The 46,965-nt window shown below is 50.8% G+C and carries 41 protein-coding genes (1 of these 41 cut by a window edge); 16 read left to right on the top strand and 25 right to left on the bottom strand.

Features of this window, described 5'->3' with window-relative positions:
* Positions 1–116 precede the first annotated feature (116 nt).
* The 11 genes from AC23NW_RS20645 to AC23NW_RS20595 form a co-directional block, all read right to left on the bottom strand.
* Entirely contained in the window at positions 117–2,222 is a 2,106-nt protein-coding gene (locus AC23NW_RS20645) for a TIM-barrel domain-containing protein (RefSeq protein ID WP_487451713.1), read from the bottom strand.
* A gap of 61 nt (positions 2,223–2,283) precedes the next feature.
* A complete protein-coding gene (locus AC23NW_RS20640) occupies positions 2,284–6,132 on the bottom strand; it encodes a PVC-type heme-binding CxxCH protein (protein WP_487451712.1) in 3,849 nt (1,282 codons plus the stop codon).
* A 120-nt stretch (positions 6,133–6,252) separates the two neighbouring features.
* Positions 6,253–7,209: a fumarylacetoacetate hydrolase family protein gene (locus tag AC23NW_RS20635; RefSeq protein ID WP_487451711.1), complete on the bottom strand. Its 957-nt coding sequence runs from the start codon at positions 7,207–7,209 to the stop codon at positions 6,253–6,255.
* Positions 7,210–7,220: 11 nt separating this feature from the next.
* The gene (locus AC23NW_RS20630; protein ID WP_487451710.1) at positions 7,221–8,351 is read right to left on the bottom strand and encodes an FAD-dependent monooxygenase; all 1,131 of its coding nucleotides are present in this window, start codon (positions 8,349–8,351) and stop codon (positions 7,221–7,223) included.
* 39 nt (positions 8,352–8,390) lie between these two features.
* Positions 8,391–9,173: a cyclase family protein gene (locus tag AC23NW_RS20625; RefSeq protein ID WP_487451708.1), complete on the bottom strand. Its 783-nt coding sequence runs from the start codon at positions 9,171–9,173 to the stop codon at positions 8,391–8,393.
* Between the two features lie 40 nt (positions 9,174–9,213).
* A complete protein-coding gene (locus AC23NW_RS20620) occupies positions 9,214–10,320 on the bottom strand; it encodes an alpha/beta hydrolase family protein (RefSeq protein WP_487451707.1) in 1,107 nt (368 codons plus the stop codon).
* Between the two features lie 14 nt (positions 10,321–10,334).
* Positions 10,335–11,324, bottom strand: coding sequence for a VOC family protein (locus AC23NW_RS20615; RefSeq protein ID WP_487451706.1), 990 nt, complete (start codon positions 11,322–11,324; stop codon positions 10,335–10,337).
* A 213-nt stretch (positions 11,325–11,537) separates the two neighbouring features.
* The gene (locus AC23NW_RS20610; RefSeq protein WP_487451705.1) at positions 11,538–13,541 is read right to left on the bottom strand and encodes a glycoside hydrolase family 3 protein; all 2,004 of its coding nucleotides are present in this window, start codon (positions 13,539–13,541) and stop codon (positions 11,538–11,540) included.
* 4 nt (positions 13,542–13,545) lie between these two features.
* Positions 13,546–14,775 carry an MFS transporter gene (locus tag AC23NW_RS20605; protein WP_487451704.1) on the bottom strand — a complete coding sequence of 410 codons (1,230 nt, stop codon included), beginning with the start codon at positions 14,773–14,775 and terminating at the stop codon, positions 13,546–13,548.
* Between the two features lie 44 nt (positions 14,776–14,819).
* Positions 14,820–15,704, bottom strand: coding sequence for an alpha/beta hydrolase (locus AC23NW_RS20600; protein WP_487451702.1), 885 nt, complete (start codon positions 15,702–15,704; stop codon positions 14,820–14,822).
* 201 nt (positions 15,705–15,905) lie between these two features.
* Positions 15,906–16,823 (bottom strand): helix-turn-helix domain-containing protein, encoded by a 918-nt coding sequence (locus AC23NW_RS20595; RefSeq protein WP_487451701.1) that lies wholly within the window; start codon positions 16,821–16,823, stop codon positions 15,906–15,908.
* 196 nt (positions 16,824–17,019) lie between these two features.
* On the opposite strand from AC23NW_RS20595, the gene AC23NW_RS20590 reads away from it, so the two are divergent.
* From AC23NW_RS20590 to lgt, 3 genes are read left to right on the top strand one after another with little or no spacing between them, the layout of a single operon-like run.
* Positions 17,020–17,514 (top strand): RNA polymerase sigma factor, encoded by a 495-nt coding sequence (locus AC23NW_RS20590; protein WP_487451699.1) that lies wholly within the window; start codon positions 17,020–17,022, stop codon positions 17,512–17,514.
* The gene (locus AC23NW_RS20585; RefSeq protein ID WP_487451698.1) at positions 17,501–17,686 is read left to right on the top strand and encodes a hypothetical protein; all 186 of its coding nucleotides are present in this window, start codon (positions 17,501–17,503) and stop codon (positions 17,684–17,686) included. Before AC23NW_RS20590 ends, AC23NW_RS20585 begins: the two co-directional genes overlap by 14 nt.
* On the top strand, positions 17,680–18,507 hold the full coding sequence (gene lgt / locus AC23NW_RS20580) for a prolipoprotein diacylglyceryl transferase (protein ID WP_487451697.1): 828 nt from the start codon (positions 17,680–17,682) through the stop codon (positions 18,505–18,507). Before AC23NW_RS20585 ends, lgt begins: the two co-directional genes overlap by 7 nt.
* Here lgt and AC23NW_RS20575 read toward each other — a convergent pair.
* Together AC23NW_RS20575 and AC23NW_RS20570 are read right to left on the bottom strand one after the other, a co-directional pair.
* Positions 18,500–19,429 (bottom strand): helix-turn-helix domain-containing protein, encoded by a 930-nt coding sequence (locus AC23NW_RS20575; RefSeq protein ID WP_487451696.1) that lies wholly within the window; start codon positions 19,427–19,429, stop codon positions 18,500–18,502. The genes lgt and AC23NW_RS20575 overlap by 8 nt on opposite strands.
* 75 nt (positions 19,430–19,504) lie before the next feature.
* On the bottom strand, positions 19,505–20,368 hold the full coding sequence (locus AC23NW_RS20570; RefSeq protein WP_487451695.1) for an SDR family NAD(P)-dependent oxidoreductase: 864 nt from the start codon (positions 20,366–20,368) through the stop codon (positions 19,505–19,507).
* Between the two features lie 348 nt (positions 20,369–20,716).
* On the opposite strand from AC23NW_RS20570, the gene AC23NW_RS20565 reads away from it, so the two are divergent.
* Positions 20,717–20,935 (top strand): hypothetical protein, encoded by a 219-nt coding sequence (locus AC23NW_RS20565; protein ID WP_293835365.1) that lies wholly within the window; start codon positions 20,717–20,719, stop codon positions 20,933–20,935.
* A 102-nt stretch (positions 20,936–21,037) separates the two neighbouring features.
* Here AC23NW_RS20565 and AC23NW_RS20560 read toward each other — a convergent pair whose 3' ends face one another.
* Complete coding sequence (locus AC23NW_RS20560; protein ID WP_487451694.1) at positions 21,038–21,394, bottom strand: T9SS type A sorting domain-containing protein; 357 nt, start codon at positions 21,392–21,394, stop codon at positions 21,038–21,040.
* Positions 21,395–22,541: 1,147 nt separating this feature from the next.
* Here AC23NW_RS20560 and AC23NW_RS20555 point away from each other — a divergent pair.
* Positions 22,542–23,729 (top strand): PQQ-dependent sugar dehydrogenase, encoded by a 1,188-nt coding sequence (locus tag AC23NW_RS20555; protein WP_293843586.1) that lies wholly within the window; start codon positions 22,542–22,544, stop codon positions 23,727–23,729.
* 770 nt (positions 23,730–24,499) lie between these two features.
* On the opposite strand, the gene AC23NW_RS20550 is transcribed toward AC23NW_RS20555, so the two are convergent.
* On the bottom strand, positions 24,500–24,847 hold the full coding sequence (locus AC23NW_RS20550) for a LytTR family transcriptional regulator DNA-binding domain-containing protein (RefSeq protein WP_487451692.1): 348 nt from the start codon (positions 24,845–24,847) through the stop codon (positions 24,500–24,502).
* A 553-nt stretch (positions 24,848–25,400) separates the two neighbouring features.
* Here AC23NW_RS20550 and AC23NW_RS20545 point away from each other — a divergent pair.
* Positions 25,401–26,138, top strand: coding sequence for a LytR/AlgR family response regulator transcription factor (locus tag AC23NW_RS20545; protein WP_487451690.1), 738 nt, complete (start codon positions 25,401–25,403; stop codon positions 26,136–26,138).
* A 74-nt stretch (positions 26,139–26,212) separates the two neighbouring features.
* Here the strand turns inward: AC23NW_RS20545 and AC23NW_RS20540 are convergent, their stop codons facing one another.
* The 6 genes from AC23NW_RS20540 to ccsA all read right to left on the bottom strand — a co-directional run bounded on the left by AC23NW_RS20540 (position 26,213) and on the right by ccsA (position 31,926).
* A complete protein-coding gene (locus AC23NW_RS20540; RefSeq protein ID WP_487451689.1) occupies positions 26,213–28,114 on the bottom strand; it encodes a CocE/NonD family hydrolase in 1,902 nt (633 codons plus the stop codon).
* A 164-nt stretch (positions 28,115–28,278) separates the two neighbouring features.
* On the bottom strand, positions 28,279–29,526 hold the full coding sequence (locus AC23NW_RS20535) for an MFS transporter (RefSeq protein ID WP_487451688.1): 1,248 nt from the start codon (positions 29,524–29,526) through the stop codon (positions 28,279–28,281).
* Between the two features lie 404 nt (positions 29,527–29,930).
* Positions 29,931–30,410, bottom strand: a complete 480-nt coding sequence (msrB, locus tag AC23NW_RS20530) for a peptide-methionine (R)-S-oxide reductase MsrB (protein ID WP_487451687.1) — start codon at positions 30,408–30,410, stop codon at positions 29,931–29,933.
* Between the two features lie 43 nt (positions 30,411–30,453).
* On the bottom strand, positions 30,454–30,882 hold the full coding sequence (locus AC23NW_RS20525; protein ID WP_293844792.1) for a response regulator: 429 nt from the start codon (positions 30,880–30,882) through the stop codon (positions 30,454–30,456).
* 180 nt (positions 30,883–31,062) lie between these two features.
* The gene (locus AC23NW_RS20520; protein ID WP_293844783.1) at positions 31,063–31,209 is read right to left on the bottom strand and encodes a CcmD family protein; all 147 of its coding nucleotides are present in this window, start codon (positions 31,207–31,209) and stop codon (positions 31,063–31,065) included.
* Between the two features lie 9 nt (positions 31,210–31,218).
* A complete protein-coding gene (gene ccsA, locus AC23NW_RS20515; protein ID WP_293844780.1) occupies positions 31,219–31,926 on the bottom strand; it encodes a cytochrome c biogenesis protein CcsA in 708 nt (235 codons plus the stop codon).
* A gap of 213 nt (positions 31,927–32,139) precedes the next feature.
* Between ccsA and AC23NW_RS20510 the strand changes: the two genes are divergently transcribed.
* Positions 32,140–33,732, top strand: coding sequence for a glycoside hydrolase (locus tag AC23NW_RS20510; protein ID WP_487451685.1), 1,593 nt, complete (start codon positions 32,140–32,142; stop codon positions 33,730–33,732).
* Between the two features lie 150 nt (positions 33,733–33,882).
* Here AC23NW_RS20510 and AC23NW_RS20505 read toward each other — a convergent pair whose 3' ends face one another.
* Positions 33,883–34,146, bottom strand: a complete 264-nt coding sequence (locus AC23NW_RS20505; protein WP_487451684.1) for an ArsR/SmtB family transcription factor — start codon at positions 34,144–34,146, stop codon at positions 33,883–33,885.
* 410 nt (positions 34,147–34,556) lie between these two features.
* Here AC23NW_RS20505 and AC23NW_RS20500 point away from each other — a divergent pair, with 410 nt between their 5' ends.
* The 3 genes from AC23NW_RS20500 to AC23NW_RS20490 all read left to right on the top strand — a co-directional run bounded on the left by AC23NW_RS20500 (position 34,557) and on the right by AC23NW_RS20490 (position 39,607).
* Positions 34,557–35,627 carry a glycoside hydrolase family 43 protein gene (locus AC23NW_RS20500; RefSeq protein WP_487451682.1) on the top strand — a complete coding sequence of 357 codons (1,071 nt, stop codon included), beginning with the start codon at positions 34,557–34,559 and terminating at the stop codon, positions 35,625–35,627.
* Positions 35,628–35,784: 157 nt separating this feature from the next.
* A complete protein-coding gene (locus AC23NW_RS20495) occupies positions 35,785–38,205 on the top strand; it encodes a phosphatidylglycerol lysyltransferase domain-containing protein (protein WP_487451681.1) in 2,421 nt (806 codons plus the stop codon).
* A 1-nt stretch (position 38,206) separates the two neighbouring features.
* Complete coding sequence (locus tag AC23NW_RS20490; RefSeq protein ID WP_487451680.1) at positions 38,207–39,607, top strand: AcvB/VirJ family lysyl-phosphatidylglycerol hydrolase; 1,401 nt, start codon at positions 38,207–38,209, stop codon at positions 39,605–39,607.
* Positions 39,608–39,626: 19 nt separating this feature from the next.
* On the opposite strand, the gene AC23NW_RS20485 is transcribed toward AC23NW_RS20490, so the two are convergent.
* A complete protein-coding gene (locus tag AC23NW_RS20485; protein ID WP_487451679.1) occupies positions 39,627–40,694 on the bottom strand; it encodes a response regulator in 1,068 nt (355 codons plus the stop codon).
* Positions 40,675–41,457 (bottom strand): histidine kinase dimerization/phospho-acceptor domain-containing protein, encoded by a 783-nt coding sequence (locus AC23NW_RS20480; protein ID WP_487451677.1) that lies wholly within the window; start codon positions 41,455–41,457, stop codon positions 40,675–40,677. Before AC23NW_RS20480 ends, AC23NW_RS20485 begins: the two co-directional genes overlap by 20 nt.
* A gap of 163 nt (positions 41,458–41,620) precedes the next feature.
* Here AC23NW_RS20480 and AC23NW_RS20475 point away from each other — a divergent pair, with 163 nt between their 5' ends.
* The 4 genes from AC23NW_RS20475 (at position 41,621) to AC23NW_RS20460 (ending at position 44,425) form a co-directional block, all read left to right on the top strand.
* On the top strand, positions 41,621–42,775 hold the full coding sequence (locus AC23NW_RS20475) for a PAS domain-containing sensor histidine kinase (protein WP_487451676.1): 1,155 nt from the start codon (positions 41,621–41,623) through the stop codon (positions 42,773–42,775).
* 160 nt (positions 42,776–42,935) lie between these two features.
* Complete coding sequence (locus AC23NW_RS20470; RefSeq protein WP_487451674.1) at positions 42,936–43,190, top strand: hypothetical protein; 255 nt, start codon at positions 42,936–42,938, stop codon at positions 43,188–43,190.
* A gap of 41 nt (positions 43,191–43,231) precedes the next feature.
* Complete coding sequence (locus tag AC23NW_RS20465) at positions 43,232–43,777, top strand: hypothetical protein (RefSeq protein WP_487451672.1); 546 nt, start codon at positions 43,232–43,234, stop codon at positions 43,775–43,777.
* Positions 43,778–43,831: 54 nt separating this feature from the next.
* The gene (locus AC23NW_RS20460; RefSeq protein WP_293841042.1) at positions 43,832–44,425 is read left to right on the top strand and encodes a DUF4136 domain-containing protein; all 594 of its coding nucleotides are present in this window, start codon (positions 43,832–43,834) and stop codon (positions 44,423–44,425) included.
* A gap of 82 nt (positions 44,426–44,507) precedes the next feature.
* On the opposite strand, the gene AC23NW_RS20455 is transcribed toward AC23NW_RS20460, so the two are convergent.
* Positions 44,508–45,392, bottom strand: coding sequence for a c-type cytochrome (locus AC23NW_RS20455; RefSeq protein ID WP_487451670.1), 885 nt, complete (start codon positions 45,390–45,392; stop codon positions 44,508–44,510).
* 299 nt (positions 45,393–45,691) lie between these two features.
* Here AC23NW_RS20455 and AC23NW_RS20450 point away from each other — a divergent pair, with 299 nt between their 5' ends.
* Together AC23NW_RS20450 and AC23NW_RS20445 are read left to right on the top strand one after the other, a co-directional pair.
* A complete protein-coding gene (locus AC23NW_RS20450; protein WP_487451669.1) occupies positions 45,692–46,672 on the top strand; it encodes a helix-turn-helix transcriptional regulator in 981 nt (326 codons plus the stop codon).
* A gap of 111 nt (positions 46,673–46,783) precedes the next feature.
* A protein-coding gene (locus AC23NW_RS20445; RefSeq protein WP_487451667.1) for a hypothetical protein crosses the window boundary here: on the top strand, positions 46,784–46,965 show its 5' end (the start). The gene runs 1,117 nt beyond the window's last position; the window shows 182 of its 1,299 coding nt (coding positions 1–182); its start codon is at positions 46,784–46,786; its stop codon lies beyond the right edge, outside the window.

Raw genomic sequence — 46,965 nt, 5'->3', positions numbered from 1 at the left:
GACTGGTTTCGTATTAGTTTTTTTGGTGTTGGCCTGCGCGGTAAGCGTACCGGCACCTCCCTGGATTTTTAGCCCTTCCCGTATGGTCCGGTACCGCTTCCCGCAAAAGCTAAATCTCACGGAGTCATAAACTCCCATTTAATTTCTTTAGAATAGCCAAAAGGCTTGCTAGTGGCAGGAGCGACCATATCGCCTTTGAGTTTACCATCGGCCGCTTTGTTAACCGTCAGTCGGGTAAAAGAGTAGCTTCCTTTTTCAAAGTCAAACGTCAATCCATCATCATCATACAGCTGAAAACTGCCCGCTGCCGTGCCGTAATGCCGAACAGTCAGGGGAAGCGTTTCGCCCGTTTTCGGAGCCTGTCGGTGCGGTGGCACCATCGGAATGAGAGCGCCGTCTTTTACAAACAACGGAATTTTGTCCAGCGCGGTCGTAACGGTAATCACCTGATTTTCGCCGACTTCTTTCCCCGTGTAGAAATCGTACCATTTGCCCTGCGGCAAATAGACTTCACGGCTTTTTTCGCCCGCAAACATCGGCGCTACCAACAGATAATCCCCCATCATGTATTGGTCTTTGATGTCTTTTTTGATGCTCATGGCGTACGGATTGGCCGTCGCGTCAAACGTTCCTGCCACCGTCACCGACTTAAAACCAAAACCTTCGACCAAATTCATAGCCCGAAACGGCGGTTTTGCCTCAAACCGATATTGCGCAAAGGTCGAATACAGATACGGCAGCAGTTGCATCCGTAGGTTGGCGACATCGCTCACAGCCTGCTCCACTTCAGGAAACGACCACGGTTTGGTGCCATCGGCCCACGCATTGAGCATGGCCATGGGCGAAAAACAAACCGACTGCATCCGCCGCACCCATTCCTCGGCCGTTTTGGACGCGCGAACCTCAGGCGTCCAGAGCACACCGATAAAACTGCTGTTGACCAGTGCCGTTATAAAGTCCTTGTGGCTGTAATAATCATTGTAAATAACGTACGGAAAACTGCTCGCGCCCGCGTTTGATGCCCGAACCAGCCCGTAGGTCCGCTTGTTGATTTGCCTGAACCAGCTACCCGTCATCTGCTGCACCATCAGCCCGTAGGTTTGTCGCATTTGCTCGGCACTCGTTCCCGACGGAAAGGTGGCGACATCGGGCCAAATCCAGTTGTCGTACCCGTCCACCTCGTCGATTTTATAGCCGCCTACCCCGATGTTCAGGTGCTGACTCATAAAATGTTCCTTGAAGAGTTGACGGGCTTGCGGTAAGGTAAAATCAGGCACAATCCCGTTCCAGACGGTGTGCGAACCCGTAAACGGTTTAATTTTGGGGTACAACGTCCCGACGGGTGACACATACGGGTTCATCCAAAGGTTGGCGCTGATGCCTTTGTCGGCCAGTTTTTTTAAGAAACCTTTGGGATCGGGAAAGCGCGTTTTTTCCCATTCAAACGTACACGGATAGGCCATACTGTGCCAACCCGGCTCAACGCCGATGAAGTCGAGCGGGAAGTTGTGTTCTTCAAAGCTCTGTACTTCTTTCAGAATATCGTCCTGCGAATACAGCGTCGGGACGCGCTGGGTAAAGCCCAAACCCCATTTTGGGGGCAAATACCCACCGCCGTTCATAAGGTTGTAGCGCTGCACCACGTTCATCGGGGTTGGCCCCGCAAAAACGTACAAGGTGGCGCCTTCGGCAGGAACCAGCATTTCGACAGCGTCAGAATACGGCTGAGCTTCCCATTTTTTATCGGTGTTGCGGTCGCGCAGCACGGGCGGGTGTTTGGCATCGGTTCGCACGGCCGTGCCCGCATAAACCGTGATGTAACGGGCGGCATCCACCAGCACGCCGTAGCCTTTGGACGAGACATAAAACGGCACGGGGGCGTGGGTGCGGCCATTGTCTTTATTACCGTAGTGGTCAACGTGCAGCTCCATGATTCGTCCGCGCTGATTGACGGTCTGGAAATTCAGGCCCAGCCCAAACAGCTGCTCGCCTTCTTCCAGCGGAAAGCGCAGGTACGTTTTGCCGTCGATAACCCGCACACTGATGTCGGTTTTTGCCAGCGGAAACGGCGCTTTGGGCAAGGCCGCCAGTGCTGTCAGGTTGGGTTTGGCACCCGCCGCGCCCAGCAAGCTGATTTTTTCAGGCTTGCCCACCGTGGCTTTCCAGATGCCAGGCTGCACCTCCTGCCACTGGGGCGGAGCTTGTCCCACAACGGTATTCATCACAAGTAAGAATAGAAGGCAAAAGCCCGAAAATGCCTGTTCCATACGTTGAGCCGTTAACCTACTTCTTCGCTTGCTTCTCGCCTTTCACCGACCGCAGGTACTTGACCAAATCCAGCACTTCCTGTTCCGACAGGTTGTCGAACAAACCGACGGGCATCAACGACGTGGGCATTACCTCCCGCGACTGAATGGCGGATTTGTTGACAACCACAGCATCCTGCCCCACAATCCGCATCGTCAACTGACGCTCGTTTTCGGCAATGACGTTGCCTGAGTACGTGCGCCCGTCGCGGGTAGTGACGACGACGAGTTTGTAATCGTCCTGAATTTCGCCGCTGGGGTTCAGCACGTTGAACAATAAGTAGTCGAGGCTGGCGCGGTTGGAGCCTGTCAAATCGGGGCCAATGTTGCCGCCTTTGCCGTACATTTTGTGGCAGCTTCCGCACGTCCGCTGAAACACCGCCTCACCCTTCACGGGATTGGCCGTCGCAACGGCTTTTTCGGTAATCATGCGCTGGTACTTGGCGTACGATTTTTCAAGCGATGGCTCCTGCTCAATCGGCCCCCACACTTCGATGAACCCGCTACCGACTACCCGCAGCAACTGTCGTGCGGCATACGGCGGCACGTCCCGCTTGGGGATGGTCTGATTTTTAAGGGCTTGCGTTAACTGCCAGCCGTATTTTGGCCGCGACGAAAGGGTCTGAATGGCCTGTTGTTTTTCAGTCGCCGTAAAGTCTTTGTAATTCGCAATCAGCAACTTCGCCAGCGGTTCTTTGTCATAATCGGCAATGGCCCGAATCACGTCCAAACGCAGTTTTGGTTCGTTGAGCAAGGCGGGAATTTCGGCCACCAGTTCCTCGCGCTTGCGGACGGCAATGGCCTGCAACGCCTGCTGACGCTGTACCAACGGCGCATTTTTGTTTTTGAGCGTCACCATCGACTTCTGCGTGGCCTCGGTATCGCCAAAACGCTGGGCAATCTGTAACGCCAATTGGGCGGTTTCCCCCCCGCTTTGTTTGAGTTTAGCGTACAACCCCGACCAGTTGGCAGGTGCTTTGAGGTCAAAACGGCCTTCCAGCCCGTCTCGCATCCCTTCCAGCATACTGACAACATTGAGCGTTGGCAAAGTTTGGAACTTTACCAACGTTCCCACTACGCTTTCTGGCGCATTGGCATCAATCAACCGACGGGCTACGTACTTTGAAACCAGCGGAATTTGCGCCTGAGCGGCCAACTCCAGCGCCCTTTGCGGGTTGGTTTTTACCAGTGGTTCCAGTCCGAACCAAATCATTTTAGGCAAATTGTGGTCTTCGTTGTCTTCGCCGTGACGGGACAATTGCTCCGCGATTTTCCACGCCGTTTCAGTATCTACCCGCTGCATGGCCGATGCCAGATACAACCGCACGACGGGCGAAGGATCGTCTTTGGCCATTTTTGCAAATGCGGCCAATGCCGCCGAGCTGGGGGCTTTGTCTTCGCACAACAACTGAATCGCCCACGCCCGCACGTATTCATCCTTATCCACCAGCGATGCCTGTAAATCGTTGGCCGACAATCGGTTGGTCACGTATAACGCCCACATCCCCCGAAGACGAAAATCGGAATTGGCGTTTTGTTGAAAAATAGTCTGGAGTTCCGTCACCGCATCGGCAGCAATGCTTCCTTTGACGGCTCGTGCCTGTAGAATTACCCGTGCACGGCGTGCGTGCCAGTCGCTCGGACTGGTTTGCAGAGCGGCGAGTTGTTTATCCGTTAGTTTTGATAAATCATCGTAGCGGCCGTCCCAGTTTTTGGCCAGTGATTCTTTCGGCATAATTCGGAAAATTCGCCCCGTTTCGCCGTTCACCACTTCCTTACCGCAAATATCGGCATCGTGCCAGTCGAGTACATACAGCCCGCCGTCAGGCCCGACTTCCATGCTGAATCCTACCCACTGAGCGTTGTTTGCCATCAGGAGTTCGTCACCGTGTTTGGCCACAAACCCTGACCCGCGCGGCACCAGCACATCCGATAAAACGGCGTGTTCGTGGATGTTGGCCATAAAACTACGCCCCTTGTGCTCCTCAGGAAACGCGTCCGACTGATACACCCGCGCCCCGCCGTGGGCCGAGCGGTGGCTGTGATCGGCAATGGTTCGTATATCGCTGTAAATGTAGGGGTTAAAGTGCTGTCCCCCCTGACGGTGGTAAATCCCGCCCAAAATAATGTGCCACATGTGCGGAATCACGCAGGCGCTGATAAACAGCTGCCCTTTGGCATTATAGTCTATTCCCCACGGATTGCTGAACCCGTGCGCTACCACTTCAAATTTATCTTTAGTCGGGTGATAACGCCACACCCCGCCGTTGATGTCCACGCCTTCGCCTTGCAATAAGTCTTCGGGGAACGGGTCTTTGTGGCGATACAGTTTGCCCTTGCCTTGTGGTTTACGCACCTTCGACGGCGTCGCAAATCCCTGACAGCCATACAACCAGCCATCGGGGCCCCAATGCAAGCTGTTCAGTGTTTCGTGGCGGTCGCGAATGCCCCAGCCCGTTAAGCGCACCTCAATATCGTTCATGTCGGCCACGTCGTTGTGGTTGCGGTCGGGCACAAAAAGCAGGTTTGGCGGAGCACCCAGATACAGTCCGTCGAAACCCACCGCCATGGCCGCAGGAAAGGCAATACCTTCCAGAAACACCTTTTTGGTATCAGCCACGCCGTCGTGGTTGGTATCTTCCAGAATCAGGATACGGCTGTTCCCTGCGTTGGAAAAACCACTTCCGCGCGATTCATAATCGCGGTTTTCGGCCACCCACAAGCGACCACGGTCGTCCCAGCAAAAGGCCATTGGCTGCGTCATCATCGGTTCCGACGCCCACGTATTTACCTTAAAACCCTCCTTCAACGTCATGTTGGCAATAGCTTCTTCGGGCGTCAGAAATTTAGCGTCGCGGCCTTCCTGCTGCGCAATTCCCCACAATGAATACATCATTTCCTGTCCGCTGTAGTCGCTCCACGTGTTGTTCATTTTCACGTCGTTGAGCTCGCCCGTATAAATCACCAGCTGGTGTTTAATTACTTCCACTTTTCCTTTCGGAATCTGCCAGTCGCTCAGGCGTGCCTTGGCAGGGCCAATTCCCAGCTGACCGTCCACCCGCCAATGCTGCGGAAAGCCTTTGTTTTCGGGGTGATCTAGTATGGCGATATGCGCCCAGTCGGAACGACCTTCAATCTGCATGCCCACATCAACCCAGCCCGCACGCTGCCCCTCTGCCTTCTCATTTTTTTGGCGAGCCGCATTAATTACCTCTCCTTTAATGCCCTGCTTCCACGGCATCCGTACAAACAGCCCGCCGTAGTCGTACTTACCTATGGTCACATCGGTTTGGGCTTCTCCTGCCCATTCCAAATCCAACAGATAGCGGCCATCCTGTTCGCGCATCACCCACGTCTGGGTCTCGGTCAGAACGGCGTTGCCTTTTTCGTCGAGCAGGTCATACACCGTTTCCCATTTCACTTCCGTGCCCTGTGCTTTGATGACTTTGGCCGAAACTTTACGCCAATAATCACCTTCGGGATGATGAAAATAATCGCGGCCGTTGACCCGCGTAAATCCACAGTAAATCCCCGTTTGGTGTTTGTGATGACCCGGGCTGTACTCCGTCAGAATCCCCTTACCATCGGGCGCCACGATGGGGTGCAGATAAGGTCGGTGGTCGGGTTTGACGTTTTGTACGAGGATAGGCGTTTTGCCGCCCGGCCGGAACACGGAAATCGTTGCAGCTTTTGGATCCTGAAGAATGTGCAGCGTATTTTTCTTTGGTGGGACGGTTAGTTTAGGTTTTGGTTTTGGTGGCGGGGTAAAGGCAAACCAGCCGGTAACACAAAGCAGGCAAAGCAGCAGGAAGCGGAAAGGTTTCATGTTCAGCAGGGTTTAATTGACGATGCCGGTACGTATTGGACCGGCATCTGTTGTCAAAAAAACAAACTGTACAATTCCTACTTAAAATCAGTATATTCTCCCCTTAAAATCTGCGTTTTATCAATCTACGACGTGGTTTTTCAATAGGCCGATGCCCTCAATTTCCAGCTCGACAATGTCGCCCGGCTCCAGAGGCCGGTGTACGCTGAAGTTATTTTCGATCAGGCTGCCCCAACCAACCGTCCCGGACCCCAATATATCGCCCGGCATCAGGGTCACGTTATTTTCAGAAGCCCGCTCAATCATCTGTTCAAACGAATAGAACACTGTTTTATAGTTTCCTTCGCAAACAACTGTTCCGTTAATCCGTGTCGTCATCCTGAGGTCAAACCGGTCAGTTTCTACGGACGGAACCCGCAACGGCTCCACAAAATAGTCACGGGCAAACGGAACCCGGTACTGTTCCATTTCGTCGGCGGTTACGATGCAGGGACCGATGGCGTTGGCAAAATCCTTGCCCTTGTGCGGCCCCAGCGGAATTTCCATCTCCTTTTTCTGAGTCGCCCTGGCGGTCCAGTCGTTGAAGATCGTGTAGCCGAATATGTATGGTCGCGCCTCCTCAGTTTTTATGTCTTTTCCCCGTTTACCGATAATACAGGCCATTTCCAGTTCTATATCAAGCCGTGTCTCGCCGGCCGGTCGTTTAATGGCATCCTCCGGTCCGTATATCGCCTGGTGGTTGGTGAAATAGAAAATAGGCATGTCATACCAGGCCGCCCCAACCGTATGCCCGAACGAACGGGAGGCATTCAGCATGTGCATTTCAAAGCCGATGTAATCCCGGAAACTTCGTGGATTGGGCAGGGGCGGCAGTAGCCTGACCTCGTCTACTGCATAATGTGGGGCTACCTCTCCCAACTCCTGAATTATGGGGAACAGGGTTTCGTGGTGATCAATAAACGTGAGCATGTCGGCAGGCAACCGGCTGTCTGCCAGCTGCATATCAACCACGCCGCCATGCACCAGCCAGCCAGATCGGGCCTGCTGGTTTTTATCGGAAAACGTTACGAGTTTCATTGGCTATCGGCTTAAATCGGTGCAGTTAACGCCATCGTTGTTTTTCCCATCAGGGCTCCCATGTTGGCACCTTCCGGCAACGGTTGACCGGAGTATTCCAGTACTTCCCACTTTCCGAGGGTTTCAGAAGCCTCCACGACCATCTGACAGCGCTGAAGCCGGCGGGCCATAAAACCCGCAAATGCCCCCTCTATTGTCGGTGCGGTCTGAAGTTCTTCAGCCAGTACCACGGCATCTTCAATAGCCAGAGCTGCACCGGAGCCTAGCTGAGGAATGGTAGCGTGGGCGGCATCTCCGATCACGATCACACGGTTTTTATACCAGGGTGCAGATAGTTTCAGCGTTTCCAGCGGCCGGTAATTGACAAGCGCAGCATCCGTTACCTGTTCTGCCAGAGCCTGGATCATCGGAACTGGGAAAGCCTTCATATAGCCCCTGAGCTTATCGGTCAGCTGATCTGCGGGCACATGCGGATCGGGGCCTTCCGCTGAGTTTACGAAGATGTAACAGGTTTCGGCCGTCATCGGAATGATGCCGATCTTACTTTGCCGCCCAAAATAGATGTAGCCGGTATCGAGCGCCTGAGGCCGGGGAAAGGCATACCGCCATACCGACAGTCCGACATAGTCTGGCTTTTGCTCGCCGAAAACCATCGTGCGTACTTTCGAATTGATGCCGTCGGCAGCAATCAGGAAATCGTAGCTGCCGGTTGTTCCGTCGGTGAACGTTACCTCCACGCCATCAGTCCGGTTGTCAATGGCATCGACGGTAAGGCCCATCCGGTAGATGACACCTGTCCGTTGAGCTTCGGTGTACAGTACATCATGCAGCATACGGCGGGAGATGCCGTTATGACTCGGAAAGCGCCCGATTGGCGGCGTACCGGCCTCACCGATCTGCTGACCGGTCGGAATGCACAACTTCACCTTCCCGTACGGATACCCACAGCGGATGGTTTCGTCGGCCACGCCGATGGCATCGAGGGCACGCAGGGCATTGGCCTGCTGAATGATACCAACCCCGTAAACGTTAAACTCTTTCTGTAACTCAACGATTTCCGTGGTGTAGCCTTTCTTTTGCAGCGCAATCGCAACCGACTGCCCGCCGATGCCACCACCGACAACTAAGACTTTTTTGGTCATTTTTTCAGGTAAGGTAAAGGGAAAAGGGGTTTCTGATCGCTAAAAAAACACCGGTTCATCCGGATCATCCAGAATGGCCACGGCACGGGTCCAGCCGGCGCTGGCTTTTTCGATTTTAGCAGGGAAACAGGCTACTTTGAAGCCGAACGGCGGCAATTGATCCAGATTGGCCAGTTTTTCGATCTGGCAGTACTCTTTTTCAATGCCGACATAATGTGCCTGCCAGATTACTCCGTCACGCGGATTGGCTTTGTAATCGGCCACCTGCAGGTGCAGCGGAATATCCCAGCCCCAGCCGTCGGTACCCATTACTTTAATACCCTGGTCAATGAGCCAGTGTGTGGCTTTTGCTGAGGCTCCAACGTGAATTTTCACAAAATCATCCTCATGAATCCGTTTGTCGGCATCACAGCAAATGAGCACAATGTCGTATGGTTTGAGCGCATAGCCGATGGCATTCAGCTTTTCCTGCAAATCTTCCGGCTCAATCATATACCCGTCCGGTTTGTCGGTAAAATCAAGTACGACACCATCATTGAAAAACCATTCAAGCGGCATCTGATCAATGGTGCGTGCCGGTTTTCCTTCACTGGTCGGGAAATAATGCCAGGGGGCATCTACATGTGTCCCGCAATGGCTGGTTACGGTCAGAAACTCCCCTGCCGGGCCGTTGCCGTCGATAAATACATCGCCGTCAATACCCTCAAACAGTTTACCGCCCATTTTTTTAGCCCCTTCCTTGTGGTCTTCATACACGATTTTTGTGGGCAGCGGTTCTTTTATCCGTTCTGAAATGGTAACTGATAAATCAATGATCTTCATAGTATTTACGGTTAAGGCTCAAAAAATGCTGACGGGTTAATTACAGCCGGGCGGCAATCCAGTCATACATGGAAAAGGTTTTGGTGAAATCGTCGATACAGCAGTGGGCCGAGCCGCTCTCTTCTTTCGGAATAATTTCCACCACATGCTCACAGGTCAGGGCATCCCGCACCTTATACGCGTTTTCGACCACATTCTGCCGGTCGTCTTCGCCGTGCAGCACGTAGGTTGGCATCGTAATTTTATCGGCCACCCCATCGAGCGAAAACAGTTTCAGCCGCTCGCGGGCATCTGCCATCGTTTCTGCACCGACAATGTGTTTGACGATCTCCGCAAGCGGGTGATTATCGGGGCGGCTTTTCCAGATATCATAGTACGACCACACGGCACCAAAGATCATACAGACCTTAAACCGCGGGTCAAACGCAGCACAGCGGGCAGCCATGTAGCCACCCATCGATACAGCTCCAATGCCAACGCGACTTGTGTCCACATGTTCGCCAAGGTTAGCAATGACCCAATCAAGCACGGCAGTGCCGGCCACGTTGAAGTCATACCGGGTCAGGATGTGATTCAGGCGTAAGGCAGCCCCCTGACCCGGGCCGTCCATCGCCAGCAGTGCAATACCCCGTTCGTTGAGATGCTGCGAAATGCCGAAATAAAGCTCTTCGGCCAGGCTGTCGAGTCCACCGAACATGATCATCAGCGGCGGGTTCTGAATGCCAGCCGGGGTAAAGAGGTAGCCAGGCAGAAAAGACCCGTCAAAAGGCACGTCGACCTGAAGCGGCCGCTGCTCAAAACGGTCAATGGCTTTGATAAACGCATCACGGCATTTGAGGTAGGCCGGCAGCTTACGGGTATCTGAGGGGACAAGAAAAAACTCCGAAGTCCGCAGGTAATTGAACGCCCGCAAGTAGGTTCGCCGGGCGGAGACCTGATGCCCCGCAGCCGCATACTGTTCAGCACGGTCATACACCTGACTACCCATCCTGAACCATGCCTGATGAAAGCTTTCGTTATCGCCGGGTGTAATCTGTGCGGCAACCGCCAGCACCTCCGCAAACTCACCACCCCCATAGTGCGCCTGGGTCAATGCACGGTTGACCTGATACGAGGGCATGTATTGCCCTGGAAAAAAATGCCACATAGCAATTGAGAGGATTAAATGTCAACCGGCTTCACAACGCCGTCTGTGAGACCCATTTTCTTGCCTTTACCCATTTCGGCAAACGGATTAGCGCTGCCCCAGGCATCATTCGGGTTATCTTTCAGGTAATGAACATCCTGATGGTCAGGCGCAAAGACTAGCCGAGCACAGGCATAATATTCAAACAGAATACCGCTGCCCGGATCAGTGATGTAGATAAAGAACCCTTCATCGGCTTTGTGGCGGGTTGGAGCACCCATCACGCTTTTAAAGCCTTTTTCCAGAAAATAGTCGAGGGCCAGCAGTACTTCTTCGCGGCTGTCGACATTCCAGCAGATGTGATTCAGGACCGCTTCGTTTTCGCCGATATTCGGATCAGTAAAAACGGCGATGTCGTGCGACAGGTTAGCAATGGTCCAGAGGCCGCCAACCGGAGGGATTTCGTCAGTAATCCGGATTTCGTCGGGATTTTTCAGGCCCAGCCCCTGCCAGAATGCTTTTTCGGCGGCGTATTTTCCTTTGGCAACCATGTATGTGACGTGGTCAATCCGCCGCGGATTGGCGCCTTTCAGCCGGTTACTGGCATAGCGGTCGGCATAAATACTGCCTCTTTCGCCTTTTTCACGCAGCCACACTACCTCCCAGAACACTTCGTGCATATGCCCGTCTGGCGACTGAAACCGGTAGGCTTTCCCATGCCCCTGATCGCCGTCGACCCATCCGCGACCGGCCCCGATGTGTTCGAGGTAGGCCACACATTCCTCCAACGCCTCCTCACTATCGGCCCGCCAGCCGATATGGCCCAGGCCGGACGTTGGGCTCTGCGTCAGCTTCAGGGTATGATGATAGTAATCGCCCCAGGCGCGCAGGTATACAGAACCCTCTTCGCGGCCGGTTTCATCCATGCCGACAATATCGCGGAAAAAGTCAACGGATTTGTCAAGATCAGCGGTTAATACTTCAATGTGGGCAAGATGTGAGAAGTAATGCGGGTTTTTCGGCATGATTATAACTATTTGCTTATTTTCTATAGCAAATCTAATCATGCAGCCACCCTGAGTAGTTAGCAATAAAGGGCTAAAAACATGCAGAATCCGGCCGTTTCTTCGGGGTTTTATAAAAAGTGCCTGCTCAGTATGTGCAACAGAGCAGGCACTTCAGAAAGCATCTACCGTAAAACGCCGGCTATCCGCATGAGCGGCTTACCGATCAGACGATCAAAAGCTCAGGCCGTGACCGAATTTGAAGCGTGCATACGTGGCATCTTCAAGATAGCCGGGCACATCAGATTTATTGCCAGCTACTGCTTTTTCAGAAGCCGGAATGGTAAACGGCAGCTTTCCGGTTGGCTTGTACGTCCCCTGAACGATGTCCAGCAGGGCGTCGGTAGTGGTACCAAACGTAGCCACCATCGTCTTTGCTGCACCGGTATCCAGTTCATCGAGTACCCACGGGCTTGAGAAGTTAACAGCCAGAATTGTCGGTTTTGCCTTCAGCAATTCGTTCACATGGGCTATGTCGATGTGATTTTTTGACAGACTCAGTTCAATGGGTTTACCGGCCGAACTAAACAAACTCCCTCCCGTCGGAATGAGCCAGAGCAGCACCACATCGGCTTCCTCTTTTGTCGACACAAATTCCAGGGTTCCGGTTGATGCGGGTTTATTGACCCGAACCGGGTTACCACTCCGCCCGTTGTCATAATACGTTTCGAAATAAACCTTTGTTTTAGCTTTCACCGGCAGCAGCTTTGCGTCGTTCTGCAACAGCACCACCGATTTGCGGTGGGCCAGATCTGCCTTTTTCTGAAAGGCCTCACTACCTACCAGTTGTGCTGCCTTATCAGCATCCACGTAAGGATTTTCGAACAGTCCCAACACAAATTTTTCGTGCAGCAGCCGGCTAACAGATTCATTGATCCTGGCTTCGGAAACAAGCCCGGTTTTTACCGTTTCCAGCAACATAGCCGGATCAGCCGTACCGGAGAAAATATCGACACCTGCATCCAGCGCTTTCTGGTAGCGCTGCTGCACCGTCAGGTTTTCAACCCCCCACGGCATCATATCAATCGGACCGGTATCGGAGTTAATGATTCCTTTGAACCCGAGCTGTTTACGCAGCAAACCCTGAATGATTGCCTTGTTATAGGAGAAGCCAACCTCCTCAAACTCTTTGCCTTTCGGTGCGGAATAATACGGCATGATCGCCGATGTACCGGCTTCGATAGCCGCTTTAAACGGTTTCACATGGTAGTCGAACATGCCACCCGGATAGTGGGCAAACTTACCCCAGTCAAAATGTGAATCCTGCCCATCGACCTGCGGACCTCCACCCGGAAAGTGCTTGGTTGTCATAGCCACCGAAGAGGCTCCCAGCTTTTCGCCCTGAAAGCCCAGCACAATTTCACGGATCATATTTGCCGCCAGATCAGCGTCCTCCCCGAATGTACCTTCAACGCGTTGCCAGCGTGGTTCGGTAGCCAGGTCAGCCATGTACATATAGCCTTTCCGGAGGCCTACGGCTGCCCACTCCTGCGCCGCAATCTGAGCAAACTCACGTGTCAGTTTCAGGTCACGCATGGCAGCAAGGCCCAGTTCGCCGGGCCATTTTGAAAAAGCCGTTGTGCCAACACTCAGGCCGATTGATGCATCAATCGTTACGTGGTTGCGGGGGTTTGATGCCACCACCGCCGGAATGCCGAGCCGGGTTTGCTCACAAAGCGCCTGCAGGTTATTGGCCCAGTTCGCAATCGTGCGTGCAGGCGGATTTGCCCGAAGGATAAAGTGACGCAGGTGAAATTTCGTGACCCCCTTCGTTGTGCCTGCCGCCGACATCATTGGCAACGGCAACGGCTTCCGGGTAAACATATTATTGGCCTGAATCTGATCTTCTTCGATAAATCCATCGGTAATCTCCGACTTTGGTGCGTTTTGCTGAAAGGCTAAATCGCCGGCCATCCTGGTTGTACTGATCAGCATAAAGCCCACCTTTTCTTCCAGAGTCATCTGAGCCAGCAAATCCCTGACCCGTTCGCCGGCCGGTAAACGCCAGTCTTCATACTTGTCTAGTTTACCGTTTTTATTCAGATCCTTGAAGTTAAATCCATTGATTGTCAGTAGCTCAACGGATCGTTTGCCTAATTGTGGCTGTGTGACCTTCTGGGCATAAACGCCGGTGTAGAATGACAATCCGGTCAGCAAGCTGATAAACATTCGTTTCATAAAATCAGGCAGTTAAAAAGGGTTCTTTGGGGACAGCAAGTGAACCGGTCTGCCGGGTCTCCTGTAATTTTGACATAAAGAAAATGCCGGCGAGTGCCAGGATTGCTGAGACCCACAGAAAAGCCGACGGGCTGATCTTATCCGACAGAACACCGGCAAGCGCAGGCACAAGAACACCGCCCACAATTTCGGCGATACCTGTTACCAGCCCGAGGGCCGGGGCTTTTAGCACATCCGGAACCGCTTCGGAGGGAACAACAGCAGCGACAACCGGCAGCAGGCCCATCATGAAATAGGTCAGAAACATCGCCGGTACATGAACGGCCGAGCCTGCCGCATAGTAAACTGCAAACGGATACAGCAGACCAACCAGACTAAAGATGATCAGTACTTTTTTCCGGCCCAGCCTGTCAGACAATGCCGGGACAATGATGGACGATAAAAGTCCGGAAACGCCCAGAAGCCCCATTGTTTTTCCCATCTCCGCAGCGGTCATGCCCTGCTGTTGCACAAAGTAATTCGAAATAAACGGCAGGGTGGCAAACCACCAGCCAAAGACGCAGCAAGCCGCCGGAATCCCCCACCTGATATTGTGGTATTGCAGCAGCTCCCGGATTGTCAGAGGCGACCGGGTTGTATGGGACGTACTTTCTGCTGTAGACCGACGGACAAAATGCCAGGCCATAAATCCCAGGACAAGTCCGGGCGCTCCGGCAATGAAGAAGGCATTACGCCAGCCCATGTTTTCAGCTATCTGAACAAGGACAACCGGTGCCAGAATTGAACCGCATAGAGCCGAGCCAAATGCCTGGAGAATACCGGCATTCAGTCCCAGCCGCGTCGGCGACGACTCCCGCTCCACAAAGTTCTGGGCAAGCGGAATAACAGGTCCTTCCGCAAAACCCATTACCAGCCGGGCAATCAGCAGCGTTCCAAAGGAAACCGCTAATCCTGACCCGAATGAACAGATGGAGAAGATAAGTACTGCCAGTACAAACACGGCCTTTTTCCGGTTTGTCGCATCAGCCCACGCTGTGGAGAAAAAACTGGAAAACGCCCAGGCAAGGGACAAGGCTCCTGCCAGCAATCCGATTTGGGTGTTATTCAGGTGCAGATCCGCTGCCACGTAGGGCATCAGAAAATTGAGAGCAAGCCGGTCAAAAAACAGACAGCCAAAGGTCAGGGCCATCAGCAGCACCAGGCCATTTTCATAGGTTAAAAGGCTCTTTTTCAAGGTTACATCGGGTTTAACATTAGCTGGAAAGTCCTTGAATCTGCCTATTTCTTCATCAATCCCTGATTCACCAGCCAATCGCCGAAACGCTCATACCAGCTGTCGACCGGCAGGTTTTGTTTACGCATCCCGAAACCGTGGCCCCCTTTTTCGTAAATATGCAGTTCAGCCGGTTGACCGGCATCGTACCATTTTTTGTAAATGCTGATGCTCATGGGCATCATCTTTAGCTGATCGTCACCGGCAACAGCCAAAAATATGGGTGTCCGAGCTGCCGGAATGGCGGATCCGATAACGGCAGGTTCATAGGCATAGATCGGAGCAACGAAATCGGGGTGGTTCTCTGCCGTAGCATTGTAAACGACCGAAAGCGTCAGCGTGGCACCAGCCGAAAATCCCATGAAACCGATCCGCTGCGGATTGATGTTCAGTTCACCGGCATGGTCACGGACATATTTCACAGCTGTCAGCCCGTCGGCCATAGCCAGCGGGATTATAGGTGCGTTTTCTTCGTCCAGCTTTTTAAAATCCTGCATTTTGCCGGTTAGCTCTTTCACCGGATCATCAGTGAAGCTACGGGCTACCCGATATTTCAGTACAAAGGCAGCAACGCCCCTGCTGTTCAGCCATTTGGCGACATCAATGCCTTCACTGTTGATACTTAATGTATGAAACGCACCGCCCGGCGCGACAATTACGGCCGTACCATTTGCACGTTCTTTGGGTGGCAGAAAAGCCGTTAAGGTTGGTTCCGACACGTTGTACACGACTTCGGTATTGAACAGATTACGCGTACTTGTCTGCTCACTCCAGGTCCAGTTTTCAGAGCCGTTGGGTTTACCATTATACAATTTAATAACGGTCTGGCTATACGCAGTCCCTGTGAATGCGAGCAGACACAGGATTTGTGCGAAATAATTTCGTTTCATAAAAGGGCTTACGGGTAAATCTGGTTAGCCTCTGCTATTTAACCCTCGCTGAGTCAGATTATATTAGTTTTCGGCTAAAATATATTACAAATCTAACAGTGAAGACTAATGAAAAATTAGCATTACCCCGCATTTACTATGCAAAATCCGGTATTTTGTGAATAAATACCCAAGCAGAAAGGGACTCATGACTGTATATACTCAGACAGCAGCTTCACGCCGGTACTCTTTTGGGGTCATGCCGGTTTTGGCTTTGAAGAACCTGGTAAAATCACTGGGATTCGTTTCTGAAAATTTGAAGGCGATCTCGCTGACAGACAGGGGCGTTTGCTTTAACAGCACCTTTGCTTCCAGAATAATCATGTCAGCCAGTAACTCCTGAGCAGTTTTCCCGAGTGTCGTCTTCACGCATTTGTTCAGATGGTCGGCCGTAATAGCCATCAGGGATGCGTAGTCAGTAACTTTATGCAGCTGATAAATATGACGTGACAGCAGGTTTTTGTATTTTCCGGTTATCCGCAGGGCTGAATGCTGCGATGCTGTTGTGCCTGGCGGCTGAATTGTTTTTAACTCCGTAAACAGTGTAAACAGGTAGGCCATCAGAACCGCCCTGTTCGGGACAGGGGCTTTTTCATATTCCGTCAACAGGCGGTTGAGAATATGGAGAACCGTTCCACGAAGATCGTCGTTCACCGTTACCAACGGATGGCCGGAAAAATGCCAGAACGGAAAGTCTTCATAGAATGGTGTTTTCGGGAAAAGCGCATTAAACAGCTCAGCATCAAAATGGCAGAAAAAGCCCGTTGCATCCGGACTCATGTATTCGTGGGTCGAAATCTGTAGCGCCGGTAAAAAAAAGAATGTATTACGGCCGAAGGTAAACCGGTGTAAATCCTTGCTTCGGGAGGATGTTCCTTCGGTTAGAAATATGAAATCGAAAACAGTTTTCCGGTGCGGGGGAAGCGGGAAATTAATTTTTGATACCAGGTCTTCGAGCCGGTTTATGTGGAATAGCCGCTGAAAATCACTTACGCTCATTACCTCTTCATTTCCGAAATGATGCTGTTGCAACTCTTTCGGGGAAAGCGGCATGATGTTTCTGAAGTGTAGCTCAGCCATTTTTCTACAGGTACTGAATTCGTTCTGAAGTAATGATTTTCCTAATTAAGGCAAAATAATCAGTGAAAACTACAAAAACAGTCATTCGCTTACCGATTCCTTGTATCCAGGCGGATACTCGTAAAAAAAACATGTTTGGTTGTGACATTTCAGCGAATGGAATAGACTAATACTTCCGAACAGCAAACAACAGCCTATGTCGCTTGAGAAGGAATTTATAACCATCGTTCAGCAGCACTCCGGTATTATCAACAGCATTTGCCGGGCCTATTATCCGGACGCTGATGACCTGAACGATGTCAGGCAGGATGTTCTGCTCCAGCTCTGGCGCGCTTTCCCTGCCTTTCGCCATGAAGCTAAACTCAGTACCTGGCTGTATCAGGTATCGCTGAATACCATTCTGACCAGACGTAAAAAAGACCGGCATCAGGCACGAAATGAATCGATTGATGAGCATCACCTGAATCAGCTTGCCGCCGAGGCGAACCTACCGGTTGAGGATGCGCAGGAATTTTCGTGGCTGATCAGCCAGCTCGATGATGGTCAGAAGGCGTTGCTTATTCTGTCTCTCGAAGGATATGCCAATAAGGAAATCGCCAACATGCTGAATCTGACGCCAACCAACGTCAGTACCAGACTCAACCGTATCAAAACCAAATTAAAAGACCTGTACCGACATGCACTCCGATAATCTGAAAGCCGGCTGGACCAAGCACAAACGGCAGGCAGGCCCCGACCACATCCCCGAAGCCGAGATCCTGGCGGTCATCCGGCAGGAAGCCACCCAACAACACCGGATCCGGCGGCTGCTGTATCATTCCTCCTGTTTTATGTTCTTACTGTTCTTCTGCCAGACATGCTGACCAGCTATATTCTCTGGCACATCAGACCGGAAGTGTTTCCGGGTCTGGCCATCCCCCGCTGGTATGGACTATGCTGGGCGGCAGGCATCTGGCTGAGCGTGTATGTAATGCACCGGATTTTCAAAGCCGATGACCGGCCGGCTGAGGAAGTCGATAAACTGACGCTCTATCTGATAATCGGTACGTTGGCCGGTGCGCGTCTCGGACATGTCCTGTTCTATGATCCGGTATATTACTGGCATAATCCGGTCGAAATATTACCCGTTTCACTTCATCCAACCCTTCACTTTACGGGTTTTGCGGGTCTGGCCAGCCATGGCGGTGGCCTTGGTGTTTTGCTGGCAGCCTATCTGTTTGCCTGCAAATACCGGATTTCCTATTTGTGGCTGCTGGACCGGCTGGCCATCATCGCGCCACTTTGCGGTGCATTTATCCGGCTCGGGAACCTTGTTAATTCAGAGATGGTCGGCACGCCAACTGATGTGCCGTGGGCTTTTATTTTCCCCGCAGTCGATGCGTTGCCCCGACACCCCGCTCAGCTATACGAAGCCATCTACTGCATTATCCTGTTTGTGCTGGCTTATCAGTTCTGGAAACATCGCCGGCATTCGTGGCAACAGGGCACCCTTACCGGTCTTTTTCTTTTGATTTTGTTTACACTCCGGTTCATCGACGAATTTGTTAAAGTCAATCAGGAGGCCTTCGAAGACGGCATGTGGCTAAATATGGGGCAGTTACTCAGCCTTCCCTACATACTGGCAGGACTGTATCTGCTGCTTCGTCGCAACCACCGGTCAACCATACTGCCACCGGTTAATTAAACGACCGCCGGAATTCCAGTGGCGACAGGTTTGTTTTGGTTTTAAAGAGCTTACTGAAGGATTGGGAGTGCTCAAAGCCGAGCGCATAGGCAACTTCGCTGACGCTTAACTCTGTCGCAGACAACTTTTCCTTTGCTTTGGCAATGAGCTTTTCGTGCAGAAACTGCCGGGCATTCTGTCCCGTCAGCGACCGGAGCATATCACTCAGGTAACCAGGTGAAAGGGCCAGCTGATCGGCCATATAGTGTACGGACGGTACGCCTGACTGTAAAGCCGTGCCGCTTTCAAAGTAGTCATCTATGAGTGCTTCCAGCTTTTGTAACAGCTGACTGTTGACCTGTTTGCGGGTAATAAACTGGCGTTTGTAGAACCGGTTTGCATAATTCAGCAATAACTCAAGCTGCGATAGCATCACTTCCTGACTGAAATCATCGATCCTGCTGTTGAGCTCCCGTTCGATCATACTGAAAATAGCGAAAATCGTGTTTTTCTCGCTTTCTGACAGGTGTAGTGCTTCATTAGCGGAATAGGAAAAAAAACCGTATTGCCGGATTTTTCCGGCCAGCGGGCTACCCAGCAGAAAGTCCGGATGAATCAGCAGAATAAACTGTGAGCAGCTTGTGCCCTCTGCCCCACCCCTTTTTTCGTTTCCGATGATCTGATTAGGAGCCGCAAACAACAGCCCGCCTTCGTTGAAATCATAGTAATCCTGTCCGTATTTCAGATTCCCGCTGCGGGAAGGCAGGTACGAAATTTTGTAAAACCCCAGCACATGCACGTTTGGAATAGTCAGCTCACCAGGCTGCGGGTTAATCCGGTTTATGACGCTGATCAGGGGATGGGCCGGTTTTGGAAACCCGAAGGTCTGATGCGCTTCCGATATGGAATTAAATTTAAAGAGGCTGTTTCCTTCCTTTTTCATAGGGTCAACGCTATTTACCGGAAACCTGAAAGACAGGCTTCCGGCATTTAATAAACTGACTATTAATAAATTATTTTACCCCTGTGCAGCGGCGGCTACATCATCCCACGCTTCCCAGACAGCCAGCCGCTCTTCGTACACGGCCCGCGTTGACGGCAGATTATGGCTGCCGAGGAACAACCGCAGCGGCGGATTGTCGGTATCTACAACGGTAAAGATCGCCGCAGGGGTTGCTGCCGGATTGCCCCGCTCCAATTGCTGCAAACCGGCAAAAAACGCCTGCCTAAAGCTAGTATAAATGTCCAGACCCTGCGCAAATTTCAGGGATGCCTGACTACCAAACTCCGTTGCATAGGCTCCGGGTTCAATAATGGTTACCTTGATATTAAATGCTTTTACTTCGGCGGCGAGGCTTTCGTGAATCGCCTCAAATGCCCATTTAGAGGATGCGTAATACCCGATGACCGGCATCGTTACATGACCCAGATTACTCGACACACCCAGAATGTGTCCGCCCCCTTGCTGCCGCAACAGCGGTAAAGCCGCTTTGATTACGGCTAAGGCACCGAAAATATTGGTATCATACATTGCCCGTACCTCATCATAGCTGCCTTCTTCGATCGTGCCGACCAGCGAATAGCCCGCATTGTTCAGAATGATATCCAACCGCCCGAAATGGGCATGCGCCTTGTCAACGGCCTGTTTCACCTGCTCATGATTGGTCACATCCATCGGCAGTGTTAATACCTGATCACCGAATTTTTCCGCCAGATCAGCGATACTGTCAACTGAGCGTGCAGTGGCTGCCACCTTATCTCCCCGTTCAAGCGCGGCCGTTGCCCATACCCGCCCGAATCCGCGCGACGCCCCTGTAATAAACCATACCTTCTTTACTGATGTCGTATGCTGCATTCCTGCATTTTCCTGTTGCTGAATCATCTTTTCGTTATTATTTTGATAAAGCAAAAGTCCGACAACCTGTTTTCCCGTCTGTAGCCAAATCAAGGGCATCCGTAGCCATTTCCCGTAGGGGCGACCCCACGTGGTCGCTCAATATTATTATAGTGGTCGCCCAATCACGTCAAAAAGCGCATTTACACCTTGGTTATATTTTTATAACCGCCCGCTATGAAGCTATAAAGGCCCGTTATCAGACCGTGTGGTAAAACCGGCAACCTTTGTATTGTCCAAACGGCAGAACCGTCGCCCTTCCGGGAAACGATCTGAAGGGCGGGTAGCGGATGCCGAAAAGCTCATAGAGTAGGCAGTTTTAAACAATGATTCGTTATGAAAACGCTGAATCTTGCTCAACTGAACGTAGAAGAGCTCTCAACACAGGAAATGACACAAACACAAGGTGGTAGCTTCTTAGATTTTGCCAACCTGACGGTAATCAATGACTTACTGGCGATCGGCACCTCGTTATCAATCGGTGGCGGTAGTTCAAACAGTGGCTCCGGCTCGGGTTCGGGCAACAGCGGCGGCCTGCTGGGCGGTTTGTTCTAGGCCGGTAACAACCTGATTTATAAACAGCAATAAATAAGCGGGGTATACCCGTGGTCAATTGACCACGGGTATACCCCGCTCTCTATATAGTCTAACCGATTACTAGTCCTGCATCACAAAGCTTTCGTTCGGATTGGCTTGCACCACAAATGTTTTCGTAACAGTTTGTCCGTTAGTTGTTAAGGACACTTGGTAAGTACCGGCGCTCAAACCAGAAAAATCAAATTGCTGTGATAACCCTTTTTGCAGCGAAACCGATGTTTTGTAAACAGCCTGACCCGAAGCATTCAGAATGGCGACATCACCTTTAGCCTGAAGCGGCTGCACATACAGTTTAAGCTTCTGGTTATTGGTCATTACCAGACGGGTTTCCTTATTGAGAATTGTAGAGGTTGTTGTTTCAGCGAAAGATGCCGTTCCGGCTACCAGACCTAACATCAGCATTAATACCTTTTTCATGACTTGTACCTGTTTTGTTTGTTTACTTCTTAATCGCCGTATAACCGGCGCGTTGATATGACATGACAAAAGTGATACAACTTCCGGCCTTACCGAAACGAATGTTTCCGGATGACCGAAAACGCAGGCTGAATGGCCGTTTCACGCGGTTGAATGGCAAACCAGTAAATCAAGAAAAAATGTACTTTTTAAATAAGTCATTCTAAATGACAATAATTTAGTGGCTTTATTCAATTTTCTAGATCATACTAATTCAATTATTGTTTGAGCTTAATTCTCTGTAAATAAACTATTTACCAAAATATCATTAGATTAGTAAGGCAAAATCCACTTATTTGTAAAGCTGTAGCAACCTCAACAAATATTGTACAATTCCACTATAATACTTCATTCTTCCTGTGAAGATAATATCGGTAGAAGAGGCCGTATGCCAGCCCGGTTGCCGAAAAACTAAGCTCATATAAACCAGTGAATTTAGAGAAAAGGAGAGACATAAGTACCCCGTAAACAAACCAGACCAACACACAAATTCCTAAAAACACAATGTCTTTGTCTGACAGAATGTGCTTGGCAGAAATATGAAATACCAGTATTGGTGGAATGAACAAACAGGCTAATCCAAATACAAGAAAGACCATCACATACATATATAATGCATGGAAAAATGACCCGATTCCAGCCGGAGAACCACCGTCACCAGTTAGAACCTCATTAGGGTAAAACAGAGCAAGGCAACTGCTATGCACTACTATACAGAGCAGTAACCCTAAACCATATCTGAGCAATGGCCGAAGCATATCATTTTATTTTGGTGTGTTATCAGAAGGATTTGAACAAAAGTAATGTCCGGGCACAAATGATAAAAAAGGGGGTGATGAACAATTTGTTAAGCTTTTTCTGTCATAAGAAAATGACCGGCTTAATTCTGTATCATTCAGGTTCAGCAGTACCGCTTCGTAATTTGTGAGTTTATTCCATTACTGCGGCCGGGCTAATTTTGGAACAAACGCTCAGGTTAACTGTTAGCAAAATGCAACAGCAGACAATGTGTAGCAGCAGGTAAAACAAGATCAGAATTGTACATTTGTTGTTAAAGATGTCACAAACTACGTTTCCATTTCTAACCGACAAGTTAAATCGTTCACCAATGAAGGCTAGTCTTCTAGTATTTGCGGCCGGTAGTGCACTGGCTTTATCGTCATACGGACAGGCTCCGGTCGAAAACAAAGAGCCGAATTCGGCCTATAAATCAGCGTTTTCCGGCCAGACCAGAATTGCAGGGGTAAAAACAACAACAGGCTACGAAGGTAAAGTTTTATCAGAAGCACTTAAGCGGCCCTGGGGTATTACCGGAATGCCGGACGGACGACTGCTGATTACCGAAAAGGATGGTTCAATGCGCATCGCTACCACCGACGGAAAGCTGAGCGAAGCCATCACCGGCCTGCCGAAGGTAAACCCGGCCGGTCAGGGCGGTCTCCTGGGCGTTCGGGTCGATCCGGATTTTGCCAAAAACCGGACCATCTTCTGGGTGTTTTCAGAGCCCCGTGAAGACGGTAACTTAACTGCTGTTGGTAAAGGCAAATTGTCAGCAGACGAAAAAACCATTGAAGAGGCAACGGTAATTTACCGCGCATTCCCTGCCTACAAAGGTACTCTTCACTATGGTGGCCGGATCGTGATTGACAAGGACGGTACGTTGCTTGTCAGTACCGGCGAACGGTCTGATAAAGTAACCCGTCCGCAGGCGCAGTCGGTTAACTCCGGACTTGGTAAAGTTGTACGGATTACTAAAGACGGTAAGCCGGCGGCGGGCAATCCGTTTGCTTCCAATAAAGACGCTATACCTGAGTTGTATTCGCTCGGCCACCGTAATGTTCAGGGCCTGGCTCTGCACCCGGTAACCGGCGATCTGTGGGAAACTGAGTTCGGCCCGCGGGGCGGCGATGAAGTTAACCTGGTGAAGCCCGGTAAAAACTATGGCTGGCCGACCATTACCTATGGTATCGAGTACAGCGGCGATAAAGTGGGCGACGCACTCCAACAAAAAGACGGCCTGGAACAACCGGTATATTACTGGGATCCGTCGGTTTCACCGAGTGGTATTACATTCTATTCAGGCAGTCGTATTCCGGAATGGAAAAATAACCTGTTTGTGGGTGCTTTGAGTGGCATGCACATTGCCCGGTTGGTGATTGTGAACAACAAAGTTGTTGGAGAAGAGCGCTTACTGGAAAAAGAAATGCAGCGTTTCCGTGATATTACCATGGGTAAGGACGGTGCTCTGTACGCCATTACTGATCAGGGCAGACTGTATAAAATTGATAAGAAGTAGTTTAGTTCTTGTCTGGAAGAGCCGTGCAGCCTTGTGTGTACGGCTCTTTTTTTATGGATTGACTACTGCCTGTATCAAACCAAAATCGATAGAAATAATTTATATGGAAACATAATAAATCTAAAATTCCTGGATAAGTACTATTCTGGTACCGTATGATCAATTGTTGACATCAAAGTCAGCGTATCGTGTTAGAATCCGGAAATAATCTGCTATCATTGAGCATAATAGTAAGGTATTTACGCAAAAAAGCATACTAAAATAAACCTCTGCCTTTTACGGTGTTGATTGTATTATAGTATGCTCTGAAAAAAACAAACTTCAATGCGAGAATGCTTTTCTAACTATATCGTTTATGTTAGTACGTTTACTAACAATGCAAATTTACTTAATTAACACATTAACGAAAAGGCATCTATTTGAATAGTGTGCCTTTTCCTATTTAATGGCTTCTTCCAATCAAAAAACAGCCAATAAAAAGGTCAAACATATTTTGATAATAATGCAGTTTTTATTATAATTGGCTGCGCTATCTAAACTAGTTTTATATTTACTTACGTTGTTTTCGTTAATAAAACAGCTTGCTATTTACATTGCGGACTTCGTTTAATTGTATACCGCAAATTGGTTTACAGCGTTCATAACTTACCGGCGACTCACCAGCAAACAAATCAAATATCATAAATGCAATCTACCTGCAAACTGTTATAAAAAACGGGGCGGTTCTGAAAACAGAACCGCCCCGTTTTTTATAACAGATATCTACTCATTTACGCTTTTTTTAGTTGCTGATAGCCCCTGAGTTGCCGGCGGGCAAATGGTTGCCGGCGACGGGCAACTTCAATCTGATCACCGTTGGTGAGTATAACCAGTAACCGCCTCGGCCTGTCTGCCGTAGCATGCATTTTTTCGATATATACCGGATTAACAATGGCATTTTTACGTACCCGTATAAACCCGTTTAACTGCTGCTCATAGGTTTTGAGCGTATATGAACTAAGTTTAGCGGGTTGATCACACTGATGAATCCGGGTATAATTTAAATCACCCTCCAGCCAAACTATTGATTCTTTGTTGATTACCTGCCCGTTAACTGAAATACCGTTTATATTTTCCATGGGGATATTTTCGATTAATTCACCAGACTATATATATACCATCAAAACCGTACTGGTAACGGAAGCAGCCAAAAAAATCAGCCGCTATCTGTCTGCGGGTACGGAACAGTCTATCCAAAGGTCTGGATACGGCGGGTGCTTAACGGAGCATGCGTGGTGTTTGAAATGGGGTAGAAAAGTGGACAGCCTTTTCCTTTTTTAGGGGATAATAAATGCGTAGGTGCTGATTTTTTCATGATTTTATACCTGCTTTGATGTGCAAACGGGGTATTTAATCAGATTAAATACCCATTAACTAATGAAAGCTCGTACCAAAAATCAACCTATACAAACCGAGGCAGGGTTACTCCCGGAAATACTCCGCAAGCCCGATGATTTTCTCCACGAATAATAAAATTGTTTTTGGCGTACCTGCGTGTTCACATTAGTTTTGTTAAGCACCAATCCATATCAATATGAGCTTTTTATAGTATTTACCTTAAATAATACTATCCGGATTTTACTCCGCTGCTCCGGCTTGTCAGAGTTTTTTATTATGCCGATTTAATTACCTATGAAAACACTTAATGTTCTGATCGTTGAAGATGAATTATTGACGCAGGAAGTCATTGCCGATACCCTGCGTGAAGGCGGCCACTCAATCATTGGCTTAGCCAGAAACTACACAGAAGCTGTTGCCATCGCCAAAAACCAGACTATTGATCTGGCAATTCTGGACGTTACCCTCAACGGATCCGCCGGCGACGGGATCAGTATTGCCCACGAGTTGCAGCGGACTCATAACCTTGATGTACTTTTCATCACCGCCCACACAGAAGAGCAGACACTGGCACGGATTAAACAAACGCATCCGGTTACCTATATCAGTAAGCCCTTTCAGAAAATTGATCTAAAAATGCAGCTGGAACTTATCAGCCAGAAAAAAGAAGATCAACTGAACAGGACTGATTCGATCCTGATCCGGGATGGTGATAACCTCGTTAAGATACGGCTTGCGCATGTGGTGTATGCAGAAGCAGCCGGCAATTATACCTGTGTCTATGTCCTGAACCGGAAAAAGCCATTTACCATAACGGACAATCTGCAGAATATCAAGCAGAAATACTTTCCGGACCTGTTCCGGATATCGAGAAGTAATCTGGTTAATCTGGATTTTCTGGAAACGCTGGGTAAAGACAGCATTACCCTACAACTCAACGATGCATATACTCCGGAACTGAAAACGCTGAAAATTTCGGGTGAGGCCCGCAACGAAATACTGAAGCGAATTCCCCGGACCGGATCCCGGTAACTAAACAGGTCATCCGGGACATTGCTGTTGACCAGTCAATGTCCCGGATGACCTGAATACGCTATGAATCCGGACTATTTTCCGGCAATCGGCAGCTGAATCTGCGATGGATATTTATCGGTATGATAAATCTGATTGTGTGCAGCAACGCCTTTTGTCTCGCTGTAGTTATCGCCGCCAGTATTCATGTTACGGTCAAACCGCGGAAAGTTACTGCTCGAAATTTCGACCCGGATACGATGACCCGGCGCAAAATAGTTGCTGGTTGCCATCGGGCTCAACACCAGTTTGTAGACTTTCCCCTTCTCCATAAATACCTCTTTGTCAAACCCCTCCCGATACCGGGCACGCAGAATCGTTTCATCAAGATTAAAGGCCCGTCCATCCGGATATACGTCAATGAGCTTAATGGTAAAATCGGTGTCTTTGGCGTCAGAAGCCACATAAAGTGTTGTTTCAATATTTCCTGAAACCTCAACTCCGTTGTCAAACGCGTCGGTTGTGTATACCAGAATATCGTTCCGCGTTTCCATCTGGTGCTGGTCGTAAGAACCACCCTGCACGGCATTTCCCGTACAGCATACATTACCGCCATACGAAGGCACCGGAAATGCCGGATCATACGTAAACTGGTCGGCTTTTTCGGACGCCGCGGGTAGTTTTGTCGTTAGTTTGCCGTCGCCATAGAGGCTGTTGGCGCGGCCGCCGCTATTTAAATAATAGGTAACCGGCTTCGCATTTGCCGGTGGCCATGTTTCGGAAGTCTGCCACTTATTTGACCCCATGGTATAATACCGGACACGCGGCATTTTTGCCGGATCAGCACTGGCATCGCCTTTGAGCCAGTAGTCAAACCAGCCATACGTCAGTTCATCATAATTCAGCCGCGCATCGCCTACGCTGCGTTCGCCCACCATCGTGTTTTCAGTAGCCCGTTTATAGGCACAATGTAAGGTCGGTGCAATAACCAGGTACTGGGCATTGCGGGTTTTCTCATCAATCCCGTTTTTACGCACGTGGTTGAACAACGCCAGGTTCGGGCCCGTCGATACATCGTACCAGGATGCAAACCAGAAACTGGGTACGCCAAACGGCATATTGTCGTGATACAGCCCGCCTTTGTACCAATCCGGATCGTTGGGTTTCCGTGGGATCAGCTTATCGTACATGCCTTTCGCGCCATCGGCATGCTTAATGATATCCTGAACCGGCAAGTGCCGCAGCCCCTGCGCCCAGTCTACTTTCGGCATTTCGGGGGCCAGGTCGTAGAACCGTGACACGCGGGTCAGGTCCTCACTGGTAGCCGATTTCGGGAAGATCGGACGGGCTTTATCATCAATCTGCGTACCATATAACCAGGTTGTAAACAGCATTTGCTGCGCCCCGCCCCGATACCAGTTACCCTGTTCCATAAACGGCCCGACACGCCCGACGCCGGCACCAAACCCCTGAGCGACCATCGCCGCATGCGACGGGTGTCCGAGGGCCGCCACCGCCATCTGCCACTCGGCGGTAGACGAACAGCCAAGCGTACCGATTTTACCATTAGACCACGGCTGCTTCGCCATCCAGGCAAAGGCATCATAGCCATCAGTTGTCGGGGCGCCGAGAATTTCCCAATCACCTTCGGAAAAAAACTTACCGCGTTCGTTCTGTACCACGTAGGCATAGCCATGTTTTACCGCATCAAGCGCGGCCTGATAGGTTCCGGCCCGCTGTTCGCCGTCACCCCAGCTATTGAAATTATAGGGCGTTTTCGAAAAGATGATCGGGACCGGCTTATCGGTTCTGGGTCGGTAAATATCGGTTGCCAGCCGGATGCCATCCCGCATCGGCATCATGATTTTTTGTTCGATAACCGCTACTTTCTGCAATTGTTTCAATACGTCTTCTGCCGCATTGGGTACCTGCGCCAACAGGCCGGATACCGGCAGCATGGTGAGCAGCACCAGCCATAACCGTACAGTTTTTTTCATGTGAATCAGGAAACGATAGTTTGTTTGGAGTAAGTCGTTGTAGCGGGCAAAGCTAGAAGAATAATGTATCTCTTACGTACAATTTACCGACAAAAATGCCGTCAGCTGCCTTCAGAAAACAGTTTCTTCCGGTCTCCCGATACAGTACGCTCCAAACCGGTTTCCTATACCGGCTCCGGATCTGCCGTCCGTTTTTTGGTTTCCGGCACCCCGAACCAGGCCACCAACAAGGCCAGCAATGCAATTGCGGCGAGCACCAGGCAGGTCGTTTGGTAGTTTGTATGCTGTAAAACCGCGCCGGCAAAGGCATTACTCAGCGAAGCCCCGAGGCCCACGGCGGTGGCTATGGCTCCCTGAGTTGTATTGAACAACCCGCTGCCGGCGGTCAGATCAGACACGATCAGTACAGACAACACCCCGAAGATACCGGCCCCGATTCCATCAAGCACCTGAACCGACACGAGCCATACCGGATCGTTGGTAAGGGTATACAAAACCCCGCGGACGGGCAGAATGGCAAAGGCGGTCAGGAGCATCCATTTCCGGCCGTTCGGAGCATATAATCCCGTGAGGTAGCTTACCGGAATCATCACCAGCTGGGCAACGATGATGCACGCCGACATATAGGCAGAAGATGCACCGGCACTGTTGCCAACCGCCAGCTTCTGACCCAGCAACGGCAGCATGGCCGCATTGGCAAAATGAAACAGCACACAGGCTAACGCAAATAAGAGCAGCGGACGGTTTTTGAGCAGCATCCGCATCGGAGACACCTTATGAGCGTCTTCTGCCTGACCATCTCCCCTGGCCTTTTCGTGGTCAATATCTGACTCCTGAATCAACCCGATCGACAGGCTGCTCAGCACCGACATTACGGCCAGCAACACAAAAATAGCCTTCGGGCTCAGGTAATACCCCAGCAATCCGGCCAGCAGGGCGGCCACCACATTACCGGCATGATTGAACGTTTCGTTCCGGCCAATCCGGCGGTCCAGGCCTTTCGGCCCGACAATACCGAGGGTGATTGCGGCCAGTGCCGGTGCAAACCAGGCGGCTGCCAGCCCCATAACAGCCTGTCCGCCCAGAATCATCCAGTATGTCGGAAACAGAATACTCACAATGGCGGCCGTAGCAATAAGCCCGGAAGCAATAATGGAGTACTGCCGCTTCCGGGTTGTCCGGTCGACCAGGGCTCCGGCAGGCGTTTGGGCAATGACCGTTGCCACACCCATCACCGACATGGCAATACCGATATTCTGTGCATTCCAGTGCAGCGAAGTCATCAGGTAAATGGCCTGATACGGACCGAGGCCGTCTCGGACATCGGCCAGAAAGAAATTGGCGCCATCAAGGGCCCGTAAACTGCTTACGGCCGGATGTGCTTTGTGCGGAACATCCATCTGCGTTACCATGCGATTCCCATGTTTTGGTGTTTCAGGAAATGGCAGATTTGTAGAATTGGTAACGCTAACGGATGCGAAGGGCAGTCAGGTACTTCCCGGCAGGATGTGTACAGCTTGTTCATGTTCATGTTGTTTTAAGTAGACGATAATAGACAGCCATCAGACTGGCCACTATCCTCTGCATAAAATCTGTACCAACTGTACGTTTCCCGATAACAGCTGATTACTACCCTTATTGTCAATTACTTACATTAGAGCGATTTATCGCGTATTCAAGCTGGTTGTGGAATTAAATACGTATTCCGGGTAATGGTTGATCCAACGGCATTCAATAAAAAACCGGCCAGCGGGTAAGTACCCGTCTGGCCGGCAGTATCTGTTAATCCGGAGCTTCACCGTTCAGGCAACCCTGATCAGTCTTTTTCCGGTTCAAAATCAAGCGAAACCGAATTCATACAAAAGCGCTGATAGGTTGGCGCCGGGCCGTCATCAAATAAATGACCAAGGTGGGAATCGCACCGCCCGCAAATAACTTCAATCCGGTGCATGCCGTATGAATGATCGGGCTTGTAAATCACACTATCGGGACGGCTCGCCTCAAAGAAACTCGGCCAGCCGCAACTGCTGGCAAATTTCGCATCGGAACGGAACAGTTTATTTCCGCAGACAGCACAGTAGTAGGTTCCTCTGGTATCACTATCCCAGTATTTTCCGGTAAAGGCCCGTTCAGTGGCCTGCTCACGGGCAACAGCATATAAATCAGGTGGCAGAATGCGCTTCCATTCAGCGTTTGACACTATCAGATGCTCCTGATCCGTACGTGAATAGTACGGATTTTGTGGTCCGGCACCGTTCTGGCCCTGATTTTGGTCCGTTATATCGGTTGTGTTCATGAGTAAAACGAATAAAGTGGCAATATAAACTATTGATTCCGTACTACTCATTAAACCGGTTCGGATGCAGACAGTTCGACCAGTAGTCGATTATCGCCTGCAGCTGAGTCCGCATTCGGGCCATGTTGTTATGCTTTTCAAAAAAACCCTGAATGGTCAGCTCGTAGGCTTCCTCAACCAGATGGCGGTACACCGGATGGGTATAGAAGACAAACGGAATGGCTTTTTTGCGAAGCAGAGGATCGGCCTCAATTTGCCGGCGTAGCTCCAGCCCGTTCATACCGTTAAGCGAGACTTCCGAAATGATCAGAAACAGGGCCTGATCAGTTGTTCTCAGAAATTCGATGGCTTTCTGCCCGTCGCTGAAAATGATGATATCATTCTCAGGGGCGATTTCTTCCAGAAGTGGTTTAAAAAATAACTGATCATCCGGGTCATCATCGATGAAGACAATCGGTCCGTTATATTCCATAGTCAATATCGTCGTTTACTGTACGTTGGCCAAACTACACCGAATACGCTAATCAGGCTGCTTGTATAGTTAAACTAATAACCAGAATCCGGCTTAAAAGGATTAAAAAATGATCGTTTTCCATACCAGCGGCACTGCATTGAGAAACGCCCCTTCTGTTTAGCAGTTTTCGGGCCTGTTTCAGCGTTTCAGGCGTTGTTTCACCTTTTGAGCCCGCCGGCCAATCTGCAGGAAGGCATACAGCCAACCAGCCAGTACAATGGAAATGACGACCACTACAACCCATAGCTTGCCATCTTCCCGCAGCAGTTCTGTTAACGTATTCATGACCGGAGCTTATTTAGTGACCGTGTTTTGTGAAGTATCCTGCCGGTTAAGTTCCTCCTGCTCGTCCAGGATCAGATCTAACCGGCGGAGGCGTACGCGGAGCTGGGTAATCCAGAAACCAAGTAAAGTAAACCCGATAAACGCCGGTCTGATAATCCGCTTAATCGAACTGTCAGCATCGTATTGATTGAAACCCGGATTCCCTCCGTTTCCCGGATGCAGGGAATCGGTCAGCCGTGGCAAAATCAGGATCAGCGGGATAAAAACGGCAAAGGCAAAAATATTGTATACGGCCGAAATGCGGGCCCGCCGCATGTCATCATCGAATGAACCGCGTAATACAAAGTAGGCCAGATATAACAGCATGCCCACGGCGACACCGTTCGTTTTCGGATCATTCGGCCAGAGATCTCCCCACGCAAAGTACGCCCACACGGAACCGGTTATGCACCCTAAAACACCAAACAGAATAGCGGTATTGGCCAGCTCCACGGCCTGTATGTCATCTGCTACATTCCCGTTCCGCAGGTAACGGACCGAGTAAAAGGCAGATGCCAGCAACAGGCTCATCATCGCAATCCAGAGTGGCGGATGAAAAAAGGTATTGCGGATGGCTTCGTGCAGGATCGGCAGTTTCGGTACGGGACTAATCAGTCCGGCAATAAACACGTAGGCCAGTATAAGTACAGTCAGGGCTTTCCACCAGTGTTTCCGCATAAGTAGGAGTGTCGATGTAAAAAATCCGGCAGAATAGCCGGTGCATCCGCAAACGGATGTAATTTAACAAGCTTTTTGCGGTAAATAACTACTCGCAGGCAGCGGCGAAAACAATGCCTGAGAGCCCCGATTACAGCCATGAGCAGTAAAAGGGCAGCAGGCAGCCTTTTCTGAATAACCCCGGACAGGCTTTCAAAATTTATCACTACCATCATGACACATCGCCTAAAGGCACTCTTTTTCTGTTGTTGCTGCCTGATTATACGTGCAGCAGTGGCCCAACCGGCAGACCAGGCGCAGGTTATTATCCGGCTCAACCCCGAAAAAACCTACCAGACAATCCATAGTTTCGGGGCTTCTGACTGCTGGTCGGCGCAATTTACAGGCAAAAACTACCCCCTTGCCAAACGGGAACAGATTGCCGACTGGCTCTTCAGCACCGACAATGACCAGGCCGGCAATCCAAAGGGAATCGGTCTGAGTCTCTGGCGCTTTAACATCGGAGCGGGCACTACCGAACAGGGTGATTCGAGCGGAATTTACAGTCCCTGGCGCCGGTCGGAGTGTTTTCAGCATCCGGACGGTAGTTATGACTGGACGAAACAGGCGGGGCAGCAATGGTTTGTAGAAGCCGCTCATCGCCGGAAGGTACCCTATCTGCTCGGTTTTACCAATTCGCCGCCCGTACAGTTCACCGCCAATGGCAAGGGATATGCCTCCGGCAAACTGGGCGATTACAATATCAACCGGCAACAAGAAGCCGCATACGCCCGCTTTCTCGCCGATGTCGTACAATATTTTGACCGGAAAGGCTGGCCCATGCAGTACCTGAGTCCGTTTAATGAACCACAATGGGACTGGGGCATCAAAAAAGGGCAGAAAATGGCCACTCAGGAAGGAACACCCGCGACCAACAGCGATATCGCCGGCTTCACCCGGATGCTGAGCCGCGAACTGGTATCCCGTAAACTGAATACGCGCCTGACCATTGCCGAGGCGGCCCAGCTGAATTACCTGTCGCAGGCAAACACAAACCGCAGCCGCGTCGGGCAGGATAACGTCATAAACGCGTTTTTCAGGCCGGATAGTCCTGATTATGTCGGCAACCTGCCGAATGTCGAAAAGCTGGTCAGCGGCCACAGCTATTTTACCACCTCCCCCGTCAAGGAACTGCATACCGTACGGCAGCAGCTGGCTGATACATTACGTAAAACCGGTGTAGGGTTCTGGCAATCGGAATATTGTGTGCTGGGTGACAATGCCGGCGAGATCAACGGGGGCGGCCGTGACCTTGGTATGACCACCGCATTGTATGTCGCCAGGGTTATCCATACCGACCTGACAATGGCCAACGCTGCTTCGTGGCAGTGGTGGCTGGCGCTGAGTGCCAACAACTATAAAGATGGGCTAATCTACCTCGAAAACGAGGGCAAAATGGGAGAAAATGCTAAAAACCAGCTCGATGGCGATGTACTTGCCTCAAAAACCATGTGGGCGCTGGGTAATTACGCCCGCTTTGTCCGGCCGGGCATGATCCGGATAGCAGCAGAAACGACTCTGCCGGAAGCCTCTCCGCAATCTCCCCTCGCCTCGGCGTACCGGAGTGCGGATGGCCGGCAACTTGTGGTGGTGCTTGTCAATCCGGGCAACGACCGGAACGTAAGTCTGGAAGGCGTGAACAGCAACCGGTATAAAATGAGCGTTTATGAAACTACCGGCACTGCTGATCTTCACAAACGCAATATCGAAACTGGTAACCTGTTACTGTCAGCGCGGTCTGTCACGACAATTGTGCTGACCCGGTAAACTCATTATTGAATTCGGACAGGTTAACTAACGCCTGCTACAAAACACAAATGCCGCGTTCGGGGAAAACGTGGCATTTGTGTTTTACTAAACTGTTCATGTGTGGTTAGTCGGAACGCTATCTGAGTTATGGCAGGGTTTCATGGTCTGCTATTTCTCAAAGAGCGTGGAAACAGATTGCGCAAAGCGCAGATCTTTTAATGAATAATACCGTTCGTTCCCGTTGTTCCGAACAGTCAGAATACCTTTGGTTCGTAATAAACTAAGGTGATGGGAAGCCAGCGACTGACTTACCGAAAGCTTTTCCTGAATGGCTGTTACGCTCAGCTCCCGTTCTCCCCCTTTCAAGAGCAGAATAATCTGCATTCTGATCGGGTGTGCCAGCGACTTTAGCAAACGGGCAGCTCGCTCCATGGGTTGTTTTTGGTTAGAAATCAAAATGTAGAATGAATGACGTATGGATTTGTCAGACAGCCACTCAAGCATACAGTTACTTTTCTACTTGCTTTTCAGATCAGGTGCAGGCAAAACGGTACCAGATCCTAACCTATTTGTCAATCTTTCCTCTCTAACGATATACAAAACAGCTTTCGTGTGTCCTTTCCGTTAATTTTTTAAACTAACTTAAAATGCTGTCTATTAATATATTATCAAGATAAAAAGCTAATCGATTTTACTTATACTTTCCGGAAGACCAGTCGCATCTGCATGCCTTATTTGTACATATTTTTACCATTAGTTACTATTAAGCAGCGGAGCTAAATCGGATCGCGTTGTAACTTGCAGCTCTACATACCTGCGTGGCCTTGCCACGCTAAACAGCCATGACCCTTAAAAACCTGTTTTTCATCGTATTGCTCATCACGGGAAGCCATGTTTCCCGCAGTCAGACAGCTTCTCCGGTATCCGGAGCGAAAGCCTCGTTTAAGGTCCGTGAAGGACAAAAAGTATGGATGCTGACGTATTTCCGGCAGCGCTATCCGACACGGATCGAAATTGACGCAACCGGCAAAACCGTTGAGGTTCCCCTCCCCGACCCGATGCTGATAGAAAAGCTGCACATTGCCCTTTCGTATGACGGACGCAACTGGACACCCCTGAATGATAACAATCCGGTCTGGGATCAGCGTGTCCGTGACCCTTACGTGCGCCGCGGACCAGACGGGCTGTGGCGTATTTTATCGACGGGTGGCGGCAATAAGGTTGACCGTGCTAAAGTCGGACCTGCCTGCCTGTATATCACCTCTAAGGATTTAATTCACTGGCAGGTTGAAGGCCCGCTACCGCTGATGAAGGACGTACGGAGCGAAAACGGGACATTTGCGGGCAATATCTGGGCCCCCGAATGGTTCTACGACCAAAAATCAGGGGAGTATATACTGCTCTGGTCATCTTCATTCAAAGATGCCGGCTGGAAGGAAAGTCAGCTCTGGTATTCACGGACAAAGGATTGGAAAACCTTTACCCCTGCCAAAGTGCTTTTCAGTCCGCCCTATTCTGTGATCGACGGAACCCTGCTGGAGCACAAAGGCACTTATTACCTCTATCATAAAGAAGAAGAATTCGGTGCTAAAACCGGCGAGCGCCGGGCAATCCGGCTGGCTACGGCCAAAAGCCCGGAAGGCCCGTATACGGTCGTTGACGGACATCTGAACGGCGGTCAGATCGTACCGGTCATTACCGAAGGCCCCTCAATCAGCAAAGACCCTGTTAAACCTGGATGGCTTTTGTATTATGACTACTGCATGACCAACCGCTTCGGCGCTTCCTACTCCCCGGATCTGGTGCACTGGACCGTTGACGATCAGGTTAGTTTCCCGTCAGAGGCGAGGCATGGCTGCGTATCCGTTATTTCGGCAGAAGAAGCGAAAGCGCTGGTCGGAGCCTATCACTGATCAGTTGCCGCAGCAGACCGGTTGTGTCAACCTGTCTGCTGCCCTCCTGCTCCACATTAAAAAAGTATAATCCGGATTTTAATGACTCCGTTACGTCTTTCTGCGTTATTTATCCCGGAATACAGGCCCTCACCATAAACCTGGATTCCGGTTAACCATGAAAGAACGGATGCTGCATACATTCACCTGGCTACAAACCTTCTTTAAACGTTGGTGGAAACAGATCGTAACGATCAGTATGCTGATCATCGGCGCAGTTTTTGTGTGGCACGACGGTCCGGAACTGGCTGCTGCTATCCGGTTGATTCCGCAGACACCGTGGCCGGTTGCCCTGCTCTCCTTCTGCGTTTCGCTGCTCTATATTCTTTGTAACAGCTTAATTTATGTCGGTAGTTTCGGGTCGGTTGGCGCTAAATTACCCCTTCGCGAAGCCATCATCCTGTGGTTACGGCGTAATTTTATCAGTGTTTTTTTACCCGCGGGCGGTGCCGTTTCGCTGTTATTCTACAACCAGTCTCTCCGGAAAGCAACCGCCGCGCGGCCGGCCATGAATCAGGAACAGCTGTCCACAGGGGGGCTGATTTTTCTGGCGGTCGGCTACGGTTCTCTCCTGTTAGTAGCCTTACCGGTGCTGATCCTGGGCATTGAACAGGGCTTACCCGGCAATTCGGCCGGCGCGTTTCTGGCACTGGCAATACTGCTGGCCGGGCTTTACTACGTTTTCAAGTCCTACTATGCGCAGGGTACTGTTTTTGTCTATCTGGAAAAACACTTTCCGGCGATTCAGCGGTCGATGGAGCAGTTCCGGTTTAAATCATCGCTGAACCGACGGTCGCTGCTGAACGCTCTGGTTGCGTCTACCGGCGTTGAAATCTGCGGGATTGCGCACGTTTACCTCGCCGCTTCGGCCATCGGGCATCCGGTTTCCTTTTCACTGGCACTAACAACCTATGTCATTGCCACCCTGTTTTTTGCCTTGTCGCCGGTTTTACGCGGACTGGGAGCGGTTGAAACCTCAATGACCATTGTACTGACCCAGGTGGGTGGTTTTGACTTAACAACAGCACTGGCGATCACCCTGTATTATCGTTTATTTGAGTTCTGGACCCCGCTTTTACTCGGTTTGCTCAGTTTTCTGACCCAGAAAAGCAATCTGCTGCTGCGTATTCTTCCCGCTTTTCTGACCATTTGTGTGGGGATTATCAACCTGTTTTCGGCACTGACACCGGGTCTTCCGCAGCGCATGAAATTACTGGAAGGATTACTACCTACCTCGGTGATGATTGTGTCAAATTACGTGGTAATCGGGACCGGCCTTGTGTTGCTGGCACTGGCTATCGGCCTTATGCGCGGTTACCGGGACGCCTGGTTCCTGACTATCGGTACGATCAGTCTGTCAATGGTACTGCACCTGACCAAGGCATTTGATTTTGAGGAAGCTGCGTTCTCCGGCATTGTTCTCTTTATCCTGTTGTATACGCGCCACAACTATACCTTAGCCGTCCCGTCGATCCGGCGGTTGACACGCTTGCCGGTGCGTCGCCGGCGAACATCTGCGGCCCTGGTACCCACCACGCGGCAGACCGTGAAAACGGCAGCAGGCATCCTGGCAGCCTACGGTCAGGGGCCGCTCGATTATTTTAAACTCTACAGCGATAAAGAACTGGTTTGCTTTCCGGATGATCAGGCCTTTGTCTCCTACCGTTTGTCGGGCCGGTATGCCGTGGTACTCGAAAAACCGGTTTGCCCGCCCGGTCAGCTTCAACAGGTCGTCCACCGGTTTGACCGGCTCTGCAAGCAACACGGCTATCTTCCACTCTACTACCGGGTCGATACCGCTGACCTGCCCCCTTTCAAAGCGCTCGGCAAACTGGCCCTGCACATCGGCGAAGAAGGGCTTGTAGACCTTGCCGGTTTTTCGCTGGAGGGTCGCGATCACAAATCGCTGCGAAACGCGCTGAAACGGGTTCAGAGCGCGGGATTCAACACAAAAATCTATGCACCACCCGTAAACGGGGGACTTATCCAGCAACTCAGAGCCGTTTCGGATGAATGGCTGGTTGCTGAAAACCTGCGTGAAACGGCTTTTTCGCAGGGAATTTTTGACGCCGCCGAGCTCAGGCAGCAAACCATTATTACGGTAGAAGACAGTGAAGGTAAGGTCATGGCGTTCGTAAACATCATCCCCGACTATGCACCGGATGAGGGCACCTATGACCTGATCCGGAAAACAAACGACGCGCCGAGCGGGGCAATTGATGTGTTGCTGGTCAGCGTGATTCAGTATGGCCAGCAGCAGGGCTGGAAATGGCTGAACCTGGGTCTGGCTCCCCTATCCGGACTGGAAGATACCAACAACCTCGCCGAACAGGCCGTAAAACTTGCCTATGAACGTATCCGGGCATTTTCGCACCTCAAAGGCCTGCGGGCCTTTAAAGAGAAGTATGCTACTGTCTGGCGTGATAAGTTTATTGTTTATAACGATGATCTGGATCTGGTTCAGGCTTCGTTTGCCTTACAGCAGGTCGGCCGTTATCAGCCCGCAACCATCATTGAGACCGAAACTGTAACCCCGTAACATGCGTAACATATTGATTCCTGCGCTGGTGCTGGCCACGCTTACCGTGTCCCGTGCGCAACCTGTATCACAGTTCACGGACTCATTCGGGCCATTCGGCCGGCTTACCGTATATCGGCCGGCTGTTATTGAGTCGGTGGTGCTGTTTGCTTCCGGAGACGGGGGCTGGAACAAAGGCGTTGTTGATATGGCCGCCCTTTTTACCCGTCAGCATGCGCTGGTTATCGGCATTGATAACGTGTCCTATCTGAACAGCCTGCGAAAGCAGAAAGGTACCTGTGTATATCCGGCTTCGGACTTTGAAAATCTGAGTATCTACATGCAGAAAAAGCTCCGGCTACCGGCCTATCAGAAACCTGTTCTGGTTGGTTACTCGTCCGGGGCAACCGTTATTTACGGCGCACTGGCTCAGGCGCCTAAAAATACATTTAAGGGGGCGGTTGCGCTTGGCTTTTGCCCTGATCTGGCCATCAACAAACCGTTTTGCGAAGGCGCCGGCTTAACCTGCAAGGTACTGAAGCCGGGAAAAAGCTATTACCTGAATGCGGTACCAAAACTTTCAGCTCCGTTCTACGCCATTGTCGGGCAGGACGATAAGGTGTGTGACTGGAAGGCAGTAGAAACCTTTCTGGCAAAGATGCAGCCTGCCAGCCTCCTCGCTCCTGTCGGTGTCGGGCATGGTTTTCTCAATACGTCCCGCTGGCTAGGCCAGCTGGAGCAAGCCTTTGGGCAGATCACCCGAATACACGACAGAGCGGGTACACAGGTGCGGGTGCAGACACGGACGCCGGAAACCCGCCTACCCGTTACCGTCACTGGTAAACCTGGTCCGGGTACAAAAACGCTTGCGCTGATTATTTCGGGCGACGGCGGGTGGACTAGTTTTGATGAGGACCTGGCAAAGGGCTTTGCGGCGGGCGGCATTCCGTCGGTCGGGCTTGATGCCCAATCCTATTTCTGGGAACGAAAAGATCCGGAATCGACCACGCGGGATTTGTCATTGTTGTTAAACGAGTATCTGCAGGAATGGCAGCTAAACGAGGTTATTCTGGTAGGCTATTCGTTCGGGGCCGATATTATTCCGTTTATTAGCAACCGCTTACCCCTTCCGCTCAAAGGAAAAGTAAAAGGCACATTGCTGCTTTCGCCGGACCGCCATGCTGATTTTGAGATTCACCTGTCGGATATGCTGAACCTGTCGCAGGATGACCCTTATGACGTTTTAGCCGAAGTTAAAAAAATACCGGCCGGGAAAGCCATCTGCGTTTTTGGCCAGGAAGAAGATACAGAAACGATTCAGGCTTTCCGCACAGCGGGTGTCCATGTCGTTCTGCTACCGGGCGGTCATCACTATCAGGGCGACCCTGCCCTGCTCGCCGAAAAACTCATCAAAGCCCTCTGACCTTCACCGGCAGCAGAGATTACCACCTCAGCTGCTCCAGCTTTTCCGGATCAGATACGATAATCTTACTCCCCTGAAGCTGAATTAACCCTTCATCGCGGAAATCACCTAAGGTCCTGATGAGTGATTCGGTGCCGGTTCCGGCAAGGGTGGCCAGTTCTTCCCGGGTCAGCGCAACGGTCAGCGACGTACCGGCATCCTTGCGGAAGTGCCGTACATATTTCAATAGTCCGCCGGCAACGCGTTTCCGGAGCGAATTATAGGCCAGTCCGAGAAGCTGGCGTTCCTGATCGGCAATGGTATTGGCCATCAGCCGGATAAAGGCCTCTGCTACATCGGCGTGCCGGAACAGCAGTTCCAGAAAATCCGCTTTCGGAATATAAATGAGGTGAGTCTCTTCCAGCGCCATGGCCGTATCCTCATACGGTGCATTTTCCAACAGGGGCGTAAACCCGAAAAAATCCCCGGGCGCGAAAAGCCCTGTCACCCACTCCTTTCCGTCTTCGTTTTCGCGGACCGTCCGCACCTTGCCGCTCTGCACAAAAAAGATTTTCGACGGCAGATCACCTTCCTGATAAATGACCTTCCGGCGCGCAAAAACGTGGGTCTTACGATCCCGTGCCATGGCGGCCAGTCCCTCCCGATGCTGCACATCCTGCAAAAAATCGGTTAACGAGTTCCCGGAGTTGGGCAGCTCCCGCCGCCGGTCTGCCATGCGTAACCGTGTTTCGATGGCGCTGATCAGCTCGGCCTCGCCAAAGGGTTTGGTCAGGTAATCGTCTGCGCCCAGCTCCATGCCTTTGCGCAGATCAGCCCGTTCGGCCCTGGCCGTCAGAAATATAAACGGAATGTGCATCAACTCAGGATGGTGACTGAAAATCTGCAGTACGCCGTAGCCGTCCATGCCGGGCATCATAATGTCGCACAGCACCAGATCCGGTTTACCGGCCAGTGCCGCCTGAATGCCTTCCCGGCCCGATTCTGCCGTAAAAACCTGATAACCGGACAGTTCCAGCAGTTCGGCGGTATTAACCCGTAACTGGGTTTCGTCTTCAATGATGAGCAGCTTACGCGGTGGGTTTCCCATTTTCCTTAATATCCTTAGCCATTTGATAAATCATACCGGCGCTGATCGGTGCCGGATCAGTAAGGGTCTGACTAACCAGATTTTCGAGCAATGTTTTGATATACTGAATCTGTTCCTGAATAATCAGCGCATGCCGCTGCCGGCGGTCCGGTGCATGGTCAAGCTGGGGCAGCAGCATGGCAGAGGTCTGGAGAATTGCCAGCGGGTTCCTGAATTCATGGGAAACCGCCGTAATAAAATCTGATTTACGCTGATTCACCGACCGTTCCTGTTCAAGCAACGCAGACAGGGTTGCATTTACGTTTTCCAGATCGCTGAGCGATTGCCGCAGTGCTTCCGTCCGCTGCAGGGTAAGCTGCGACAGTTCAGCATGATTTTCGGGCAGGCTCTGCTGATCCAGTTCGTGCAGGTAAACCACATCCGTTGCGCGCAGGAGCAGTAAGTCCTGCCCTTCCATTGCCACTTTAATCATTTTAAGCCAGATCCATATTGTCTCACCGGTATGCAGCACACATTCCTCGCGCCTCTCAACGGTATTCGCGGTTGAAACCTCGTCGAAATACGGGCGAAACGGGCCTTTGCGGAGAAAACCCGCCGGATAAAAGGCAGTAAACGCCTCCGCTGAACGGATCTGAAGCATAGCCATCCCTGCCGGATTCACATACAGCGGTATGCCCGTTTCGTACGATAGAATTCCGAAAAAACTCTGCATATCGTTGGCGTATTCCCTGAATACCCGTCCAAGCATGGCGTCCGTTAACATGGCATTTTCAGATCAGTAATGACAAATATCCGTACTGTACTAGTTTTTTTTACTGCTCACGGGCAGGACTTTTTACCACTTCAGGGCATCCTATCAAACATTCTCCTGATTTTTCGGTACATTATGGCAGGATTAGCGCTAACCGTACGCGCACACACTACGCATGAATCAGCAACAGGCATCCTTCGGTGATTTATACCGGCAGCTTGAACCAACCGTTCTCGACGATCTTTATCATAACGCTCCCGTTGGTTATCACTCCCTGGATGCCGAGGGAAAAATCATGCTGATTAATGATACAGAACTGCGCTGGATCGGGTATTCGCGGGAGGAAGTGGTCGGGCAAATGTACCTGTACGATATGCTGCCACCAGAACAGAAAACACGATTTACCGACGATTTTACCGAAGCGCAGCAAAGCGGTATTCTTAAAGATGAGCGTACTGTACTGATCCGTAAGGACGGGTCCAATTTCCCTGTCCTGATGAACCACTCGGTTATTTTCGATGAAGACGGCCAGTTCCTGATGACCCGCACGGTTGTTATTGACATGACGGTGCAGCAGGGGCTGGAAGATCAGATTGTCCGGAAAAACAGCGAGCTCCGGCAGCTCAATGAGCAGTTGTTCGTGCTGAATCAGACGAAAAACCGGTTTATCGGTGTTGTGGCGCACGGGCTACAGACGCCAATTACCAATCTGCGGCTGCTGGCGGCCAAATTCCGTAAAACGGCTGCCACATTAACAGAGCGGCAATCGAAGTGGGTTGACGAGATAGACCAGACCGCCCTGCGCATGAGTGAGCTGATCCGGCAAACGCTGGACGTAAACCGGATCGAACGGCAGGCCAACACCCCCCATTGTACGAAACAGGATGTCTTACCGGCCATTTCAGAACTGCTGAACCGGTTTACCTACATTGCTGAACGGAAAAGCATCCGGCTCCGCCTGGCCTGCGAGACGGAAACGGCGGTCTGCCATACCGATCTGGCCTATCTGACCGAAATTCTGGAAAACCTGCTATCCAACGCTATAAAGTTCTCCCCGGCCGGCAAAACCGTCTGGTGCCACATTGACTGTATACCGGGGCAACTCTGCCTGTCCGTTTCCGACGAAGGCCCGGGTATTCCGCCTGATGAGCAGGTGCATTTATTCAAACCATTTACCAAACTAAGCCCGCAGCCAACGGCCGGCGAGGCTTCTTCCGGTCTGGGTTTATCGGTGGCTAAGGAATACGCCGGCCAGATCGGGGCCACACTCTCCTACGCTGACCGGCACCCGGAAACAGGGGCTACCTTTCTGTTACAGCTGCCGGTATAGCCATTCCTGCCCGCGAGTGCCTTTTTTTCCCAAAAAGCTGCCCACAATCAGGATTTTGCGCTGCCTGCCGGTAGGGTTTGGCTGCGCGCTACCCGCCAATTTTGTTCTGTCAACGTTGCACAACGCAACTGTTTTTTTCAACGCTCAACACAGAACGATCATGAAAACGCTCGCAAAATCTGTCTTAGCTCTGCTACTGGTCGCATCAATGGCGGCCTGCATGTCATCCGGTGCGCCGAATGATACCGTTACCACGGCCTTCAAACAAAAATTCGGGGAAGTCAAAAACGTGAAATGGACGCATAATGAGGACTTTTCGTATGCCCATTTTGAGCAGAATCACCAGCAGGTTGTGGCTGTTTTCGGAAACGACGAACAGTATATGGCCACCGACCCCGCCAAACCCATTCAGTAATTCATTCACAGACCAATCACTAATACAAAACTGAGTTAGCCATGAAAAAATTAATTGCCGCTCTGGTAATGGCCGGTATGTCATTCGGAGCAACATATGCCCAAACTCCTCTTTCAGATGAAACGCTGGTAATTAAAGCGGTAAAAAAAGGCGATGAACCCAAACAGGTCATGGACGCTGTGAAAAGCGATTTTCCGGACGTAATTGTGAAGGACGTTGCGTTTTTACCATCGGCACTTTACGGCCGCGAATGGGCACTCAGTGAACGGAATAACACCGACAATAAAACAGAGCTGATGTTTTATCAGGTTTCTGCCTACGGGCCAACCGGGCATTTTCAGGCGGTATACGATAAAGCAGGTAAGTTGCTGAGCTTCAAACAGGCGCTGAAAGACGCTGAGCTGCCGGATGCCGTTTCGAATACACTTAAAACCCTTTACGGTGACTGGACCGTTTCCGGCGATAAGGAATATTTTTCCTATGATCTGAAAAAGACGGATGTGGCGTATCGGGTAACGTTAACCAAAGGCCACAAACACAAACACCTGCTTATTGATCCATCCGGTAAAATCCGCCGGAAAGTGTAAGTCTCCCATTTATAACCGGTACAATCTATCAACCTGTAAACTAAATAAACAGCCATGAAATCGTTTGTTTCAGGTTTCTTTATAAACCTGCTCCTTCTGCTGATTACCCGTACTGCCTTTGCTCAGGTTTCAACTGATTACGACAAAACAGTTGACTTCAGACAGTATAAAACATATACCTGGGCCACGCCGGATATTCAGGTCGGGAAGAACCCGGTCTACAACAGTGACCTCATTACCAGCAACATTGAAGCTACGCTTAAAACAGAACTGACCAAACGGGGTCTGAGCCTTAACCCCGAAAGCCCGGATCTGCTGGTTGGTTTTCATACCTACACAGATAAGAAAACCAAAACGGTTAGTTACGGCCCGAGCTACCCGCTATACTATCCGTTTGGGTTCAGAGGCGGCTGGCGGTATTTACCCTACGGCTATGGGAACTGGCCCTATGCCTGGAACAACAACATGCAGCAGGTGCCTTATACTGAAGGAACCCTGGTTGTCGATATTGCGGATGCCAAAACCAGACAGCTTATCTGGCGGGGCGTTATCGAAGGTGATGTGTCAAACCCGAACCGGATAGAAAAAGAAGTCACCAAAGGAGTGGAAAAAATTATGAAAGATTATCCGGTGAAGGCGTTTAATTAGCCCCGTGATAATAAACCTTAATAACCCTGAACAGCGGGCTGCTCAGGGTTATTTTTTACCTTTTCCGAGTCGGTATTCCTTTTTACTGAATAGACCGGAAATAGAGATAAAGGGACCGGATTTCCTTATCGCTGTAATGCGCCGTCATTTTCCAGGGCATTTGTTCATTGTCCAGCTGATGGCCGGCCGGGGTTTTTCCGGTACGCAGGGTCGTCATGAATTGCGTTTGAGTCCACTTTCCGACCTGCCCGGAGCGCGTAAGATCCGGAACCGGTGGCTGGCCCGGTGCAAGCGGATCGCCTCCTTTAAAGTCCGGCTGGTGACAACCGGAACACGATACGGCCAGGTATTCGCCGAGTTTTACGCCCATGGTTGTATCCAGCTGCGCTTCAGGCCTGCGTGTATGATCGATCTTTTCAACAGATAAAAGCGGCATTTTCTCAAAATAAGCGAGGGTTTTCACCAACGGCCCGACCGTAGTCTCCGGCAGTTTCCGGTCAACCGGCTGAACCTGCCGGCAGTACGTAATCAGCGCGCTCAGATCCGGCTCAGCCAGCAAGGTGGTTTCGTGTGAAGGCATAAACAGGAGTGGCCTCCCGCGACGGTCGACACCATGACGGAGCGCCATCATCCAGTCAGCAGCCGTATAATCAGCCGGCAACCCTCCTTTTCCAGTTGTCAGATTGGTCGCGACCAACCGCCCCAATGCCGGATCGTCGGCCATAACCTTGCCGGACAGGTCGGTTCCATGGCATTCAAAACACCCTTTAATGGTCGCCAGATGTTCTCCCCTGACTAATGTAGCCTTATCGGCCTGTCCGGTCAGGGTTTCCTGCTCAAAAGTGTATTGTTTATTCATGCGCTTTTCGATAGACAGACTTATAAAAGCGTAAGCCAGTCCGGCCAGGATACCGATAGCCAGTAAGCCAAGGCCTGCCCATTTTCCGAATTTCAGTAGTCTTTTCATTGTTGTTTACGTTGTCTTGCGGCACCTCGTTCAGGCGGCAGCGGCACAAAATTCCGGAACATAGTTCACAATGACCTACGCGCAGCGGATTTGCAGCTACGCCGGACGGATTAACCGGTGCCCATAAAGGCGGGCATTCCTGCAAATGGCTCTATCCCGGCTGAGTCTGCTCATGTTCCGGTTGATCCGCTGCCTGCGTCAATTCAGGCAGTATGCCCCTTCTTTTTTTATCCGCGCGGTTTAGTTTTGATTACCAGCGTGCACTACGCGCGTACATGACGCTTTTTCTGACGACGAATATGACAACACTGACAACCGCTGAGCTCTTTCAACCGGAATTAATGACTCCATCCTGGTCAGCCACGAACCGTGCTCCTTCACTGCCCGCATTTGTGAGCCGGCATCCGGCGGCCGGAGACGTTGAGGTTACGGATATTCAACTGCCATTTATGCGGGCGATCAGCATGAACTGGCAAACCCGGTCAGACTTTTCTCTAGTTGATCCTTCACCCTGCGATGGCATCCATATCAATTTTATGCTGACCGGTGCCATGGATTCAACGTTTAACGGCATACCGGCGCCGCTGGCCATGCGGACCGGTACCCATAACCTGATTCATACCCCCGAAGCAGGGCATATAAACCACATATCCGGCAATCAGCATTTACAGATGCTGCTTCTTCAGATCGATAAATCGTTTTTCGTTTCGTCTCTCGGGGAGGGTGATGCCTGGAGCGATCATCTGTTAACCGAACTGGATGCTGAACGCCCGTTTGCAGGCTCAGCGGCGCCATCAATGATAACCCCGCACATGTTAGGTCTGATCCGTGATACTTGCAATCCCGGTCAGCGGGGGCCAATGCGTAATCTCTTGCTTCAGTCGAAAATGCTTGAGTTGCTCGCCTTACAGCTTGATCAGTTCAGAACGCCGGAAAAACCGGCCGGCATTATTCCGGCACATGAAGCCGATAAACTGCGGCAATTAAAGGCTTATCTAGATACTCACTTTCTCGAAGACCATTCGCTCGCCGGGCTGAGCCGCTACTGTGCCTTAAATGAGTTCAAGGTCAAGAAAGGCTTTAAACAACTGTTTGACACAACTGTCTTTCAGTACATCCGGCAACTGCGAATGCAGCACGCCGGATTGCTTCTCCGCAACAGCCCGGTTTCCGTCGACGAAATCGCCGATCAGCTGGGCTATGAACACGCCCAGCATTTTTCAATAGCGTTCAAGAAGTTTACGGGGCATACCCCCACCCAATATCAGCTCAGGGCGTGATGTCTTCCACAGAAAATCCATAACACGTAGCCGGGAATCCGTACTGCGTAGGTCATTGTCTGGCTTATCCGGCATTTTTGCAGGGTAAACAACACAACAACTGAACGACGCATGAAACGTTATTTCCCGAATGTAATTATCCCTGCACTGCTCCTGTTCGGCGCGGTTGCCTGTAAAGACACCTTTCAACCGGTTACTCCGGGTACGGATGTTGATAAAGAGGAAGAAATCACAGAAAACGGTATCCGGACCAAACCCGGAGATCCTGCCGGTGCCGCCATTGTCAAAACAAT

This window comes from Arsenicibacter sp. R0_47, from assembly GCF_057652235.1.
Note: the sequence above shows the minus strand (reverse complement) of the source record. Positions and strands in the feature narration are given on the sequence as shown.

Coding starts and splice junctions, on each gene's coding strand:
- AC23NW_RS20450 (WP_487451669.1), top strand. CDS start 45,692: ATGACAACACTGACAACCGCTGAGCTCTTTCAACCGGAATTAATGACT.
- AC23NW_RS20570 (WP_487451695.1), bottom strand. CDS start 20,368: ATGATTCAGCAACAGGAAAATGCAGGAATGCAGCATACGACATCAGTA.
- AC23NW_RS20520 (WP_293844783.1), bottom strand. CDS start 31,209: ATGAATACGTTAACAGAACTGCTGCGGGAAGATGGCAAGCTATGGGTT.
- AC23NW_RS20545 (WP_487451690.1), top strand. CDS start 25,401: ATGAAAACACTTAATGTTCTGATCGTTGAAGATGAATTATTGACGCAG.
- AC23NW_RS20645 (WP_487451713.1), bottom strand. CDS start 2,222: ATGAATACCGTTGTGGGACAAGCTCCGCCCCAGTGGCAGGAGGTGCAG.
- AC23NW_RS20585 (WP_487451698.1), top strand. CDS start 17,501: ATGCACTCCGATAATCTGAAAGCCGGCTGGACCAAGCACAAACGGCAG.
- AC23NW_RS20455 (WP_487451670.1), bottom strand. CDS start 45,392: ATGAAAAGACTACTGAAATTCGGAAAATGGGCAGGCCTTGGCTTACTG.
- AC23NW_RS20505 (WP_487451684.1), bottom strand. CDS start 34,146: ATGGAGCGAGCTGCCCGTTTGCTAAAGTCGCTGGCACACCCGATCAGA.
- AC23NW_RS20510 (WP_487451685.1), top strand. CDS start 32,140: ATGACACATCGCCTAAAGGCACTCTTTTTCTGTTGTTGCTGCCTGATT.
- AC23NW_RS20555 (WP_293843586.1), top strand. CDS start 22,542: ATGAAGGCTAGTCTTCTAGTATTTGCGGCCGGTAGTGCACTGGCTTTA.
- AC23NW_RS20640 (WP_487451712.1), bottom strand. CDS start 6,132: ATGAAACCTTTCCGCTTCCTGCTGCTTTGCCTGCTTTGTGTTACCGGC.
- lgt (WP_487451697.1), top strand. CDS start 17,680: ATGCTGACCAGCTATATTCTCTGGCACATCAGACCGGAAGTGTTTCCG.
- AC23NW_RS20500 (WP_487451682.1), top strand. CDS start 34,557: ATGACCCTTAAAAACCTGTTTTTCATCGTATTGCTCATCACGGGAAGC.
- AC23NW_RS20490 (WP_487451680.1), top strand. CDS start 38,207: ATGCGTAACATATTGATTCCTGCGCTGGTGCTGGCCACGCTTACCGTG.
- AC23NW_RS20590 (WP_487451699.1), top strand. CDS start 17,020: ATGTCGCTTGAGAAGGAATTTATAACCATCGTTCAGCAGCACTCCGGT.
- AC23NW_RS20470 (WP_487451674.1), top strand. CDS start 42,936: ATGAAAACGCTCGCAAAATCTGTCTTAGCTCTGCTACTGGTCGCATCA.
- AC23NW_RS20475 (WP_487451676.1), top strand. CDS start 41,621: ATGAATCAGCAACAGGCATCCTTCGGTGATTTATACCGGCAGCTTGAA.
- AC23NW_RS20630 (WP_487451710.1), bottom strand. CDS start 8,351: ATGACCAAAAAAGTCTTAGTTGTCGGTGGTGGCATCGGCGGGCAGTCG.
- AC23NW_RS20620 (WP_487451707.1), bottom strand. CDS start 10,320: ATGTGGCATTTTTTTCCAGGGCAATACATGCCCTCGTATCAGGTCAAC.
- AC23NW_RS20560 (WP_487451694.1), bottom strand. CDS start 21,394: ATGAAAAAGGTATTAATGCTGATGTTAGGTCTGGTAGCCGGAACGGCA.
- AC23NW_RS20550 (WP_487451692.1), bottom strand. CDS start 24,847: ATGGAAAATATAAACGGTATTTCAGTTAACGGGCAGGTAATCAACAAA.
- AC23NW_RS20495 (WP_487451681.1), top strand. CDS start 35,785: ATGAAAGAACGGATGCTGCATACATTCACCTGGCTACAAACCTTCTTT.
- msrB (WP_487451687.1), bottom strand. CDS start 30,410: ATGAACACAACCGATATAACGGACCAAAATCAGGGCCAGAACGGTGCC.
- AC23NW_RS20525 (WP_293844792.1), bottom strand. CDS start 30,882: ATGGAATATAACGGACCGATTGTCTTCATCGATGATGACCCGGATGAT.
- ccsA (WP_293844780.1), bottom strand. CDS start 31,926: ATGCGGAAACACTGGTGGAAAGCCCTGACTGTACTTATACTGGCCTAC.
- AC23NW_RS20485 (WP_487451679.1), bottom strand. CDS start 40,694: ATGGGAAACCCACCGCGTAAGCTGCTCATCATTGAAGACGAAACCCAG.
- AC23NW_RS20465 (WP_487451672.1), top strand. CDS start 43,232: ATGAAAAAATTAATTGCCGCTCTGGTAATGGCCGGTATGTCATTCGGA.
- AC23NW_RS20595 (WP_487451701.1), bottom strand. CDS start 16,823: ATGGCTGAGCTACACTTCAGAAACATCATGCCGCTTTCCCCGAAAGAG.
- AC23NW_RS20635 (WP_487451711.1), bottom strand. CDS start 7,209: ATGAAACTCGTAACGTTTTCCGATAAAAACCAGCAGGCCCGATCTGGC.
- AC23NW_RS20460 (WP_293841042.1), top strand. CDS start 43,832: ATGAAATCGTTTGTTTCAGGTTTCTTTATAAACCTGCTCCTTCTGCTG.
- AC23NW_RS20565 (WP_293835365.1), top strand. CDS start 20,717: ATGAAAACGCTGAATCTTGCTCAACTGAACGTAGAAGAGCTCTCAACA.
- AC23NW_RS20600 (WP_487451702.1), bottom strand. CDS start 15,704: ATGAAACGAAATTATTTCGCACAAATCCTGTGTCTGCTCGCATTCACA.
- AC23NW_RS20535 (WP_487451688.1), bottom strand. CDS start 29,526: ATGGTAACGCAGATGGATGTTCCGCACAAAGCACATCCGGCCGTAAGC.
- AC23NW_RS20575 (WP_487451696.1), bottom strand. CDS start 19,429: ATGAAAAAGGAAGGAAACAGCCTCTTTAAATTTAATTCCATATCGGAA.
- AC23NW_RS20615 (WP_487451706.1), bottom strand. CDS start 11,324: ATGCCGAAAAACCCGCATTACTTCTCACATCTTGCCCACATTGAAGTA.
- AC23NW_RS20480 (WP_487451677.1), bottom strand. CDS start 41,457: ATGTTAACGGACGCCATGCTTGGACGGGTATTCAGGGAATACGCCAAC.
- AC23NW_RS20540 (WP_487451689.1), bottom strand. CDS start 28,114: ATGAAAAAAACTGTACGGTTATGGCTGGTGCTGCTCACCATGCTGCCG.
- AC23NW_RS20625 (WP_487451708.1), bottom strand. CDS start 9,173: ATGAAGATCATTGATTTATCAGTTACCATTTCAGAACGGATAAAAGAA.
- AC23NW_RS20610 (WP_487451705.1), bottom strand. CDS start 13,541: ATGAAACGAATGTTTATCAGCTTGCTGACCGGATTGTCATTCTACACC.